The sequence below is a fragment of the Streptomyces sp. NPDC026092 genome (assembly GCF_040638605.1).
Lineage (GTDB): Bacteria > Actinomycetota > Actinomycetes > Streptomycetales > Streptomycetaceae > Streptomyces.
The window spans coordinates 168,339-226,009 of the sequence record NZ_JBEZYN010000010.1 but is presented as its reverse complement, the minus strand read 5'-3'; the positions used below and the strand labels follow the sequence as shown (position 1 = coordinate 226,009).

General features: G+C 72.5%; 43 protein-coding genes (1 of these 43 only partly in view). 22 read left to right on the top strand and 21 right to left on the bottom strand.

What is annotated here, in order from left to right; all coding sequences use genetic code 11:
- Both AB0F56_RS19045 and AB0F56_RS19040 read right to left on the bottom strand, forming a co-directional pair.
- A protein-coding gene (locus AB0F56_RS19045; protein ID WP_362010792.1) for an ATP-binding protein crosses the window boundary here: on the bottom strand, positions 1-1,118 show its 5' portion. The gene continues 445 nt to the left of window position 1, outside the view; 1,118 of the gene's 1,563 nt are visible here — the first part of the coding sequence; the start codon lies at positions 1,116-1,118; its stop codon lies off the left edge, out of view.
- Positions 1,115-1,804 (bottom strand): response regulator transcription factor, encoded by a 690-nt coding sequence (locus tag AB0F56_RS19040; protein WP_362010789.1) that lies wholly within the window; start codon positions 1,802-1,804, stop codon positions 1,115-1,117. Before AB0F56_RS19040 ends, AB0F56_RS19045 begins: the two co-directional genes overlap by 4 nt.
- 154 nt (positions 1,805-1,958) lie before the next feature.
- On the opposite strand from AB0F56_RS19040, the gene AB0F56_RS19035 reads away from it, so the two are divergent.
- From AB0F56_RS19035 to AB0F56_RS19015, 5 genes are all read left to right on the top strand, one after another.
- A complete protein-coding gene (locus tag AB0F56_RS19035) occupies positions 1,959-2,615 on the top strand; it encodes a hypothetical protein (protein WP_362010786.1) in 657 nt (218 codons plus the stop codon).
- Positions 2,612-3,697, top strand: a complete 1,086-nt coding sequence (locus AB0F56_RS19030) for a peptidoglycan-binding domain-containing protein (RefSeq protein WP_362010784.1) — start codon at positions 2,612-2,614, stop codon at positions 3,695-3,697. Before AB0F56_RS19035 ends, AB0F56_RS19030 begins: the two co-directional genes overlap by 4 nt.
- 74 nt (positions 3,698-3,771) lie before the next feature.
- Positions 3,772-4,443 (top strand): ABC transporter ATP-binding protein, encoded by a 672-nt coding sequence (locus tag AB0F56_RS19025; protein WP_362010906.1) that lies wholly within the window; start codon positions 3,772-3,774, stop codon positions 4,441-4,443.
- Positions 4,440-5,672 (top strand): ABC transporter permease, encoded by a 1,233-nt coding sequence (locus AB0F56_RS19020; protein ID WP_362010782.1) that lies wholly within the window; start codon positions 4,440-4,442, stop codon positions 5,670-5,672. The genes AB0F56_RS19025 and AB0F56_RS19020 overlap by 4 nt, the downstream gene beginning before the upstream one ends.
- 46 nt (positions 5,673-5,718) lie before the next feature.
- Positions 5,719-6,258, top strand: coding sequence for a hypothetical protein (locus AB0F56_RS19015; protein ID WP_362010779.1), 540 nt, complete (start codon positions 5,719-5,721; stop codon positions 6,256-6,258).
- 20 nt (positions 6,259-6,278) lie between these two features.
- On the opposite strand, the gene AB0F56_RS19010 is transcribed toward AB0F56_RS19015, so the two are convergent.
- The 6 genes from AB0F56_RS19010 to AB0F56_RS18985 all read right to left on the bottom strand — a co-directional run bounded on the left by AB0F56_RS19010 (position 6,279) and on the right by AB0F56_RS18985 (position 21,860).
- Positions 6,279-6,578: a hypothetical protein gene (locus tag AB0F56_RS19010; RefSeq protein ID WP_362010777.1), complete on the bottom strand. Its 300-nt coding sequence runs from the start codon at positions 6,576-6,578 to the stop codon at positions 6,279-6,281.
- A gap of 95 nt (positions 6,579-6,673) precedes the next feature.
- Complete coding sequence (locus AB0F56_RS19005) at positions 6,674-7,879, bottom strand: cytochrome P450 (RefSeq protein WP_362010774.1); 1,206 nt, start codon at positions 7,877-7,879, stop codon at positions 6,674-6,676.
- Positions 7,876-9,558 carry an NAD(P)/FAD-dependent oxidoreductase gene (locus tag AB0F56_RS19000; protein ID WP_362010904.1) on the bottom strand — a complete coding sequence of 561 codons (1,683 nt, stop codon included), beginning with the start codon at positions 9,556-9,558 and terminating at the stop codon, positions 7,876-7,878. Before AB0F56_RS19000 ends, AB0F56_RS19005 begins: the two co-directional genes overlap by 4 nt.
- A 44-nt stretch (positions 9,559-9,602) precedes the next feature.
- Positions 9,603-11,273 carry an NAD(P)/FAD-dependent oxidoreductase gene (locus AB0F56_RS18995; protein WP_362010771.1) on the bottom strand — a complete coding sequence of 557 codons (1,671 nt, stop codon included), beginning with the start codon at positions 11,271-11,273 and terminating at the stop codon, positions 9,603-9,605.
- Positions 11,263-20,847 (bottom strand): amino acid adenylation domain-containing protein, encoded by a 9,585-nt coding sequence (locus AB0F56_RS18990; protein ID WP_362010770.1) that lies wholly within the window; start codon positions 20,845-20,847, stop codon positions 11,263-11,265. Before AB0F56_RS18990 ends, AB0F56_RS18995 begins: the two co-directional genes overlap by 11 nt.
- Positions 20,848-21,002: 155 nt before the next feature.
- A complete protein-coding gene (locus tag AB0F56_RS18985) occupies positions 21,003-21,860 on the bottom strand; it encodes a sterol desaturase family protein (protein ID WP_362010768.1) in 858 nt (285 codons plus the stop codon).
- A gap of 513 nt (positions 21,861-22,373) precedes the next feature.
- Here AB0F56_RS18985 and AB0F56_RS18980 point away from each other — a divergent pair.
- On the top strand, positions 22,374-23,759 hold the full coding sequence (locus AB0F56_RS18980; protein WP_362010765.1) for an FAD-binding protein: 1,386 nt from the start codon (positions 22,374-22,376) through the stop codon (positions 23,757-23,759).
- A gap of 92 nt (positions 23,760-23,851) precedes the next feature.
- Positions 23,852-24,907, top strand: coding sequence for a LacI family DNA-binding transcriptional regulator (locus AB0F56_RS18975; protein ID WP_362010763.1), 1,056 nt, complete (start codon positions 23,852-23,854; stop codon positions 24,905-24,907).
- A 15-nt stretch (positions 24,908-24,922) separates the two neighbouring features.
- Here the strand turns inward: AB0F56_RS18975 and AB0F56_RS18970 are convergent, their stop codons facing one another.
- The 3 genes from AB0F56_RS18970 to AB0F56_RS18960 are packed head-to-tail and all read right to left on the bottom strand — an operon-like array spanning position 24,923 to position 28,685.
- Complete coding sequence (locus tag AB0F56_RS18970; protein ID WP_362010760.1) at positions 24,923-25,633, bottom strand: sulfite exporter TauE/SafE family protein; 711 nt, start codon at positions 25,631-25,633, stop codon at positions 24,923-24,925.
- Positions 25,630-27,132: an amidohydrolase family protein gene (locus AB0F56_RS18965; protein WP_362010758.1), complete on the bottom strand. Its 1,503-nt coding sequence runs from the start codon at positions 27,130-27,132 to the stop codon at positions 25,630-25,632. The genes AB0F56_RS18970 and AB0F56_RS18965 overlap by 4 nt, the downstream gene beginning before the upstream one ends.
- The gene (locus tag AB0F56_RS18960; protein WP_362010756.1) at positions 27,129-28,685 is read right to left on the bottom strand and encodes a solute carrier family 23 protein; all 1,557 of its coding nucleotides are present in this window, start codon (positions 28,683-28,685) and stop codon (positions 27,129-27,131) included. The genes AB0F56_RS18965 and AB0F56_RS18960 overlap by 4 nt, the downstream gene beginning before the upstream one ends.
- Before the next feature lie 147 nt (positions 28,686-28,832).
- Here AB0F56_RS18960 and AB0F56_RS18955 point away from each other — a divergent pair, with 147 nt between their 5' ends.
- Both AB0F56_RS18955 and AB0F56_RS18950 read left to right on the top strand, forming a co-directional pair.
- Positions 28,833-29,537 carry a 4'-phosphopantetheinyl transferase superfamily protein gene (locus AB0F56_RS18955; RefSeq protein ID WP_362010753.1) on the top strand — a complete coding sequence of 235 codons (705 nt, stop codon included), beginning with the start codon at positions 28,833-28,835 and terminating at the stop codon, positions 29,535-29,537.
- 49 nt (positions 29,538-29,586) lie between these two features.
- Positions 29,587-30,777 carry an ROK family transcriptional regulator gene (locus AB0F56_RS18950; protein ID WP_362010751.1) on the top strand — a complete coding sequence of 397 codons (1,191 nt, stop codon included), beginning with the start codon at positions 29,587-29,589 and terminating at the stop codon, positions 30,775-30,777.
- A 68-nt stretch (positions 30,778-30,845) separates the two neighbouring features.
- Here AB0F56_RS18950 and AB0F56_RS18945 read toward each other — a convergent pair whose 3' ends face one another.
- A complete protein-coding gene (locus AB0F56_RS18945; RefSeq protein ID WP_362010748.1) occupies positions 30,846-31,244 on the bottom strand; it encodes a VOC family protein in 399 nt (132 codons plus the stop codon).
- The gene (locus AB0F56_RS18940; RefSeq protein ID WP_362010746.1) at positions 31,241-31,762 is read right to left on the bottom strand and encodes a cupin domain-containing protein; all 522 of its coding nucleotides are present in this window, start codon (positions 31,760-31,762) and stop codon (positions 31,241-31,243) included. The genes AB0F56_RS18945 and AB0F56_RS18940 overlap by 4 nt, the downstream gene beginning before the upstream one ends.
- Positions 31,763-32,069: 307 nt before the next feature.
- Here AB0F56_RS18940 and AB0F56_RS18935 point away from each other — a divergent pair, with 307 nt between their 5' ends.
- The 6 genes from AB0F56_RS18935 (at position 32,070) to AB0F56_RS18910 (ending at position 37,275) form a co-directional block, all read left to right on the top strand.
- Positions 32,070-33,242 carry an ATP-binding protein gene (locus tag AB0F56_RS18935; protein ID WP_362010743.1) on the top strand — a complete coding sequence of 391 codons (1,173 nt, stop codon included), beginning with the start codon at positions 32,070-32,072 and terminating at the stop codon, positions 33,240-33,242.
- A complete protein-coding gene (locus AB0F56_RS18930; RefSeq protein WP_362010740.1) occupies positions 33,239-33,640 on the top strand; it encodes a roadblock/LC7 domain-containing protein in 402 nt (133 codons plus the stop codon). The genes AB0F56_RS18935 and AB0F56_RS18930 overlap by 4 nt, the downstream gene beginning before the upstream one ends.
- Positions 33,637-34,014 carry a DUF742 domain-containing protein gene (locus AB0F56_RS18925; protein WP_362010738.1) on the top strand — a complete coding sequence of 126 codons (378 nt, stop codon included), beginning with the start codon at positions 33,637-33,639 and terminating at the stop codon, positions 34,012-34,014. Before AB0F56_RS18930 ends, AB0F56_RS18925 begins: the two co-directional genes overlap by 4 nt.
- A complete protein-coding gene (locus tag AB0F56_RS18920; protein ID WP_362010735.1) occupies positions 33,989-34,582 on the top strand; it encodes an ATP/GTP-binding protein in 594 nt (197 codons plus the stop codon). The genes AB0F56_RS18925 and AB0F56_RS18920 overlap by 26 nt, the downstream gene beginning before the upstream one ends.
- Positions 34,583-34,597: 15 nt before the next feature.
- Positions 34,598-35,947, top strand: coding sequence for a cytochrome P450 (locus tag AB0F56_RS18915; protein ID WP_362010732.1), 1,350 nt, complete (start codon positions 34,598-34,600; stop codon positions 35,945-35,947).
- Positions 35,948-36,033: 86 nt separating this feature from the next.
- The gene (locus tag AB0F56_RS18910; protein ID WP_362010729.1) at positions 36,034-37,275 is read left to right on the top strand and encodes a DMATS family aromatic prenyltransferase; all 1,242 of its coding nucleotides are present in this window, start codon (positions 36,034-36,036) and stop codon (positions 37,273-37,275) included.
- Positions 37,276-37,290: 15 nt separating this feature from the next.
- On the opposite strand, the gene AB0F56_RS18905 is transcribed toward AB0F56_RS18910, so the two are convergent.
- Positions 37,291-38,628: an NAD(P)-binding domain-containing protein gene (locus AB0F56_RS18905; RefSeq protein ID WP_362010726.1), complete on the bottom strand. Its 1,338-nt coding sequence runs from the start codon at positions 38,626-38,628 to the stop codon at positions 37,291-37,293.
- A gap of 348 nt (positions 38,629-38,976) precedes the next feature.
- Between AB0F56_RS18905 and AB0F56_RS18900 the strand changes: the two genes are divergently transcribed.
- The 3 genes from AB0F56_RS18900 (at position 38,977) to AB0F56_RS18890 (ending at position 42,096) form a co-directional block, all read left to right on the top strand.
- Positions 38,977-39,780, top strand: a complete 804-nt coding sequence (locus AB0F56_RS18900; protein ID WP_362010723.1) for an endonuclease — start codon at positions 38,977-38,979, stop codon at positions 39,778-39,780.
- Positions 39,781-39,933: 153 nt separating this feature from the next.
- Positions 39,934-41,190: a serine hydrolase domain-containing protein gene (locus AB0F56_RS18895; protein WP_362010720.1), complete on the top strand. Its 1,257-nt coding sequence runs from the start codon at positions 39,934-39,936 to the stop codon at positions 41,188-41,190.
- A 138-nt stretch (positions 41,191-41,328) separates the two neighbouring features.
- Complete coding sequence (locus AB0F56_RS18890) at positions 41,329-42,096, top strand: hypothetical protein (RefSeq protein ID WP_362010717.1); 768 nt, start codon at positions 41,329-41,331, stop codon at positions 42,094-42,096.
- On the opposite strand, the gene AB0F56_RS18885 is transcribed toward AB0F56_RS18890, so the two are convergent.
- The 5 genes from AB0F56_RS18885 to AB0F56_RS18865 all read right to left on the bottom strand — a co-directional run bounded on the left by AB0F56_RS18885 (position 42,081) and on the right by AB0F56_RS18865 (position 48,757).
- Positions 42,081-43,379: an MFS transporter gene (locus AB0F56_RS18885; RefSeq protein WP_362010715.1), complete on the bottom strand. Its 1,299-nt coding sequence runs from the start codon at positions 43,377-43,379 to the stop codon at positions 42,081-42,083. The two genes, AB0F56_RS18890 and AB0F56_RS18885, sit on opposite strands and share 16 nt — an antisense overlap.
- A 227-nt stretch (positions 43,380-43,606) precedes the next feature.
- Positions 43,607-44,200 (bottom strand): DUF998 domain-containing protein, encoded by a 594-nt coding sequence (locus tag AB0F56_RS18880; protein ID WP_362010713.1) that lies wholly within the window; start codon positions 44,198-44,200, stop codon positions 43,607-43,609.
- Positions 44,201-44,300: 100 nt separating this feature from the next.
- Positions 44,301-45,017 (bottom strand): pyridoxamine 5'-phosphate oxidase family protein, encoded by a 717-nt coding sequence (locus AB0F56_RS18875; protein WP_362010901.1) that lies wholly within the window; start codon positions 45,015-45,017, stop codon positions 44,301-44,303.
- Between the two features lie 89 nt (positions 45,018-45,106).
- A complete protein-coding gene (locus AB0F56_RS18870) occupies positions 45,107-46,501 on the bottom strand; it encodes a globin domain-containing protein (protein WP_362010710.1) in 1,395 nt (464 codons plus the stop codon).
- Between the two features lie 207 nt (positions 46,502-46,708).
- Positions 46,709-48,757, bottom strand: a complete 2,049-nt coding sequence (locus tag AB0F56_RS18865) for a prolyl oligopeptidase family serine peptidase (protein ID WP_362010708.1) — start codon at positions 48,755-48,757, stop codon at positions 46,709-46,711.
- A 355-nt stretch (positions 48,758-49,112) separates the two neighbouring features.
- Here AB0F56_RS18865 and AB0F56_RS18860 point away from each other — a divergent pair, with 355 nt between their 5' ends.
- The 4 genes from AB0F56_RS18860 to AB0F56_RS18845 all read left to right on the top strand — a co-directional run bounded on the left by AB0F56_RS18860 (position 49,113) and on the right by AB0F56_RS18845 (position 55,461).
- Entirely contained in the window at positions 49,113-49,364 is a 252-nt protein-coding gene (locus AB0F56_RS18860) for a hypothetical protein (protein ID WP_362010705.1), read from the top strand.
- A gap of 118 nt (positions 49,365-49,482) precedes the next feature.
- Complete coding sequence (locus AB0F56_RS18855; protein WP_362010703.1) at positions 49,483-50,289, top strand: HlyD family efflux transporter periplasmic adaptor subunit; 807 nt, start codon at positions 49,483-49,485, stop codon at positions 50,287-50,289.
- A 98-nt stretch (positions 50,290-50,387) separates the two neighbouring features.
- Positions 50,388-52,556 carry an NHLP family bacteriocin export ABC transporter peptidase/permease/ATPase subunit gene (locus AB0F56_RS18850; protein ID WP_362010899.1) on the top strand — a complete coding sequence of 723 codons (2,169 nt, stop codon included), beginning with the start codon at positions 50,388-50,390 and terminating at the stop codon, positions 52,554-52,556.
- 55 nt (positions 52,557-52,611) lie between these two features.
- Positions 52,612-55,461 (top strand): NHLP bacteriocin export ABC transporter permease/ATPase subunit, encoded by a 2,850-nt coding sequence (locus AB0F56_RS18845; protein WP_362010896.1) that lies wholly within the window; start codon positions 52,612-52,614, stop codon positions 55,459-55,461.
- Here the strand turns inward: AB0F56_RS18845 and AB0F56_RS18840 are convergent.
- Entirely contained in the window at positions 55,449-56,675 is a 1,227-nt protein-coding gene (locus AB0F56_RS18840) for an MFS transporter (RefSeq protein WP_362010700.1), read from the bottom strand. The genes AB0F56_RS18845 and AB0F56_RS18840 overlap by 13 nt on opposite strands.
- The gene (locus tag AB0F56_RS18835) at positions 56,672-57,523 is read right to left on the bottom strand and encodes a DMT family transporter (protein ID WP_362010698.1); all 852 of its coding nucleotides are present in this window, start codon (positions 57,521-57,523) and stop codon (positions 56,672-56,674) included. Before AB0F56_RS18835 ends, AB0F56_RS18840 begins: the two co-directional genes overlap by 4 nt.
- Between the last annotated feature and the right edge of the window lie 148 nt (positions 57,524-57,671).

Sequence of the window (57,671 nt, the reverse complement as noted above, 5' to 3'; positions counted from 1 at the left end):
CGCAGCGCGAGAGCCGCCCGGATCGCCTCACCGAGGTCGGTGTCGGCGAGGCGCAGCCGCGCCGCACCGGAATCGAAGCGGGACATCTCCATCAGGTCGTCGACGAGCCGGGAGAGCTTGGCCGTCTCCGCGCTGACCGTGCGCGCGGCCCGGGCGGTGTCCGGAGGGAGCTGGTCGGCGTCCTCCTCGAGGACGGTGGCGACCAGGGTCATCGCGGCGAGCGGGGTGCGCAGTTCGTGCGACACGTCGGCGACGAAACGCCGGGCGCGCTCCTCCTGATGCCTCAAGTGGGTCACGGAGGACTGAAGTTCGTCGGCCGTCTCGTTGAAGTCCTGGGCGAGGTTGGCGAGTTCGTCGCGTCCCTTGACCGCCACCCTGATCGACAGGTCGCCGTCGGCGAGCTTCCGGGTCGCCCGCCCCAGGTCCCGTACCGGACGCAGGACGGCGCGCGCCGAGAGCAGGGCGAGGAGCGCGGACAGCACGACGACGGGGACGACACCGTCGCGTACCGCCGACAGCAGAGCCGCCGTGTCGTCCTGCTCGGGGCGCAGGGAGGTGATGGCGTAGATCTCCAGGCCCGAGGCCTCGCCGTTGTCGCCGAAGGTGACGGGCGTGCCGACGGCCAGATACGGGATGCCGTCACGGGTGACGCGCTGGAAGCTCATCGATCCGCGCGTGCGGACGGCCTCGCGCAGCTGGGGCGTGATCCTGCTCAGGTCCGCGAGCCCGTCGGACGCGCCCTCCAGCTCCCGGTAGCGGCTGATGACGACGGGGGCGCCGTCGAGGCTCTGGGAGACGCGCTCGGCGAGCTCGGTGAGCGTGCGCTCGGTGGGCGGCAGGTCGATGTCGGGGGCGATGCCGGCCACGCGGTCGTGCAGGCTGTCCTGGAAGGAGTCCTGGGCGCGTTTGAGGATGGCGGTGCGCGCCTCGCGGTAGGCGAGCGCGGTCGCGGTGGCGGAGCCGATCAGCGTGACGAGGACGAAGGTGACGAGGAGCCGGGTCCGCAGGCTGCCCAGCCAGGGGCGACGACCGCGCCCGGACGGGATCCGGGACGGCGACGTACGGTCCCGGGACGGACTCGTGCGCTCCCCGGACTGCGGCGTGCGGTCCTGGGTCATATCGGCCCGAAGCGGTAGCCGAAGCCGCGGACGGTCTGGATGTAGCGGGGCCGGGCGGGTTCGTCCTCGATCTTGGCGCGCAGGCGCCCCACCGCGGCGTCGACGAGGCGCGAGTCTCCGAGGAAGTCGTGCTCCCAGACCCGTTCGAGCAGCTGCTCCCGACTGAGCACCCGGCCGGGTGCGGCGGAGAGTTCCAGGAGGAGCCTCAGCTCGGTGGGCGGCAGGGCGAGGGGGTTCCCGTTCTTGGTGACGGTCAGGCCTGCCCGGTCGAGGACGAGGCCGGTGTACTCGGAGCGTTCCGGGTGCGCGGGCAGCGGCTCGGCGCGGCGCAGCGCCGCCTTGATGCGGGCCTCCAGGACGGGGGCGGTGACGGGCTTCACGACGTAGTCGTCGGCGCCGGCCTCCAGGCCCCGGACGATGTCGGAGTCGTCGCCGCGGGCGGTGAGCATGATGACGGGCACGGTGGAACGCGTACGGATGCGGCGGCAGACCTCGAATCCGTCGATGCCGGGCAGCATGAGATCGAGGACGGCGAGCTCCACGGCCCGCCCGGCGGGTCCTTCGAGGAGGGCGAGGGCTTCCTCGCCGGTGGCCGCGGTGTCGACGTCGTAGCCGTGTCGGCGCAGGACGAGTTCCATCCCGTCGCGCACGGCGGCGTCGTCCTCGATGAGCAGAACGTGGGGCATGCGCCCGATTATGGGCGAGATTCTCGTCCGGAAGCCGCGATCGGGGCCCTGGATCGAAGGCCGCCCGGCATTGTTACGTGCTCATCATGTGATGTTACGTATCCATCGAACGGCGCGGGAGAGACCATCACGTCCTCACCGGAGAGTCGTCCGCATGACCTCGAAGAGCACTCCTCGATCCCGTTCCTCCCTCCCTTCCGGGCTGCGTCTCGCCGCGCTCGTCGCCGTCCCTCTCCTCACCTTCACGGTGGCCTGCGGCTCCGACGGGCAGGCGCGGGACGCCGGAGTCGCCACCGTCCCCGAGGAGCCGGCGGGCACGGGCACGATCCCGACCACGCCCTCCGGAGAGGGTGACGGAGCCTCGGCCGCCGGCGGCAAGGGGGCCTTCTACGACGCGCAGATGAACTACGTCCGGTGCATGCGCGGCAAGGGCGGCGTCAAGGAGTTCCCCGATCCCAAGCTGAGCGGCTACCTGGACTGGACGAAGATCGACGAGCTGAGCCCCAGGTACCCGGAAGTCTCCAAGGGTGGCAAGAACGGGGTCTGCGTGACCGAGATGACCGAGGCGACGAACCACGAGCCGGACCGCGACGCGCAGCAGGAGTACGAGTCGATGCTCGCGCACGCCCAGTGCATGCGCGAGAAGGGCGTCTCCCGTTTCCAGAACCCGACGATGTCCGGCGGCAACGTGCTCCCGGGCGGCGACCCCAACCCGGCGAACCCCTCGTTCAGCCACGACTCCCCCGCGTACAAGCAGGCCCGTACGGCGTGCGCGGACAAGCTGCTCGACGGCCTGGACGGCATGCAGTGACGCGGCGCAGGACGCTCCTCGTCGCCGGGGCGCTGACGGTGGCGATCGCGGGCGGCGCCGGGGCGGCGGTGGTCGTGCTCGGCGCCGAGGACGAGGCCAAGGGCGGGGCCGGTGCCGCCGACCTTCCGCCCGCCACCACCACGGTCGTCCGCACCGACCTGGTGAGCAGCAAGACCGTCGACGGGCGGCTCGACTTCGCGGGCCGGCGCCCGGTCAAGGCGGCGGTCGAGGGCACGGTCACGGTCGCGGCCCGGGAGGGCGCGACCGTGCAGGCGGGGCAGCCGCTGTACGAGCTGAACGACAAGCCGGTCACGCTGCTGTACGGGCAGGTGCCCATGTTCCGCGAGATGAAGACCGGTGACCGGGGCACGGACGTCCTCCAGCTCGAACGCAACCTGCGCGACCTGGGGTACGGCGGCGGCCTGTACGTGGACCCGCGCTACGACGCGGCCACGGAGGCGGCCGTCAAGCGCTGGCAGAAGTCGCTGAACCGCGAGCCGACCGGGCGGGTCGGCAAGGGTGACGTGGTCTTCCAGCCGGACCGGGTGCGGATCGTCTCGGCCGACGCGGCCCTGGCCGACCAGGTCGGGCCGGACAAGCCGGTGCTCACCGCCGCGTCCCCGCGTCCCGTGGTCAGGGCCGCCCTTGAGCAGTCGGACGCGCCGCTGACCGCGCCGGGCACCCGCGTCGAGGTGACCCTGCCCAGCGGTACGACCGTACGGGGAAAGGTCAGCGGCACCGTCCGGCCCGAGGGCGCCGGATCCGGGGAGGGCGCGGTCGGCGCCGCCCAGGACGGGATCACCGTCGAGGTGACCTTGGAGGGGCCCACGCCGACGGGCGAGGACACGCGGGCGACCGCGAGTGTGAAGTTCGTCAGCGAGAGCCGGAAGGGCGTGCTCGTGGTTCCGGTCGAGGCGGTCGTCGCGCTGCGCGGCGAGAAGGGCGGCTACGGACTCGAAGTCGTCCAGGGCACCGGCACCCGCATGGTGCGGGTGGAGACCGGGATGACCGCCGACGGCAAGATCGAGGTCAGCGGCGCCGGGCTGCGCGAGGGCATGACGGTGGGGGTGGCCGCGCCGTGAACCCGCACGCGTCCCCGCCGGCCGCACTCGCCACCCCGGCCACGCCCTCCCCACCCGCCTCGGCCGGCGTCCCGGTGATCGAGCTCCGGGGTGTGTCGAAGACCCATCCCGGCCCCGTCCACGCGCTGCGCGCGGTGGACCTGACCGTCGGTGCGGGCGAACTGCTCGCCGTCGTCGGCCCTTCGGGCTCCGGCAAGTCGACGGTGCTGAACATCATCGGCACCCTCGACCGGCCCACGACCGGAACCGTCCATGTCGCGGGGCACGAGGTCGGCGCCCTGAGCGACGCCCAGCTCTCCGCGCTGCGGGCCCGGCACATGGGCTTCGTCTTCCAGCACTTCCACCTCTCCCCCGGGCGGGACGCGGTCGACAACGTCGGCGACGGGCTGCTGTACGCGGGCGTCGGTGCGAAGGAACGCCGGGCGCGGGCCCGTGCGGCGCTGGAGCGGGTGGGGCTCGGGCACCGCCTCGACCACCGGCCCACCGAACTCTCCGGCGGGGAGAAGCAGCGCGTCGCCATCGCCCGGGCGCTCGTGGGCGAGCCGGACCTGCTGCTCGCCGACGAGCCGACGGGTGCCCTCGACACGGCGTCCGGCCGGATCGTGATGGAGCTGCTGCACGAGCTGAACGCGGCCGGCACCACCGTGTGCGTGATCACCCACGATCAGGACATCGCCGACTCCCTGCCCCGGCGGGTCCGTTTCCGCGACGGCGAGATCGTCGACGACGCGGGGGTGACGGCATGATCTCCACACCGTCACGCCCCAGGGCCCGGTACGAGACCTCCCGTAGGCTGCGGCCGGCCCGTCTCGCCTTCCGCGATGTCCTGCGTACGGGAGCGGTCGGCCTGCGCGCACGCCGTACGCGGGTCGTGCTGTCCGCCCTCGGGATCGCCATCGGCATCGCGACCATGATCGCCGTCGTCGGTCTCTCCACGTCCAGCCGCGCCGACCTGATGAGCCGCCTCGACCGGCTCGGCACCAACCTGCTGACCGCCGAGGCCGGTCAGGACGCCTACGGGCAGCGGGTCAAGCTGCCCAAGAACGCCGTCGCGATGGTCGAGCGCATCCGACCTGTCCAGCACGCGACGGCCACGGCGGACGTCGACGCGCGGATCCGCCGGAGCGATGTCGTACCCGAGGAGCGGACGGCGGGAGTCACCGCCCAGGCCGCCCGCCCCGACCTGCTCGCGGCGCTCGGCGCGGAGGTCGGCCGAGGGGTGTGGTTGGACGAGGCGAACGAACGGCTGCCGGTGACCGTTCTCGGGTCGGTCGCCGCGAGGCGGCTCGGCATCACCGCGCCGGGCGAGAAGATCATGATGGACGACGAGTACGTCGTGGTCGTCGGCATCCTCGAACCGATCGAGCTGGTCCCCACTCTGGACCGGGTCGCGCTCGTCGGATTTCCGGCCGCCGAGCGCTACTTCGGCTTCGACGGCCATCCCACGACCATCTTCGAACGCTCCTCGGACCCGTCGGTGGCGGACGTGCGCGCCGTGCTCGCCCGGACGGTCAGCCCCGGCAGCCCGGCCGGGGTGAAGGTCTCCCGGCCCTCCGACGCGCTCGCCGCGAAGGCCGCGACCGACGAAGGTCTCACCACACTCATGCTCGGCCTTGGGGCCGTGGCCCTGCTCGTCGGGGGTGTGGGTGTCGCGAACACCATGGTCGTGTCCGTACTGGAACGGCGTCAGGAGATCGGTCTGCGCCGCGCGCTGGGCGCCACGCGGAACGCGATCCGTCTCCAGTTCCTCACCGAGTCGCTCCTCCTGTCGGCTCTCGGCGGCCTGGCGGGCGCGGCTCTGGGCACGGCGGCCACCCACGGCTTCGCCCTCGTCCAGGGCTGGACGCCGGTCGTCCCGCCGTGGTCCCTGGCGGGCGGACTGGCCGCGACCCTCGCCATCGGCGCCCTGGCGGGCCTCTACCCCGCGATCCGGGCCTCCCGCCTGGACCCGACCACGGCGCTCAACGCGACCTGACGAAAATCCCTGGCCCGATCCGGTCGCCGTCGGGCACGGTCGCTCCATGACGCACGCAGAGGTACTGCTCATCGGAGGACGTGCCGGTGTCGGCAAGACGACGGTCGGCTGGGAGGTCTCGGCCCTCCTGAGGGCGGCAACGGTCCCCCACTGCGTCCTCGAGGGGGACTACATGGGCCAGGCGCACCCCGCGCCGGAGGGCGACCCACACCGCGTCGCCCTCGGCGAGCGCAACCTGACGGCGGTCTGGTCGAACTTCGCGGAGCTGGGCTACCGCCGCCTGATCTACACGAACACGGTGAGCGTACTCCCGGCGAACACGGCCATGTTCCAGCGCGTCATGGGTGCGGACGTCAGGATCGTGCGGGTGCTGCTCACCGCTTCCGACGTCACGGCGGGCGCGCGCCTGACGGGCCGGGAGCTCGGCTCGGAGCTGGAGCAGGAGCTGGCCGGCAGCGCGCGCAAGGCGCGTCTTCTGGACGAGCAGGCGCCCGAGGACACGGTGCGGGTCGCGACGGACGGGCGCTCGGTGATCGACATCGCCGGCGAGGTGGTGGCGGCCACCCGCTGGCTGACCCGTACCTGAGCCTTGCAGCAAGCTGACTCTTACGGCGCGTCGATGATCTTGCCGTCCTTGTCGAGCGTGTGGGTGTTCCAGTAGACGTCCCACTTGTCGTCGACCTTCAGGGGGACCTTGCCCTCGGGGTAGCGGACGTAGCCCTCCGGGGGCTGCTCCTCGTTGGGTACGCAGGCGGAGCCCGAGGCGCCGACGGTCATGACCGGGTACTCGCCGCTGCTGCAGATGTCCTCCTCGTACGCGCAGCCGGTGAGCACCCAGGCCGCCGCCACGGCGGTGACGGCGGCGAGGGCGAACCCTTGTGCGGTGGAGGGGCGGGGGGTGGACATCGTGGTCTCTCCTGTCGGTCGGCGTGGGCACCACCCTCGTCGACCGTGATCGCCGCGCCATGAGTACGCGTACTCAGAGACCCCGTGCCGTGCACTCACCAAGCAACCGGCAACGCCTTCAGTCCGCTGAAGAACTCCCGTGAGCGCCAGCGCAGTTCCTGCTCCGGGACCGCGAGGCGCAGCCCCGGGAGGCGGGTCGTGACGCGCTCGAGGGTGATCTGGAGTTCCAGGCGCGCCAGGTGCGCGCCCAGGCAGTAGTGGATGCCGTGGCCGAAGCTGATGTGCGCAGCGCCCGGCCGGTCCAGGAGCAGGCGGTCGGGGTCCGGGAAGACGGCCGGATCGTGGTTGGCGGCCGCCTGGGAGACCACGACCGCCTCGCCCTCGCGGATCAGGACGCCCCCCAGTTCCACGTCCTCGCGGGCGTAGCGGGGCAGGGTGAGGCCGTTGAGCAGGGGGACGTACCGCAGGAGCTCCTCCACCGCCCGGGGGATCAGTTCGGGTTGGGCGCGCAGGGTCGCCGGCCACTCGATGCCGTCGCCCCGTGCCTCGCCCGGCAGCAGCAGGACCGCGAAGAAGTTGGCGATCTGGTTCGTTGTCGTGACGAATCCCGCGATGAGCAACTCGCCCAGCAGGCCCGTCAGTTCCGTCTCCGTCAGAGTGCCGTCCTCGTGCGCGCGGACCAGGAGCGTGAGCAGGTCCTCGGCGGGGGCCCGCCGGCGTTCCTCGATCCAGCCGTGCATACGGGTGAAGAAGTCCTTGCCCCGCTGCTCAAGCGCCTCGGGCGTCTCGCTTCCCGAGCAGATGACGTCCGCCCACGCCCGCACGGAGGGCACGTCTGCCGCGGGGACGCCGATCAGTTCGCAGATCAGGGTCATCGGCAGCGGGAAGGACAGGTCCTCCACCAGGTCGGCAGGCGGCCCGGACTCCTCGATCCGGTCGAGCAGTCCGTCGGCCACCTCCCGGATGCGGACCCGCAGGCCCTCCATACGACGTGCCGTGAACTCCTTGGCCAGCAGCGCCCGCAGGGGCGTGTGGCGCGGCGCGTCGAGGGCGATGAGGCCACCGCCGGCGCGGGGCATCGGGTCGATGCGCGGATGGTCGCGCCGCAGCGCCTCCGCGAGGGAGAACCGGCCGTCCGAGAGGACGGCGCGCACGTCCTCGTACGACGTGGCGAGCCAGGCCTCGTCGCCGTACGGGAGTCGGACCCGGGTCAGCGGCCCGCCGCGCAGCGGCGCGTACCCGGCGGAGACGCCGAGTCCGTGGTCGGTCCAGAAGGGGTACGCCAGCGGGGTCGCGGTCATGGGGCGGTGCCTTTCTCGGCGGAGGCGGACGGTGCCTGCGGGCCCGGGCCCACGGGGACGAGGACGTGGGTGGGCGGGGGTGCGCTGGTGTCGACGTCGGCGGTGAAGTCGAGGCCGTCGTCCCGGCAGACGAACTGCATGACCTGGCGTCCGGCCGCGGCGGCCCGGATCAGGCCGCCGGTGGTGGCCCACACCCCGGAGAGGTAGAAGTTGCTCAGCCCCGGCAGGACGGGGCCGTTCTTCTTGACGAGCTCCTCCATCGCCTCGCCGCTCTCCACGAAGGGCTGCCAGCCGAGGAACGTGCCCTCGTAGCTGCCCGTGTAGCGGATCTGGGTGAGGGGCGTGCTGGTGTCCCGTACGGCGATGGAGTCCTTCAGTCCGGGGTAGCGCGCGTCGAGGAAGTCCACGACGGCGTCCCGGGTCCGGCGCTTGGCCAGGGCGTACGCCTTGCCCCGCCGCACCGGCAGGGTGTGCAGCTCCGTTCCGCGCCGGGGCCGGCTGAGCCGCTCGGGCCCCTCGGCAAGCTCCCGCCAGGGCGCGGTGTCGGAGAAGTACGTGGCGTAGATGACGGTCGTGTCCTCGGGCGACAGCTCGGGATAGAACCGGTTGCGGAACTGGACGTTGAGGCTCGGGTGCCGGATACCGGTGAGCCGTCCCGCCGTCTCCTCGTCGAGGAGGTGGGTGGTGGTGGGGTCCGCGTCCGGGAAGGGGCGGCGCAGGCCCAGGAAGACGCTGACGTAGCCGGGGAAGACCATCCCGGGCCGGTGCAGGGTCTCCCGGTAGAGCGTCGCGTACTCCTCGTCCAGGTAGCGGCCGTCGAGGAGCTTCAGGAGCGTGGTGGGGCCGTCGCACGCGGAGACGACGATGTCCGCGTAGTGCTCCTCGCCGTTGGCCAGCCGGACGCCGATCGCGCGGTCGTCCTTGACGAGGATCTCCTCGACGAGGGCGTTGTACGTGATCTCGCCGCCGAGCCGGAGATAGCGCTGCTCGATGGAGCGGGCGAGGCCGAGGGAGCCGCCCTCGGGGACGCCCGCAGAGCGGTGGGCCTGGGCGGCCATCTGGAAGTAGAACGGCAGGACCGGGAAGCCGGGGTGCTTCTCGTACAGGATGTAGTTGAACGCCTCCCTCAGCAGCGGGTCCTTGAAGCGCGTGGAGTACTCCGTCATCAGCACGGACATCGAGGTGCGGAAGAGGTTGAAGTACGGCACGAAGCCGGCCAGCATCCGCCAGCGCTCCCGGCGGGTCATCAGCGGCACGGGCTTGAGGAAGGGGTACGAGGGCAGGCAGGTGATGAACTTGCGCAGGCCCGCGCAGAAAGCCCTGATGGGGCGGGCGTCCGCGGGCGAGAGATCGAGGAGATGCGCTTCGAGGCGGTCGGGGTCGCAGTAGAAGTAGACGGCCCGGCCGTCCGCGCCGCGCACGGTGTTGAAGACATCGAAGTGGCGCATCTCCTTGCCCTGGAGCGCCCCGAGTTCGAGCCAGATCTGGTGCATCTCGTTGCCGGGCCCGTTGCCGAGGAGCCAGCTGATGCAGGCGTCGAAGGTGTAGTTGCCCCGGTCCCAGCCGGTGCAGCAGCCGCCGGGGATCTCGTGCATCTCGAAGATCCGGGTGCGGTAGCCGTTCATGCGGGCGTACGCGCCGGTGGAGAGGCCGCCGAGGCCCCCACCGATGATGATCATGGTTTCGCGGCGCTCGGGCGGCGTCTGCGTATTCGTCACGTCGGTCACCTGACCCTGCGGGATTCGAGTTGGGGCAGCCGGCCGAGCCGGTCCGGGTGCCACGGGGTGGTGTCGGTGGACTCCCAGGCCCGGAACTCCAGGCCGAGGTCCCGGCACAGGTACTGGGTGACGAACCGGCCGCTCGCGGCGGCGCGGATCAGGCTGCCGCCGCCGAACCACTGGCCCGCGAGCGAGAGCCCGTCGAGGCCCGGCAGTCGCATCCGGTCCTTGTTGATGAGCGCGGTGATGACGTCGTCGGCCGGGGTGAAGGACTTCCAGCCGAGGATGGAGCCGCCGCACACGCCGGTGTACCGCTCGGTCGTCACCGGGGACGCCACGTCGACGACCTCGATCGCCCGCCCGATGCCCGGGTGGTGCCGTTCCAGGAAGCCCCGGACGAAGTCGGCGACCTCCTGCTTGCGGGCCCAGTACGCCCGCCGGTCGGCGCGCCGCAGCTCCTTCCAGGATGCGTAGTCGCTGAAGTACGTGCAGTGGACGACGGACTTGCCCGGCGGGGCGAACCCGTCGGAGTAGCGGGAGCGCATCTGCACCACGAGGCTGTTCTGCAGGACGCCCGGCAGGGCCTTGCTGTCCTCGTCGGAGAGCAGATAGGTGACGCTGTGCCGGGCGTCCGGGTCCAGCTCGTCCTTCAGGCCGACGAACGCGGAGACGACGCCCGGGTAGACCACGTCCGGGCTCTCCGTCATCTGGGCGAAGAGCTCCTCGACCCGAGGGCTGGTGTAGCGGCCGTCGAGCAGGCCGTGGAGGATGGTGGCGCCGTCGCAGGCGGCCACCACATGGTCGGCGAAGTGCCGTTCGCCGCCGCGTAGTTCGACGCCGATCGCGCGGTCGTTCTCCACCAGGATCCGTTCGACCCGGGCCCGGTAGTCGATCCGTCCGCCGAGTCCGGTGTAGCGGTCCTCGACCGAGCGGGCCAGACCCAGCGAACCGCCTTGCGGAAAACCGGCGTTGAGGTGGTAGGCGCTGGCCATGTTGAAGAGGTACGGCAGCAGCGGGAAGACCTCGTGGTCCTGGAAGAAGATGAACGGGAACGCCCGGCGTAGCAGCGGGTCCTGGAACCGTTCGCAGAAGGTCTCCATCCGCGTCACCGCCGTCCGCCACAGCACCAGGAAGGACGGGAGGACCGCGCGGAGCGTCGCGAGGCGCTCGCGCGGGGACTGGAGCGGCGAAGGGGTCAGGAACGGGTAGAGGTTGATGCGGGTGAAGCGCCGCAGGTCCCGGCAGAACGCCCGGATCGGGCGGGCGTCGGCCGGCGACAGCTCCAGGAGGTGGGCTTCGAGCCGGTCGGGGTCGTTGTAGAAGGTGACGGAACGGCCGGTCTCGTCGGTGACGGTGTTGAACATCTCGAAGTTCGCGATGCTCTTCCCGTCGAGCGCGCCCAACTCCCGCCAGACGCGGGCGGCGTCGTTGCCCCGGCCCGTGCCGGTGAGCCACTCGATGCAGTAGTCGAAGACGTAGTCCTGGCGCGACCAGGCGGTGCAGCAGCCCCCGGGCAGCACGTGCCGCTCGAAGATCCGCGTCTCGGCGCCGCTCATCTGGGAGTACACACCGGTGGACAGCCCGCCGATGCCACCCCCGATGATGATCACCCGGGGCGCCTCGCCCGGCGCCCTGGCCTCCCGCCGCTCCCACACGGGCCTCTTCTCACGCGACATCGGTCTCCTCCTCCGTCGTGGGCGCGGCGGCGAGGAAGGTGAGGCCCTCCCGCGCGGCGGCGGCGATGTCGTCGTCGAGGGCGGCCCGGGCGAGCGCCGCGTTGCGCGCCGCCGGCTTCTCGTCGAGCATCTCGGCGTGCAGCCCTGAGCCGCGCACGAGCCGGTTGCCGGTGGTGGAGGCGGCGGCCCAACTGCCGCGCTGCCCCGCCGCGTAAAGCTCGGCCTTGGCCTCGTCGGCGATCACGGTCACGGCCGCGGTCACCGTCCCGAGGTTCGGGGTCCGGCCGCAGAACTCCAGGTAGTCCCTGGCCTGGCCGAGCGTCTGCGCCGTGACCGTCTCGGAGCCGGTGTGCCGGCGCAGATGGTCGCGGAGCTCGTGCTCGAACGCCTCGACGTGCTCGGCGGCGATGCCGTACGCCTCCTCGATCCGGTACGAGTCGAGGATCACCACGTGGGACACCTCGCGGCCCCGCCGTTCCAGCTCCTTGGCGACCTCGAAGGCGAGGTTGCCGCCGAGGGAGTAACCGAGCAGGAGGCACGGGCCTGTGGGCCGCAGATCCTCGACGAGATCGGCGTAGCGGCCGGTCTTGTCGCCGTCGACGTGGTTGAAGGCGATCACTTCGTACGAGGGCAGATGCGCGGCGAAGTGCCGGTAGACGAGGCCGTGGCCGCCGGCCGGCGGGAAGCAGAACAGGGCGGGGCCCGCGCCCGCGTTGAACGTCAGCTGGGGCAGGGTTCCGGAGACCCGGCCGGTGACGAGGGACTCGACCGTGCGGGCCATGCCGTGGAGCGTGGTGACCTTGAAGAGCAGGCCGACCGGGATGGCGATGCCGAACTCCTTCTGCAGATGGTGGATGAGTTCGATGAGCGTGATGGAGCTGCCGCCGGAGGCGAAGAAGTCGGTGCTCAGGCCGATCCGTTCGATGCCGAGCACCGCCTTCCAGTGCGCGGCGACCCGCTCCTCGTAGAGCGTCGCGGGCGGTTCGTGGTCCTCCTCCGCCGCTTCGGCCCGGGGCTCGGGGAGCGCCGCCGGATCGACCTTGCCGTTCGGGGTCAGGGGCAGGGCGTCCAGGACCGTCAGATGGGCCGGGATGAGGTACGTGGGCAGGTGGGCGGCCAGATGGCGGCGCAGGGCGAGCGGGTCCGGTGTGCTCCCGGCCGCCGCGACGACGTACGCGCAGAGCGCCGCCTCACCCGACGCTCCGGCACGGACCGTCACGAACGCCTCGGCGATGCCGGGGACTTCGAGCAGCAGGGACTCGATCTCGCCCGGCTCGATGCGGTGGCCGCGCAGCTTGATCTGGGCGTCGGCGCGGCCGAGCAGATGGATCCGGCCCCGGTCGTCCCTGCGGGCCAGGTCCCCGGTGCGGTAGAGCCGCTCGGGGGCCGCGTCGGGGCCGTGGTCGAGGGTGAGGGTGAGGAAGCGCCGGGCGGTCTGCTCGGGGTCGCCCGCGTAGTCGAGGGCGAGGCCGGGGCCACCGGCCCACAGCTCGCCGACGACCCCGGGCGGTACGGGCTCGAGGCGGGTGTCCAGGACGTGCAGGACGCAGTTGGGCAGGGGGGCGCCGACGGGAACGGTGCCGTTGGGGTCGAGGCCGTCGGTGGGGCCTTCGAAGCAGGCGCTGTCGACGGTCGCCTCCGTGAGGCCGTACGAGTTGATGACCCGGGTCTCCGGGCCGCAGAGCCGCGCCAGCCGCTCGTACTCCGCGACCTTCCACGTGTCGGAGCCGACGATCATCAGGCGCATGAAGTCGAGCCGGTGACCGCCCTCCTCGCAGCGGGCCATCAGGGCGCGGGCCGTGGCGGGCACGAACTCGGCGCAGTCCACCCGCTCGGCCGTCATCGCCTCGTACAGCCGTGCCGTGTTCAGCAGCAGCTCACGGTCGGCGAGGACGAGCCGGCCACCGGAGCACAGAGCGCGCACCAGGTCGCCGGTGAACACGTCGAAGGAGACGGCGGCGAGCTGCAGATGGACGCCCGGCTCGGCGGCGAGGCCGTACGCCTCGCGCCAGGCGCCGTGGACGGCGGCGAGGGCGCGGTGGGAGACGCGGACGGCCTTGGGCCGGCCGGTGGAGCCGGAGGTGTGGATGACGTACGCGGGGGTGTCCAGGGAGTCGGGGGTGTCCAGGGAGTCGCGGGTGTCGAAAGGTGTTCCCTCGGGGCCCTCCTCCGTGAGCACGTCCGTGAGGAACTCCGTGCCGAGGGCCGCGAGCCGTTCCGGTCCGCCGGGCTCGGCGATGACCAGCGCGGCACCCACGTTGCCCGTCATCACGGCGAGCCGGTCGACCGGGTGGCCGGGGTCGAGCGGCAGGTAGGTGGCCCCGGCGCGCCAGACCGCGAGGAGCGCGACGATCAGCTCGGGCGTTTTCGGCAGGCAGACGGCGACCACGTCACCGGCTCCCACCCCGCGGGCCCTGAGCCGTCCGGTGAGCGCCGCGGAGGCCCGCTCCAGCTCGCCGTACGTCAGATGGCGCGCCGCTCCCCCGCTCCCGGCGGCGGGCACGGTGACCGCGACCGCGTCGGGTGTACGGGCGGCCGCGTCCTCGAACAGGCGGTGCACCGGGCGGTCCTGGGCGACCACCGGCCCCCGGGCGGCCCGGCCGTGCAGGATCTCGTGGCGCTCGTGCGCGCCGAGCATGTCGAGCTCGGCCACCGGCCGGTCGCCCGTCGCGCGGGTGAGGGAGTCGAGGAGCGTGCGGTAGTGGTCGGCCATGCGGCGGACGGTCCGGGGCCTGAAGAGGTCGGTGTTGTACTTCAGGACGCAGTGGAAGCGGCGCTCGCTCTCGTCCTCGTACGCGGAGAGCGTGACGTCGAACTGCCCTTCCTCTTCGGGGAGTTCGATGTAGTCGAGGTGGTAGCCGTACTGCTGCGAGGACACCTTGTGGGCCAGCAGGATGAACATCGCCTGGAAGACCGCCGAGCGGCTCGGGTCGTGCTGCAGGCCCAGCTTCTCGACGAGCAGCACGAAGGGGTACTCCTGGTGGTCCAGGCCGCCGAGGACGGTCCGGCGGACCTGGGCGAGCAGCTCGCCGACGGTCGGGTCGCCGGCCAGGTTGACGTGCAGGGGCAGCGGGTTGACGAAGTAGCCGTAGACGGAGCCGAGTTCCTCGTCGGTGCGGCCGGTCACCGGGCTGCCGACGACGAGGTCGTCCTGTCCGGAGTGGCGGTGCAGCAGGAGGTAGTACGCGCACAGCAGCACCATGAAGGGCGTGACGCCGTGGTCGCGGGCCAGGGAGTGCACCCGGGCGCTGAGTTCCTCGTCGAGGACGAAGAACTCGGAGGCTCCGTTGTGCGTCTGCACCGGCGGCCGGGGCCCGTCCGTCGGCAGGGCGAGAGGCGGGATCTCGGCGGGCAGGGCGCCGCGCCAGTACTCCAGCATGCGGTCGGCGTCCGGGGAGGCCAGGAAGCGGTTCTGCCGGTTGAGGAAGTCGAGGTACCGGGCCGGGACGGGCGGCAGTTCGACCGGCCGGCCCGCGCGCATGCCCTCGTAGAGCGCGAGCAGCTCCTCGATGAAGGTGAAGGTGGAGATGGCGTCCGAGACGATGTGGTGGACCGCCTTCATGATCACCCAGCGGTCGGGGCCGCGCCGGAAGAGCCGGAACCGCATCAGCGGGTCGTGGGCGAGGTCGTACGGCTCGCGGTACTCCGCGACGATCAGCTCGCGGATCTCGTCCCAGGGCAGGCCCTCGACGTCGAACACCTCGAAGTCCGGCTCCATGGAATCGGAGACGGTCTGCACCGGGCGGCCGTCCTCCAGGACGAAGTTCGCCCGCAGGACGGGGTGGCGGGCGACGAGCGTACGGACGGCCTCCGCCATCAGTTCGGGCTCGATGACCGTACGGACCTCGACGGCGCCGCCGATGTTGTAGGCGAACCCGTCGGGGTTGAGCTGCTTGAGGAACCAGAGCGCCTTCTGGTTCTGGGTGAGGGGGTGGCGGCCCGGGTCCTCGTACAGCTCGATCGTCGCCGCTCCGTCCTCGGGCCCCTCGCCCTGAGCCGCGAGCGTCTCGCTGGCGGCGTACAGCTGGGCGATCAGCTCCCGTACGGGGGCGCCGCTGAGCAGTGCGACGACGGGCAGCGCGACACCGGTCTCCGCCTGGATCCGGGCCCGCAGCTCCATGGCGAGGAGCGAGTCGAGACCGAGCTCGCCGAGCCCGGCGTCCGGGTCGATCCGCTCGGCGCCCACCCGAAGGACGGTCGCGGCGGGGGCGAGGAAGTGGTCGGCGGCGAACCGGGCCCGCTCCTCCTCGTCGGCGGCGGCGCGGAACCGGGCGAGATAGCCGCCGTGTCCGTCACCCCCGGCCGGGCCGCCGGCGGACGCGGCGGCCTCCGCGGCGAGTCCGGCGACGAGTGGGGGTGAGGTGGGGTACCAGGCGAGGAAGGTCTTCCAGTCGCTGATCGTGGCGATCAGGAGCTGCGCCCGGTCCTGTCCGAAGACCCGCTCCAGGACGGCCGTCCCTGCGGCCGGGGAGAGCGAGCTCATGCCCCGGACCACGCGATAGTGCTCGACGAGGCTCAGCTCCTCGATCATGCCGGTCGCCCACGGGCCCCAGTTCAGGCTGAGCGCGGGCAGGCCGCGGGCCCTGCGGTGGTGGGCGAGGGCGTCGAGGAAGGCGTTGCCCGCCGCGTAGTTGGTCTGGCCGGTGGTGGTGAGCAGCGCGGCGACGGAGGAGAAGAGCACGAAGTGGTCGAGCGGCTCGTCGCGCAGCAGGTGGTGCAGGAGCCAGGCTCCGGCGGCCTTGGGGGCGAGGACGGCGTCGAAGGAGGCCCGGTCCATGTCCTGGACCGGGATGTCCCGTACGTGCCCGGCGAGATGGAACACCCCGCGTACGGGAGGGGCGTCCTGGTCCCTGCGGGCGGCCAGCCACGCGTCGAGCGCGGGCTCGTCGGCGATGTCGAGGGCCGCGTGCACGGGATGGGCGCCGAGCGCCTCCAGCTCCTTGACGAAGCGCGCTCCGGAGGCCTCGGGGGCGTCCGGGTCGAGGGTCCGCCAGGTGGCGCGGTCGGGCAGCTCGGTGCGGCCCACCAGGATCAGGTGCCGGGCGCCCTGGCGGACGAGGTAGCGGCAGAGCAGCCGGCCGAGGGCGCCGAAGGCCCCGGTCACCAGATAGGCACCGTCCGGGCGGAGCCGCGGCGGGAGGGGCCGGGTGAGGCCCTCGGGCCGGACGAGGCCGCTGACAAGGCGGCGGCTCGCTCGCAGGGCGACCTCGTCCTCGGGGCGGTCGGGTTCGGACGTGGCGAGGACCTCGCGCAGGAGGGCGTGGGCCTCGGCCTCGGGGGTGGTGGTCGCCCCCTCGGAAGTGGCTCCCGCGCCCTCCAGGTCGATCAGCTTGCCGGGGTGGGCGATCAGTTCCTGGTGCCGCAGCACGCGGCCGATGCCCCAGGCCGGGGCGCCGAGGGGTTCGACCGGGTCGCCGGGGGCCGCAGCCTGGGTACCCCGGGTGACGAGGTGCAGGGCCGCGGGCGCGCCAAGCTGTCCGGGGTCGTCCCGCAGGGCCTGCGCGAGGGCGACGACGGAGTAGGCGCCATGGGCGCTGTGCCGGTCGAGGTCCTCGCGGGAGGTCGCGTCGAGCGCGGGCAGGTCCAGGTTCCACAGGTGCACGACGGCGCCGACGGGACGTCCGTCGCGCACGGCCAGGTCGGCGAGGAGCCGCCGCAGGTCGTCGGCGCTCCCGGGCACCACCTCGGAGCGGTCGCCCTCGTCCGCGCCGAAGGCGTACGCCTCGCCCGGCCGGACGAGGTGGCAGGTGCCGCCGCGCGCGGTGACGAGCCGCTCCAGGGCGTCCGCCACTCCCCCGGGCCGGTCGGCGAAGAGCAGCCAGCTCCCGGGGTCCTGGGCCTCGGCCTCTTCCAACGGCGCCTCCGTCCACTCCAGTTCGGCGAGCCAGCCGTCGATCGTGGCGAGCCCGACCGTCGCCGAGGCCTGCTCGACGTCCGCAGCGCGGAAGCCGTGGACGTGGCCGACGCGTTCGCCTCCCTCGGTGTAGAGGGCGATGTCGCCGACGAGTTCGTCGTCCGCGCGCCGGGTGATCGTGGCGTGGGCCCAGAGGGGCTGGTCACCGATCGGGGTCGTCCGCACCTCGTCGATGGAGAGCGGCAGCAGGATGCCTGTACTGGAGGAGCCTGCCGCGTCCTGGTCCGGGAGTCCGGCCACGAGCAGGGCCTGGAAGCAGGCGTCGAGGAGGACCGGGTGGAGCTGGTGGCCCGCCGCGCCGCCGCCGACGCTCGCGGGCGGCCGGATCAGCGCGAGCGCCTCACCCTGTCCGTGCTCGCCGCGCCCCCGCCACACCTCGGCGATGCCCTGGAACGCGGGTCCGTAGTGGTAGCCGCGCGCGCCGAGGGTCTCGTAGCAGGTCGCGGAGTCGAGGGCCTGCTCCGCGCGCTTGCGGACCGCCTCCAGCTCCGCCGACGTACGACGTGGCGCGGGCGCCCCGCCGCGTACGACTCCGACGGCGTGGACGGTGGGGGTGTCGCCGCCGCCGGTCGCCACCGTGAACGCGGCCGACCGGGCGGAGAGCGCCAGTTGGACGGCCTTGGGGGCGTCGTCCGGCAGGAAGAGGGCCTTGCGCAGTTCGATGTCGCCGAGCACGACGTCCTCAGCGCCGGTCACCGCGCGGACGGCCTGGGTGGCCATCTCGATGTAGCCGGCGGCGGGGACGAGGGTCCGCCCCTGGATGCGGTGGTCGGCGAGATAGGGCTGTGTCTCGACATCGAGCGCCACCTCCCAGGTGGGCTCGGCGGTGGCGAGACGCCGGCCGAGCAGCGGGTGGTCCTGCCGGCCGAGGCGTACTTGGGCGACCGGCTCGGGTTCGGTCCAGTAGCGGTCGCGCCGCCAGGGATAGCGCGGCAGGGGGACGGACCGGCCGCGCGGGTGGAGGGCGTGCCAGTCGACCGGGCTGCCGAGGGTGTGGAGCGCAGCCAGGGAGGTGGTGAAGCGGAGGGCCTCGTCCTCGGCGCGGCGGATGGAAGGCAGCGTGGTCGCGGTGGACTCGCCGGTCTCGGCCGCGTGCTGGAAGCACTCCTTGATGGAGTGGCCGAGCACCGGGTGGGGCCCGATCTCCAGGAAGGTGCGGTACCCGTCGGCGGCGAGCGCGTCGACGGCCGCGCGGAAGCGCACGGTGTCGCGCACGTTGTGCCACCAGTAGTCGGCGTCCAGTTCGGGGCCTTCGGCCCGGCCCTCCTGTCCGGTCAGGTAGAGCGGAAGCCGGGCGGCGCGGGGCTCGATGTCGGTGAGTTCGGCAAGCAGTTCGTCCTTGATCGCGTCCATCGCGGCGGAGTGGTACGGCACTTGGACGTCGAGGAGCTTCGCGAACACGCCGTCGGCGCGCAGGGACGTGGCGTACGCGCCGAGCGCGGCCTCCTCGCCGGCCAGGGTCAGGGCGCCCGGGCTGTTGACGGCGGCGACGGAGAGCCGGTCGCCGAAGGGCGCGGCCCGGCACAGCGCCTCGTCCTCGGGGAGCCCGACGGCAAGCATGGTGCCGGTGCCCGCCAGCCTGTGCTGGAGGCGGCTGCGGGTGAGCACGATCCGCACGGCGTCGCGGAGGCTGTAGACCCCGGCCTCGTAGAACGCGGCGATCTCGCCGGTGCTGTGGCCGACGACCGCGGCGGGCCGTACCCCGTGCGCCCGCCAGAGCGCGGCGAGGCCCACCTGGACGGCGAAGTTGGCGGGCTGGGCCAGCCAGGTCTCCGCCATCCGGGAGACGTCCTCGGCCGCGTTCAGCTCGTCGACGAGGGACCAGCCTGCCTGGGTCACGATCTCCCGGTCGACGGCCTCGACGGCCTCCCGGTAGACGGGCCGGGACGTGAACAACTGGCGCCCCATCGCCCACCATTGGGGGCCCATTCCGGTGAACACCCAAACGGGTTCGGCCTGTCGGCCCTCGCGTCGCTTCCCGGTCAGCACACGGGGGTGCTCCTCGCCCCTGCCGTACGCGGCGAGGGCCTCGTCGAGCTCCTCGGGCGAGCCGTACACGACGGACAGCCGGACGTCGTGGTGCTGGCGGCGATGCGCGAGGGAGTACGCCAGATCCGGGACGGACGGGCCCTCGTCGGGAGTACCCAGTTCCGCGCGGACGGACTCGACGAGCGCGGGCAGGGCGGCGGCGTCGCGCGTGCTGAGCGGGAGCACGGAGGGCGTCGGGGCCGTGGTCTCGGCGTCGGACGGCACGGGCGTGGGAGCGTCGGTGGCGTAGGTGGCGTCCGTGACGACGGGCACGGGCTCGGGCACAGGCGCGGCTTCGAGCAGGACGTGGGCGTTGGTGCCGCCGAAGCCGAAGGAGTTGACCCCGGCACGGGCGGTGCCCTCGTGCGCCGGCCAGGGCGTGAGCCGGTCGGGGATCTCGTACGGCGCGGCGGCGAGGTCGATGGCGGGGTTGATCCGCTCCAGGTTGATGTGGGGCGGGATGAGCCGGTGCTTGAGGCTGAGCGCGGTCTTGATGAGCCCGGCGATCCCGGCGGCGGACTCGGTGTGCCCGATGTTCGTCTTGACCGAGCCGACGTAGCAGGCGTCGCCCGGCTTGCGGCCGATGGCGAGGACCCTGGCCAGCGCGCCCGCCTCCACGGGGTCGCCGACGGGCGTGGAGGTGCCGTGGGCCTCGACGTACTGAAGGTCGCCGGGGGTGATGCCGGCCCGTGCGCAGACCTGCTCGATCAGGGTGACCTGGGCGTCGGCGCTGGGGACGGTGATGCCGTTGGTGCGGCCGTCCTGGTTGACGCCGGTCTCGGTGACGACGGCGTGGATCCGGTCCCCGTCCCGTACCGCGTCCGAGAGCCGCTTGAGGACGACGATCCCGACGCCCTCGGCGCGGACGTAGCCGTTCGCCTCGGCGTCGAAGGTCCGGGAGCGGCCCTCCGGGGAGAGGAAGCCGCCCTTCGTCTCGGCGATCGTGTACTGCGGCGTCAGGTGGAGCAGCGTGCCGCCGGCCAGGGCGAGTGAGCTCTCGCCGCGCCGCAGACTCTCGCAGGCGAGGTGGACGGCGACGAGGGAGGAGCTGCACGCGGAGTCGACGGAGAGGCTGGGGCCCCGGAAGTCGAAGCAGTGCGAGAGCCGGTTCGACACCATCGTCATCATCGTGCCGGTCGCGGTGTGCGCGCCGAGGGTGTCGAAGCGCAGGTCGGCGAATTGCAGGATCTTGTAGTCGAGGGTGAACGCGCCGACGAACACGCCGACGTCCCGCCCGGCGAGCTCGGCCGGCTTCTGCCCGCCGTCCTCCAGGGCCTCCCAGCTCACCTCGAGGAGCTTGCGCTGCTGCGGGTCCATGGAGTGCGCCTCGCGGGGGCTGATCCCGAAGAACTCCGGGTCGAACTCGTCGAAGCCGTCGATGTATCCGCCGCGCCCGCCGACCAGCCGACCGGGTTTGGACTTGTCCCGGCTGCCCAGTGAGGCGACGTCGTACCGGTCGAGCGGCGTGGGGGTGATGCAGTCCTTCCCGTCGACCAGGTTGCGCCAGAAGCCGCGGTGGTCGTTCGCGCCGCCGGGGAAGCGGCAGCCGATCCCGATGATCGCGATCTTCTCGGCGCGCGTGGGGAGGGCGGCCGAGGCGGCGACTTGGGCATGGCGAAGCGATTCAGGCATGAGCGGTCCCTTGATTCGCGTAGCGAGAGAAATGGTGAGCAGCAGAACAAGGCGGCGCGGGACGAGACGAATTGCCACCGAAGGCGGACGCGGGCGGCGGGCACGGGGAGGTCCGAGGTGGGGGCCGAGATGGGCGCCCGAGGTGCGGGGGCCGGTCAGTCGGCGGGGCGGCGCCGCCAGGGGTGGACGAGGGTGGCCAGGACGGCGCCGGTGTCGGGGAAGGAGCCCGGGTCGGTCAGGCCGACGGACTCCGGTTCACGGCCGGGGCGCCAGGTGAACGTGCCGAACACCCGGTCCCAGACGGACAGGTCGGAGGCGTAGTGCCCGGCTTCGGTGAGGTCGGTGCTGTGGTGCAGCCGGTGCTGCTCGGGCCCGGAGAGGACGTGGTTCAGCGGCCCGAGGCGTACGCGGATGTCGGCGTGGACGAAGTACCCCTGGGCGACGACGAAGAGACCGACCGCGAACACCGCCCGCTCGGAGAACCCGACCAGGGCCAGGGCCAGTTGGACGAAGCCCTGGGAGATGACGACGTCGAGCACGTGGTTGACCCCGTTGTTGCCGGCGTTGACCTTCGTGGGGACGTGGTGGACGCCGTGCAGCCGCCAGAGCCAGGCGTAGGTGTGGCCCGCGCGATGCACCGCGTAGCTCGCGAGCGAGCCCAGGAGCAGGGCCACGGGTATCTCGGCCCACAGGGGCAGCCACGGATCGCGGCGGGCGACCTTGCCGACGGCGTACAGCACGACGTTCTGCCCGAGGGTGCCGCCGGCGGCGGTGAGGACGTAGTACACGCCGTACCACCCCCACTCCCGGCGCTCGGGCTGCCAGGAACGGTCGTACGGGATCAGGAACTCGAGCAGCACGAGATAGCCGAGCACCGAGAACTGGAAGAGCAGAACGGCGCGCCCCGTGTCCCAGCCGCGTCCTTCGGCGAGGAGGAAGACGGCGGCGACCGCGAGCAGCAGGACCGGTTGGGCGGTCACGGCCAGGACATCGCGCGCCGATAACCGGGGCATGGCACTCCACTTCTTGGGGACGACCGGACACGTGGGAGCGCTCCCCGACGAGGAGGGAGGCACCGGGGAGCTTGATGACAGTATGAATTCACATGACTACGCACGGCAACGGCGATCGACCGGCGCACGGTGTCGAACGCGCCGGTGCCAATGATCCAAATACCCCCGCGCGCACCCCCGAAGATCGTCTCAACCAGGCTTATTTCTGCCCGGAGTTGATCGCTCGACTGACGGATCGATTCATCACCGTCGGTCATGACGCGACAGCCCGCCCAGTCGGCCGAAGCCGTCCTCCGCGAGGGCGTCGAGCAGGGCCGGACAGTCCACGCGGGTACCGGAATTGGGCATTTCAGTAGACGGTTCGACTGCTAAATGATCACAATGTGCAGGAAGTGTGGAGGCGACCGGTGCGGGGGTTCCGAGGCCCGTGCCGTGCGTCGGCACACGGCGGCCACCGACCGGTACGCGGGTCGGCGGCGGCACCCCCTGTACTCGAATCGACCTGGAGTCGGCGTGACGCCACCCCCCGTTCCCACCCCGCAGCCGGACCCGGCCGCCACCTCCGTCGTCGGCGGTGCCTTCGACGCGGTGCCCGCACTCGACGGGGAGCTGTGTTTCGACGGCGCCACCCTGGAAGCGGCCTCCGGCGACTTCGGGCGCATGGTCCGCCAGTCGCCCGCCGCCGTTCTCAAGCCCGGCTCGGCCGACGACGTCGCCACGATGGTCCGCTACTGCCGGGAGCGCGGCCTGAAGGTCGCCGGACGGGGCCAGGGCCACTCCACCCACGGCCAGGCCCAGGTGCCGGCCGGGCTCGTCGTCGACCTCGGCTCCCTCGACGCCGTCGAGATCCGCGACAACACGGCCGTCGTGCAGGCCGGGGTCCTGTGGAGCACCCTGGTCCGCGCCACCCTGCCCCTGGGCCTCACCCCGCCCGTCTTCACCGACTACCTCGAGCTCTCCGTGGGCGGCACGCTCTCCGCCGGGGGCCTCGGCGGGCAGATCGGTCACTACGGCACGCAGGTCGACAACGTCCTCGAACTCGAAGTGGTCACCGGTGAGGGCGAGCTGACGACCTGCTCGCCCACCGTGCGTCCGGACCTGTTCCGGGCCGTCCTCGGCGGCCTCGGGCAGTGCGCGATCATCACCCGCGCCACCCTCGCCCTGGTCCCCGCGCCCCGCTCCGTACGGCTCTACACCCTGACGTACCCGAGCGTCGCCGCGCTCACCGCGCAGGAGGCCGAACTGATCGGGGAAGGCCGGTTCGACTACCTCGTCGGCCAGGTGATGCTCACCCCGGACGGCTGGATCCACTTCATCGAAGCCGCGTCCTACGACGCCACCGCCGAGGACGACGCCCGGCTCACGGACGGCCTGGGGCACACCTCGGTCCAGGCGCAGGACGTGGAGTACTTCGACTTCCTCGCCCGGATCGCCCCGCTGCTGGACATGCTCAGGGCGAACGGCGAGTGGCAGCGGCCCCACCCCTGGTACGACAGCCTCCTCCCCGCGTCCACCGTGAACGAGGTCGTCACGGAGACGCTGGCCGGCCTCAAGTCAGGCTCCCTCGGCGCGAGCGCGGTCGCCCTCCTGTACCCCGTGCTCACCGGCAAGTGCCGGACCCCGCTCCCGGCCATGCCGGACGAGGAGCTCGCCTACCTCTTCTCCCTCCTCAAGACCGCCTCCCCCGGAGCGGACTCCGCCGAGGAGATGGTCGCCGCGAACCGCGCCCAGTACGACACCACGGTCGCGGCGGGCGGCACCTGGTATCCGATCGGTTCGGTCCCGCTCACCACGGACGACTGGGTCCGCCACTTCGGCGCCTTCTGGCCGGAGTTCCGGGCCGCCCGCCACCGCTACGACCCCGATGGGATCCTCACCCCGGGCCAGCGCATCTTCTGACCCGGGCGGGGGCCCGGTCCGGCACGGGGCCGGGCCGGTCGGCGAAGATGGTGGGGTCACCCCGTCCCTCGACGCGAGGAGCGTCCGCCCTGATGTCCAGCCCCGGTTCCGGTCCCGGTACGAGGCCGCCGACGATCGCCGATGTCGCCAGGGTCGCCGGTGTGTCGCGTACGACGGTCTCGCACGCCCTCAACGGGCTCGGCAAGGTCGACCCCCGGACCCGGGAGCGCATCAAGCAGGTCGCCGCGGAGCTCGGATACCGGCCCAACCTGCGGGCGCAGCGGCTGCGGCGCGGGGAGGCGAAGGCCATCGCCCTCGCCTCCTCCATGCCGTTCGCGGTGGCCGGCGGACCGTCCCGGCTCGGCTTCTACATGGAGGTCGCGGCCTCCGCCGCCGAGAGCGCCCTCCTGCACGACTACGCGCTGGTGCTCGTCCCGCCCGTGCAGTCCGGCTCCGCGCTGTACTCCGTCGACATCGACGGGGCCATCGTCGTCGAGCCCGACGTCGACGACCCGGCGGTCGCCGCCCTGAAGGAACGGGGGCTGCCGTTCGTGACGCTCGGCAGGCCCGGGTCGCCCGCCGAGGACGTACCGTACGTCGATCTGCGCGGAGGTCTCGTCGCCGAGCTGCTCCTGACCCATCTGCACGAGCAGGGGGCCCGCCGGCCTGCCCTGCTCATCGGCTCCGGTCAGAGGCACTCGGCCGTGGACGCGCGCGCCGCCTACGAACGGCTCGCGGCGGACCACGGCTGGACGCCGATCGTGGCGACCGCCCCCGAGACCGGCGGTGAGCAGGCCGGGTACGAACGGTGCGCGGCCCTGCTCGCCGAGCACCCCGGGATCGACGCGGTCTGCGCGATGGTGGACGCCTTCGCGGTGGGCACGGTCCGGGCGATCCGGGACAGCGGGCGCGCCGTGCCGGACGACGTCCTGGTCGTCACCCGGTACGACGGTCTGCGCGCCCGGACCTGCGAACCGCCCCTGACCGCCGTGGACCTGCACCTGGACCGCGCGGCGGCCGACGCGGTGACGCTGCTCCTCGGCCGGCTGCGCGGGGGCGGCGACGCCGCCACCACCGCGCCCGTGCCGACGGTCCCGGAGCCGCGCGTCATCGCCCGCCGCTCGTCGCAGCGGGGTACGACGGCCTGACGTCTCGGCGTTGGTTCAGAGACCCAGGATCAGCAGCGCCCCCGAGACGAGCGCGAAGACGAGCACGAAGAGCCGCATCCGTCGCGCGTCGAGCCGGTCGTGCGCCAAGCGGCTCAGCCACGCGCCCACCCCGATCGCGGGCGCGAGGGCGAGGGCCCAGCCGAGGTCGGCCGGCCTCCCCTCCCCCGTCCCGAACAACAGCAGCAGCGAGGCGACTTCACCGACGAGGAAGCACACGGCGACGGTGGAGCGCAGCTCCGCCGGCGGCCGGTGCTGGTAGACGAGGGCGAGCGGCGGGCCGCCGACCCCCGTCGCCGTCTCCGTCAGCCCTGTCACCGCCCCCGCGCCCACATAGGCGACCCGGCCCGGCGTGAACGCGGGCGCCGCCAGGCTCACGACGGCCGCGAGCACGGTGGCGACGCCCACGAAGAGACCGAGGCTGCGCTCCGGGATCAGCCACAGCAGCGCGAGGCCGCCGGGGGTCGCCGCGAGGCGCGCGGCCGTGATCCAGCCCGCGCCGCGCAGGTCGAGCGAGGCCCGTTCGCGCCAGGCGACGTACAGGTTGAGCGGGATCATCGATGCCAGGACGAACACGGGGAGCAGGCGGGGGTCGAGGATGCCGGCCACCGGGGCGACGATCAGGGCGAAGCCGAGTCCGCTGCTGCCCTGGACGAACGCGGCGGCCGTCACGGTGAGGGCGAGGACCGCCAGTGTTCCGACGGTCACTTCGCGGTCCCCTCGACCCGGGCTGTCCCCACGGCCCGGGCTGTCCCCACAGCCCGAGCAGTCCCCTCGACCCGAGCAGTCCCCTCGACCCGAGCTGCCCTCTCGGCCCGAGCCGTCCCCTCGGCCCGCGCCGCCGTCGATGTCGGGTGGACGCGGGTGATGGCGGCGCCGCCCACGGCCGTACGCGCCAGCTCGGCCGCCCGGCGCACGAGAGCGGTCCCGTCCCAGTCGACGGGCCGACCACCCCACAGGCGCAGCCGGCCGGCGACGAACACGGCGGTGATCTGGTCGCGGTTGCCGCGCCGCACCAGCTCCCAGGGCAGGTCCCAGGAGAGCGCGAGTTCCGGGGTGGTGGTGTCGACGAGGAGGAAGTCGGCGGCGAGCCCCTCGGCGATCGTTCCGGTCCGTGCGCCGAGGCCGACGGCGTCGGCTCCGCCGCGGGTGGCGTGCTCCAGCCAGGTCCAGCCGGCGCCGCAGGACGAGTCGCCGGTAGCGAGCCCGTACGCGAGCCGCTGCGCGAACTCGGCCGCGTCGGCGAGCCGGAAGCCGTCGCCGCGCGTGCCGTCGGTACCGAGTCCGAAGCGGATGCCGCGCTCGGCCATGGCGGTGGCGGGCGCGACGGCGTTGCCCTTCCAGGCGCTGGCGACGGGGTTGTAGCTGACGGCGGTGCCGGTCTCGGCGAGCAGGGTGAGTTCGCGCGGGGTGAGGAGCGTGGCGTGCGCGGCGAGCAGGTGGGAGCCGAGCACGCCGAGCCTGTGGAGGTACTCCAGGGGCCGCAGACCGTGGCGTACGAGCGAGCGTTCGACCCCCGCCAGATGCTCGTTGACGTGGATCTGGAGGACCGCTCCGGACTCTGCCGCGAGACGGGCCGTGCGCCGGAGGGTCTCCTCGGTGGCGGCCTCCGGGATGGAGACGGCCAGGGAGGGGTGGATCAGCGGGTCGCCTTCGTACCGCGCGAGGTGCTTCTCGGCGGCGTCCGGGACGGACGGCGTCTCGCCGTCGGCGTCGTTGCGGACCAGGCCGAGGACGCACCGGATTCCGGCGTCGCGGGCCGCGGCGGCCACCACCTCGACGTCGACAGCGGCGCGGGTCCCCGCGTCGGCGACGGTGGTGAAGCCGCCGCGCAGGGCTTCGAGCACGGCCAACTTGGCGGCGACGTACGCCGCTTCCTCGTCCAGGGCACCCTCCAGTGGTACCCACACCCGGCGGAAGATCTCCGACGGCTCCCCGAAGGCGAGCGCCGCACCGAAGCTCTGGGTGAGGTGGTGGTGTGCGTCGACGAAGCCGGGCATGAGGAGGTGTCCCGGGAGCGGGACCGGATCAAGATCGGGGTGGGTGCGCGCGAGGTCCCCGAGGGGTCCCACGCGCTGGAAGGTCCCGTCGGCGACGACGACCGCGTGACCTTCGGCGGGGCCCTCCGGCAGCAGCACGGCGTCCGGCACGAGCAGGAGGGGCCGGTCCGAACCGGTCAGGGCGTCACGGGTGATGAGCTGGTTCATCGATCGCTTTCCGTACGAGGGGAGCCGAGGCGGGCTCCGGTGGGGCGGGCAGAGGTCAGCCGGGCGGCGAGGTTCGGCCTGACGTGGTGGAAGAGGACGTTGAGGACCGCGGCGACGAACGCGCCGACGGCGACGCCGCTTTCGAGGAGGATGCGGAGGTTCGGCGGGAAGCCCCCGTACACGCCCGGAACGAGGATCGGGAGCAGTCCGAGCGCGAGGGCGACGGCGCAGATGAAGGTGCTCGTGTGCGTGCCGAGGTCGGAGCGGCCGAGCATCTGGACGCCGAGCACGGTGATCACGGCGAAGACGACCATCGCCGTGCCGCCGACGACCGCCGACGGGATCACGCTGATCGCGCGGGTCACGGGGGCGAGGAACCCGATGGCGATGAGGACGACGCCGGCCGCGGCGGTCACGTAGCGGCTACGGACGCCGGTGACGCGGACGATGCCGATGTTCTCGCCGCTGGTGACCATGAGCGGCAGGCCGAAGAAGCCGCCGAAGAGCGAGGTGAGCGCGTCGCCCCGGACGGTCTTGGGGACGTCGGCGCGGGTGTCGATCTCTTTGCCGACGGCCTCCGCGTTGATGACGGTCTGTCCGGTGGCCTCCGCCATGGAGGCGAGGCTGTAGAGCATCAGCGGCAGGGCGGCGACCAGGTTGAACTGGGGCGAGCCGAACGGCATCAGCTGCGGGAGGGTGAGCAGACCGCCGTCGGTGGCGCTGCCGAGGTCGACGGCGCCGAGGGCGGCGGCGAGGCAGGTGCCGGCCAGGAGGCCGAGCATGACGGCCAGTTGGCGCAGGATGCCGCTGAAGAACAGGTAGAAGGCGACGGTGAAGCCGATGGTGGCCAGGCCGAGGCCGAGGTTGAGGGGGTCGGCGAAGCCCGGCGTGCCGGGGCGTCCGGTGACGAGGACCGCGCCGACCTTCACCAGGTTGACGCCGACGATCACGATCATCGTGCCGATGACGAGGGCCGGGAAGAAGGCCAACAGCCGCGAGAAGACCGGCAGGACGAGGAAGTAGAAGGCCGCGGTGAGGATCACGGCCCCGGTCGCGGTGCGCAGGCCGTGCTGTTCGGCGATGGCGAGGAAGAGGATCAGGGGCGCGCCGCCCGGCAGCATCACGAACGGCAGCCGGGGGCCGAACTTCCACGGCCCGAGGGACTGGATCAGGGAGCCGACCCCGGAGAGCACGAAGGCCGCCGAGAGCAGGTTGACGGTGAGTCCGGGGTCGAGGCGGAGGGTCGCGCTCATCAGGAAGATCGCCGAGATGGGGGTGGCGGCCATGACGAGCACGTGCTGGACCCCGAAGAGCAGGATCCTGCCGAGGGGGCGGGACTGGTCGACGGGGTGGGGAGCGTCGGGGGCGGAGGGCTCGGGGGTGCCGGGGCTGGGGCTCTCGGGCTCGAGGGCCTCGGGCTCGAGGGTCTCGGAAGTCTCGGGGCTGGGGGTCTCAGGCTCGGAGGTCCCGCGGACCGGTGCCTCAGAAGCGGGGGATCGTCGTTCCGTGCCGGGAAGGCCGGGCAGGCCGGGGAGGTGCTGGGGAGTGGACACGTTCGGGCTCCGTTCGGGCGTCGCTGCACGCTCGGATATCAGCCGCGATCCAGCCCCGGACGGAGGGCCAAAGCGAGGTGGCCAAATCGATTTGGCCGCCAGTATCCGAGGGCTCCCGCCCACCGTCAAGACTCCTAGACTGTCCCCATGAAGATCGAGCCGCGGCTGTTCCCGCGCGTCCCCGGGCAGGAGCCGCCGGCGCCGCTCGCCCCGCCCGCTCCCGACGAGGCGCCGCACGTGTGGCTCGTCCGGGCGGCCGAAGTCGACCTGCCCGCCGCGCGGATGGACGTGCTCGACGCCCGGGAGCTGGAGACCGCGCGAGGGTTTCGGAGCGCCGCGGACCGGCGTACGTACACCGAAGTGCACGTGGGGCTACGGGTCCTGTTGGGGGCCTACCTCGGGGTGAAGCCAGGGGACGTGCCGTTCGTACGGCGGCCGTGCCCCGAGTGCGGGGAGCCGCACGGGCGGCCCGCCGTCGAGGGCGATCCCCTCCACTTCTCCCTCTCGCACAGCGACGGCCTCGGCCTGCTCGCCTTCGCCGCGAGCCCGGTCGGGGTGGACGTCGAGCGGCTCCCGGATCTCACCACGGTCGAAGAGGTCGCGCCGATGCTGCATCCGCGCGAGACGCGGGAGTTGGCCGGGTACGCGGCGGCCGACCGCCCACGTGCCTTCGCCCGGACCTGGGCGCGCAAGGAAGCGTACCTGAAGGGCCTCGGCACCGGCCTCGCCCGCGGGCTCACCCTCGACCACGTCGGCGCGGCCGAGCCGTGCGAGGCCCAACTGCCGGGCTGGCGGATCGCCGACGTTCCGGTCGACCCCACCCACGCGGGGGCCGTGGCCGTACGGGTCTGAGCGCGCGGCCGCGTGCCGAACGGCTTGTGCGATACGCCAGAATGACGGGATGACCAGCAACGACGTGGGTGGAGAGCAGATCTGGAACCCGCAGCGCCTGCGCAGCGGGAACGAGCGGTTGCTGCTCGGCCTGCTGCGCTCGGGCGGGCCGGCCTCCCGGGCCCAGCTCGCCCGGACCACGGGCCTGTCCAAGCCCACGGTCTCCAGCGCCCTGGCCTCGCTCGAACAGGCCGGGCTCGTCAGGGAAGCGGGTGTCCACACGCCCGAACGCGGCCGGACCGCAGTGCTGTACGCGCCTGATCCGACCGCCGGCTACGCGCTCGGCATCGACATCGGCCGGGCCTGGCTCCGCGTCGCCCTCGCCGACCTCGACGGCACGGTCGTGGCCCGTACGGAGGTCCGCAACCAGGCTCGTACGTCGGGCCCGATGGCGGACCTGGTGGTCGCCACCGCCCGGGAGCTCGTGGGGAGTTCGGGTGTCGCGCCGGCCACGATCGTGCAGGCGGTCGTGGGTACGCCCGGCGTGTACGACGAGGAGCTCCGGCGGGTCCGGTTCGCGGGCAACCTGCCCGGCTGGGGGCGCCCGGGGCTCTTCGACCGGATGCGCGAAGGGCTCGGCCTTCCCCTGGCCGTGCACAACGACGCCAATCTCGCGGCGCTCGGCGAGTACACCGTCGGGGTCGGCGCGGGCAGCAGGCTCTTCGTGTACCTGATGATCGGTACCGGCCTGGGCATGGGCGTGGTGAGCGAGGGGCGACTCTTCACCGGCGCGCACGGCGGTGCGGGCGAGATCGGCTTCATGCCGTGGCCGGGGCGCCAGGGCCCGGGCACCCTGGAGGGGCTCGTCGCGGGCGACGCGGTGGTCGCGGCCGCCCGGGAGCACGGCATGACCGGGGACCTCAGCGCGAAGGACGTCTTCGACGCGGCCCGGTCGGGCGACCCGGCCGCCGTCGAGGCGGTCGAGCTGGAGGGCGAGCGCCTGGCACACACGGTGGCCGCCGTGTCCGCGGTGCTCGACCCCGACCTCGTGGTCCTCGGCGGCGGCATCGGCCACAGCGCGGATCTGCTGCTGCGTACGGTACGGAGCGCCCTGCGGTCCCTCACCCCGATCCGACCCAGGGTCGCCGCGAGCACCCTCGGCGAGGACGCGGTGCTCCACGGCGCCCTGGCCATCGCCCTGGACACGGCGCGGGACGTCGTCTTCGAACGCCGCCCGCACCCTGGCCGCCTGCACTCCTAGGTCGTGCCAGGCGTCGCGGCCCCGGCCATGATCCGCCGGACAGCCCCTAGGAGCGCACCGCCAGGCCCTCAGCCCCAGGTGCGGGAGCAGAGCACGAGCCGATAGCCGTCCGGGTCGGCGATGGTCACGCCGTGCTCGTCCCAGTAGGGGTTGTGCGCCGCGACCCGCGTACCGCCGGCCGCCGTCAGCCGGTCGATCAGGGACTCGTCCGCGGGCTTGCCGAGATAGAGCACGAACAGGTCGTCCACGGTGGGCGTCGGCTCCAGCGGGTGCTCCGGGTCGTGGGTCAACTCGAAGTGCCAGGGCCCGTGCTGCGACCCGACCATCAGCAGGTCGTGCTTGCCCGGGACGCGCTCGGTCGTCCGCCAGAGCACGTCGAGGCCGAGACCGTCGACGTAGAACCGCTCTGCGGCGGCGAGGTCACGCGAGGGCCTGGCGACGCGGACGTGGGTGCTGGGGTCGATCACGCCGAGACCTCCAGCGCCGCGCTCCAGACCGGGCTGTCGACGTAGTGGTTGTCGTACCGCTCGGCGGAGGCGGCGATCTCCTTCGGGTCGGCCTCGCCGCGCATCACGCGGCCGAGCAGCCGCAGATAGTCGAAGCGGCCCATGCCGGGCGTGAAGACGAAGAGGACGTCCGCCTCGCAGCCGGGCGCGGCGGCGAAAGCGTGCGGGGTGTGGGGCGGCACGGCGAGGAAGTCACCCGCCTCCAGGACGGTGACCTCCTCCCCCACGAGCACCTGGAGGGAGCCGCTGATCACGAAGAAGAGCTCGGTCGCCTTGGTGTGGAAGTGCGCGGGTGCGCCCACGGCACCCTTGGCGAAGCTGGACCGGTAGCTGGTGAATCCGTCCGCCGTGCCGTCCGAGTCGGCGAGCAGCGTCATCACGCTGCTGGGGTCGGCGCAGGTCTCGGCCTCGGCGTGCCGGGTCAGGACGGGCGGGAACGGTGCGGCGGACGGCGTCTCGTAGGACGCGTTCTGGGTCATGATCGGGACTTTACGATCATGAACAGGCTTCTGACCAGGGCTGTCGCGCCCGGGACGGGACGGTGCGAGATGAACGACCAGCGAACACTCGCGGAACCAAGAGGCCTTACGTGGTTCACCCTTTGACGATCGGTCACCTGTTCGTGCCCGGTGCTAAGATCACCACGCTTGCGGAGCGGTGGATGGGTGCAAGACGACATCTCCGACCACGGCGACCCTCCGGACGGTACCCCGGACACGGAAGGAAGCCGGGCCACCCGCATTGACGGAATTCAGCAAAGACCGTCAGTCGCCTGAAGAGAGTCTTATGACGTATTACGCACAGAACCCGGTCCTCTGGGTCCTCCTGGCCGCCACACTCGGCGCCGTCGCCGTCATCGTTCGCCAGCGCAAGGCGATTCGGACCTTACGGCAGGGGACCGAGGAGCTCAAGGCACATTACTCCGAATTGGAGACCAGTTACACGAAGTCCGTCGAGGACGAGAAGGACCGCGCCCAGGAATCGACGAAGTCGGTTCTGAAGTCCGCCATGCGGACGCTCCAAGGCCTCGCCGCCGAGCAGCAGTTGGTCATCTCGGGGCTGCAGAACAAGTACGGTGACTCGGTCATTCTCCGGGACCTCCTGGAAATCGACCACACCAATTCACAGTTCGGCCGACGCGCCCAGTCGATCGCCGTGCTCTGCGACGGCTGGCTCGGCCGGCACCGCGAGATCGCCTCGGTGTACGACGTGGTGCGCAGCGCCCAGGGTCGTATCCGGCACTTCCGGCGTGTGGAGATCCTCTCCCAGGTCGACTTCGGCATCACCAGCCGTGCCGTCGAGCCGGTGGCCCTCGCGCTCGCCGAGCTTCTCGACAACGCGACCAGCTATTCCAGCCCGGACACCGTGGTCGAGATCAATATCCGTACCGTGCCCAAGGGCATTTGCATCGTCGTCGACGACGCCGGTGTCGGTATGAACGACGAGGAACGGGTCAGGGCAGAGAAGCTCCTGTCCACCGAGCGGGTGTCCGGTGTCTCCGGACTCGGCAGCCCGCCGCAGTTCGGTTTCGCCGTGATCGGTGTGCTCTGTGAGCGCTTCGGATTCGAGGTGTCCGTGGATTCCAGTTCGCCGTACGGAGGCGTCCGCGGCGTCCTCCTGCTTCCGCACGACCTGCTCACCGGAATGCCGGAGAAGAAGGCCCCGCAGCCGGTCGCCCCGGCCGCCGCGGTCCCGGAACCGAGTGGCCCCGCACCCGTGATGGCCGCCACGGCCACCACCGACGACGGTCTGCCGAAGCGCCGCCGCAAGCGGCCGATGGCGATCGTGAGCGGCGGCGAGCAGTCCGCGTCCGCTCCGGCGCGCTCCGGCGCGGAGACCGCCGCGATCATGGGGGCCTTCCAGCGGGGCACGCAGTCCGGACGGGCGGCCCGGCCGGAGTCGGCGGATCAATCGAGCAGCACACGTGATGCGAGCAGCGAAGGGCATGAGGTCTCGTGAACGACGATCTGTCATGGATGCTTGACAGCGCCTTGGAGATACCCGGGGCGCTGCACGCGGTCCTCGTCTCCGCGGACGGTCTGCTGATGGCCCGGACCAAGGAGTTCGGGAAGGACAACGCGGACACGGTCGCCGCCGCGATGAGCGGCATGCAGTCGCTCAGCCGCTCGCTCGGCTTCTTCGTGGAGCCGGGGCGCCTGCAGTGGCGTCAGACGCTGGTCGAGTTCGACGGCGGCTGGGTCTTCCTGATCTCCGCGGGCGAGGGCGCCTACCTCGGCGTCTCGGCCTCGCCCGACGTCGACATGCAGGACATCACGTTCCGGATGCAGCAGCTCGTCGGCCAGCTGGGCAAGGCCCTGACGACGCCGCCGCGCGAGAACCTCGGCGCCCGCTCATGAGCCGCTACGACGAACGGGAGCCGGAGTCGGCGGAGTTAGTCCGTCCCTACGTCATCACCAAGGGACGTGGCCTGCCCGACGAGGAGCAGCTGTCGCTGGTGACCCTGGTCACCGCGTCGGCCGACCACCAGCAGCGCCCGACCCGGCTCTCGCCGGAGGAGCAGAGCCTGTTGGACCTGTGCACGGCCGGCTATCTCTCGGTCGCCGAGGTCGCGGGGCACACCAAGCTGCCCATCGGCGTGGTCAGGATCCTCCTCTCCGCCCTCACCGAGGGCGGATACCTCATCACCCGCCCTCCCGTGCAGCGTGCCGCGCTCGCGGACCGAGACATCCTCGAGGAGGTACTGAATGGTCTCCGCGCCAAGTTTGGGTGAGCAGGCGTACGTGCGCGACGGCGCCACGCAGACCGCCGTCAAGATCCTCGTCGTCGGCCACTTCGCCGTCGGCAAGACCACGTTCATCGGTGCGATCTCGGAGATCCCTCCGCTGACCACCGAGGAGACGATGACCCGCGCGGGCGAGTCGTTCGACGACCTCAAGGGCGTCCGGTCCAAGACCACCACCACGGTGGCCATGGACTTCGGCCGGCTGACGATCAGCGAGCGGGTCGTGCTCTATCTGTTCGGAACGCCCGGCCAGCAGCGCTTCGTCCAGATGTGGGAGGACATGGCGCGCGGCGCGCTCGGCGCGCTCGTGCTCGTCGACCCCGAGCGGCTCGCGGACTCCTTCGCCGTGATCGACCTGATCGAGCAGTACGGGCTCGACTACGCGATCGCCGTCAACCACTTCGACGGGACCGCCGGCCGTGAGGAGCGGGCGCTCCGCGAGGCGCTGGACCTGCTCGACGACACCCCGATCGTCACCTGCGACGCGCGCGACGAGAAGTCGTCCGCCGACGCGCTGATCACCCTCGTCCGGTACCTGCTGGACCGCGCTCACTAGAAGCAGAGAGAAATCATGGACGCTCGATCCACCGCCCCCGTACCCCCGCCGGGGTGCCCCGCGCACGCCGACGGCGGCCGGGTCCCGCTGTACGGGCCGGAGTTCCAGGCCGACCCGGACGCGTACTACGCGTACATGCGCCACTTCGGGCCGGCCGCTCCCGTGGAGCTGGCTCCCGGGGTGGAGGCCACCCTCGTCACGGACTACGCGACGGCCCTCCAGCTCCTCCAGGACTCGGGCAACTTCCGTAAGGACGCCCGCCGCTGGCGGCACCTCAACGAGGGGCTCGTCAGCCCGGACAACCCGATCGTGCCCGTGCTCGCGTACCGGCCCAACTGCATGTTCAGCGACGGGGCCGAGCACCTGCGGCTGCGCCAGGCGGTCACGGACAGCATGGCGCGGGTCGACGTGCGCAAGCTGAGCCGGACCACGGAGCAGGTCTCCGCGTACCTCATCGCGCAGTTCGCCGCCCGCGGCTCCGCCGACCTGCTCGGCGACTACGCCAAGCAGCTGCCGCTGCTCGTCTTCAACGAGCTCTTCGGCTGCCCGGCCGACATCGGCGACCGCATCCTGTTCGGCATCACCGGCATGTTCGACGGTGTGAACGCCGAGCGCGCCGTCGAGGTGCTGTTCGGGGCCGTCGGCGAACTCGTGGCGCTGAAGCGTGCCAGGCCCGGGGACGACGTCACCTCGTGGCTGATGGAGCACCAGTCGAGGCTGACCGACGAGGAGATGGTCCACCAGCTCGCTCTCCTCCTCGTGGCGGGCAACGAGCCGCTGCGCAACCTCATCGGCAACACCCTGCACCGGCTGCTCACCCATGACGCGTACGCCCACAAGGGCGGGCTGATCGACGAGGCGATCGACGACACGCTGTGGGAGAACCCGCCCATGCCGAACCTCGCGCCGCACTATCCGGCCGCCGACATGGAGTTCGCCGGTCAGAAGCTGCAGGCGGGCGATCTCGTGCTGGTCAGTTTCGCGGCCGCCAACACCGGTCCCGCGCTGACGGCGGCGCGCGAGTCCGGCAGCAACCGGGCCCATCTGGCGTGGAGCGCGGGCCCGCACGCGTGCCCGTCCAAGGACCCCGCCCGGCAGATCACCGTCATCGCCATCGAGAACCTCCTCAACCAGCTCGCGGACGTCGAACTCGCGGTGCCGGAGGACAGCCTCGTCTGGCGTCCGGGCCCGTTCAACCGGGGCCTGGCCACACTGCCCGCCCGGTTCACGCCGGTCGAGACCGTGCGCCGGGGCGGTGCGCAGGGCCACGCCGAGACGTCCGCCCGGCCGGGACCGGAGCAGGCGGAGGCGGGGCGCAAGCGCGGCGGAATGTGGAGCCAGTTCCTCAACTGGCTGGCCAAGTGATGGAGGCCACTCCGCTTGGCTCCCCCGCCGCTGCATGATCGATCAGCGGCGGGGGTAGTGAGCACGGCGAATATTCTGGCGTGCTCATGAGGAGAAGAGATCCCGTGGAACCGATATCCGTCGATGCCGGTTTTGCTCGCAGACCCCGCGCGGTCGGCCCCCTCGATACCCGCCCCTCCGGGCGGGTATCTTCTTGCGCCCTCCCGCGCCACGCGGAGACGCTCGGCGGTCACACGGCGCGGCAGCTCCTGCGGCTGTGCGAGACCGCGGGGTTGAGCGGGCCCGACTCCGCGGCGTACGCCCGGACGCTGCTCACGCTCCTCGGGCCGGTCGGCGAGCGCCCGCTCGATCTGCCGGCCCCGGACGACTCGTTCGTCGCGGACGACCACACGCCGGTGGAGTTCTCGCTCGCCTTCACCCCGGACGCCGCGCCGACGCTGCGGGTGGTCCTCGAACCGGGGTGCGGCGCCCCCGACCTGGCGAGCAACGGCCGTGCCGGACTTGAGGCCGTCCGCCGGACGGCGCGGGGCTGGGGCATCGACACCGGGCGCCTCGACCAGCTCGAGGACCTGTTCTTCCCGCCCGACCCGCAGGGTCCGCTGGCGCTCTGGTGCGCGCTGGAGATGGTCCCGGGCGGAGTACCCAGGGTCAAGGTGTATCTGAACCCGGCGGCGTCCGGGCAGGAACGTTCCGCCGATACGGTACGGGAGGCCCTGCGCCGACTCGGTCACCACCAGGCCTTCGCGGCGCTGCCCCAGGGCGACCGCCCTCTGTTCTTCGCCCTCGATCTCGGCGACTGGGACGAGCCCCGGGTGAAGGTCTACCTCGCGCACCACGACATGTCGGCAGAGGAGGCCGCGAAACTCTCCCGTGTGGACGGCGGACCGGGTCCCACGGAGATCGCGTCCTTCTTCCGCACGATGGCCGGCCACGACCCCGACGGGGCCGAGTCCGCGGAGGGCCGGGACCCTCGGCTCGACCTGCGCCCCGTCCAGTCCTGCCACTCGTTCACCGAGACGGCGACCGGCCGGCCGAGCGGCTTCACCCTCTACATCCCGGTCCGCGACTACGCCCGGCACGACGGCGAGGCCCTCGACCGGGCGCTGGCGGTCCTCGGCCGGTACGGCATGGACCCCACCCCGCTCCTGCGTTCGCTCTCCGCCGTGACCGCGCGCCGGCTGCGGGACGGCGTGGGCCTCGTCGCGTACGTGGGGCTCGCCCACCAGGAGGGCCGGCCGACGCGGGTGACGACCTACATCTCCTCGGAGGCGTACGAGGTCAAGCCGCCCGCCATCACGGGAGTACCGTCCCCCCGGTCCCGGCGCTGATTCACCGGACAGCACCTACGCGCCCTGCGGCTCCCTCAACTCCCGCAGGTAGGCGCCGACGTCCACCTGGAACGAGGCACCCTGGCTGGGGCCGTAGCGCTCCTCGACACCCTTCAGGTACAGGTCGATCTCGTCGCGCATGACGTCGGCGGCCGGCAGGGGCTCGTCGCCGGCCACGACCCGCGTCACCCACCGCGCCTGGGCCTCCACCAGGCGCGTGATCGAGCCCACGGGACGGATCAGGCCGACGAAGTACAGGCCGGGGCGGTCCGGAGCGACCATCCGCCGGTACAGCTCGACCTGGTCGTCCTGCCCGTCCGTGGGACACCCCGCGGGCAGGAAGGGGAAGGACATACGGAAGCCGGTGCAGTAGACGATCGCGTCCGCCTCCTCCACGGTTCCGTCGGTGAAGGTCACCCGGTCGCCCTTCAGGGACGCGATGGCGGGCTTGGGGATCACCCCGCCGTGCCGTATGCGGCTGAGTATCTCGTCCGAGATGGTGACGGCCGAGGAGAAGATCGCGTGGTCGGGCTCGGGCAGGCCGTAGTCCGACAGCCGCCCACGGGCCACGAGCAGCGCCTGCTCGACGAAGGTGCGCTGCTCGGGCATGGACATCTCGGCCCACCACGGCGCGTCGGCGATCAGGTCCACGGGCATGCCGAAGAGCTGCTTGGGCACGATGTGCAGCGCACGGCGGATGGACAGCGACGTCCGCGCGGCGTGCCGGGAGAGGTCCGCGGCGATGTCCACACCGGACGCCCCCATGCCCACGACCACCACCCGCTGTCCCGCGAAGTCGGCGCCGTCGCGGTAGTCCATCGAGTGGAGGATCGTTCCGGCGAAGGAGTCGGCGCCCGGCGGAAGCGGATTCGGCAGCTGCGCCTCCGTGTTGTGGCCCGACGCGACGACCACGTGCGGGAACCGCCGTTCCGTCACCTCCCCGCGCGCGTCCCGGCTGGTGACCGTCCAGGAGCCGTCGCCGTCCTGTCGTACGGCGAGCACCTCGGCCCGCAGCTCCACCCGGTCGAGCAGCCCGGCCTCCTCGGCGAACGACCGCAGATAGGCGGCGACGTCGGCGTGTCCCGGGTACAGGGGGAACGCGTCGGGCATCGGGAAGTCGACGAATTCGGTGAGCTGCTTGGAGCTGTTCAGGTGCAGCGACCGGTAGCCGGGCCCCGGTTCGCCCGCCGCCGTCCGGCGCCACAGCCCACCGACGTCAGGTGCCTTCTCCAGGCAGACGAAGTCGATGCCGCGGCCCGCCAGGGCGTGCGCGGTCGCCAGACCCGACGGGCCCGCGCCGATGACGCACACGGTCGCGGTACGGGGAGCGCCACCGGCCTGTGACCCGCCCAAGGAAGCCTCCACAGAACACCATCCGTCCTCGCCCCGGGCAACGACGGCCGCCGCTGTCCCCCGGGCCTCGGCCCGGGAAGATCACGATACCGACCAGTCTTTCGAGACCGGCCGCCGAGGGGCGGACGCGGATCACGGCGTCGGGCCGGGGCAGGACGGGGCGGCGCAGAGCGGCAACGGCGGTGCTCCGTATGCGAGAACGTCACGAAAAAGCCTTCTCCGGGTTACACGGTCATCCCCTCCCCCGTGCGATTCTCCCGCTTGCACGTCGTCAACACGCGTAGATCGCGACGGTGTTGAGCCCACCCGGTCGGTCCCGCGCGTGCCGTCCCCCACGAAAGGCCCCCCATGTCCGCCCTGCACATCGGAAGATGGAAGTCCGTGGCCGCGGCGATATCCGCCGTCCTCGTCGCCCTCACGGTTCCCACCGTCGCCGCCACCCCCGCGAGCGCGACGACCACCGCGTACGACAGCACGTACTACAAGAACGCGATCGGCAAGACCGGTCCGGCCCTGAAGTCCTCGCTGCACACGATCATCAAGAGCCAGACGAAGATCTCGTACGACGCCGTCTGGAACGCGCTCAAGGTCACCGACCAGGACCCGAACAACACCGCCAACGTGATCCTGCTGTACAGCGGCACCTCGCGCAGCAAGTCCCTCAACGGCGGCGCCGTCGGCGACTGGAACCGCGAGCACGTGTGGGCCCAGTCGCACGGCAACTTCGGCACCTCGGCAGGGCCCGGCACCGACCTGCACCACCTGCGGCCCGCCGACGTCCAGGTCAACAGCATCCGCGGCAACAAGGACTTCGACAACGGCGGCAGCCCGGTCAGCGGCGCACCCGGCAGCTACACGGACTCGAACTCCTTCGAGCCGCGCGCCGCCGACAAGGGCGACGTGGCCCGCATGATCCTCTACATGGCCGTCCGCTACGAGGGTGACGACGCCTGGGCCGACCTGGAGCCCAACGAGTCGACCTCCAACGGCAGCGTCCCGCTGCACGGCCGGCTCTCGGTCCTGAAGCAGTGGAACGAGCAGGACCCGCCGAGCGCGTTCGAGGAGCGGCGCAACGACCTCATCTACGGGACCTACCAGGGCAACCGGAACCCGTTCATCGACCACCCCGAGTGGGTCGAGGCGATCTGGTAGAGCACAGCTCCGCAGGCGGACCGCTGAGCCTCGCCCCCAGCCGGGCGGGGCTCAGCCCCCTGGCGGACATGCCCTGCCCCACTTGGGCGCGTCTCGCCCCATGTGCGGAGTGTTCGACCGGTTCGCGGCGGGCTTCCCGCCATAGTGCCGGGCATGACACAGTCACCCTCCCCCAGGCGTCGGCGCACGCGTGCGGCCGCCCGTACGGCCCTGCTCTGCGCCGCCCTCCTCGGCCTCACGGCCCCGACGACCGTCGCCTCGCCCGCTCCCGCGCCCGGCAAGGGCCCGGACGGCCGCGGCGGAGGCGACTGCGTGCGGACCGAGCACACACGCGACCCGCGGGCCCGTGAGGTCATGGAGATCGCCCGCAAGGCCGCGAACGACCTCGCCCTGAACTCCGTGGAGCTGAAGGTCACCGTCGACGGGCGCGAGGTCGTCACCGAGGCGCTCGGTCAGTCCATGACCGGGGTCCCGGCCCGGCCGGACATGCACTTCCGCGCGGGTTCCGTGGCCTTCGCCCACATCGCCACGGGCCTCCTGCAGCTGGTCGAGGAGAAGAAGGTCCGGCTCGACGACACCGTGGAGCGCTGGCTGCCCGATCTCCCCAAGGCCGAGCAGATCACCCTGCGCATGCTGGCCTCCAACACCACCGGCCTCCACGACTACGTCACCGACCCGGCGTTCGGGGCCGAGCTGGAGGCCCATCCGTTCAAGCAGTGGACCCCGGCGGAGCTGCTCGCCTTCCCGCTGAAGCACTCGTTCTGGTACGAGCCGGGCACCAGCTGGAGCTACTCGCACGCCAACTACCTGCTCCTGATCTCCGCGATCGAGAAGATCACGGGCACTCCGATCGACACGTTCATGAAGGAGCGGGTCTGGAAGCCCCTGGGGCTCCGCGAGACGCGGAGCAACCTCACCCCGGACATCCCGCGCCCGGTCCTGCACGCCTTCACGTCCGACCGCGGCCTCTACGAGGAGTCCACCTTCTGGAACCCGTCGTGGACCACGGCCCCCGGCGCGGTCATCACCACCGACGTCTGCGACCTGGCCCGCTCGGCGCAGGCCATCGGCAGCGGTGAACTCCTCTCGCCCCGCTCGTACCGCACCCTGCTCAACCCGGGCACGGTCGGCCTCGGCGGAGCGAGCGAGACCTGTCCCGCCTCGATCTGCCTGAAGCAGACCGAGGCCCAGCACTTCGGCTTCGGCGTCATCGTGGTCAACGGCTGGGTGGTGCAGAACCCGTCGTTCTCGGGGTACCAGGCGATCCAGGCGTACCTCCCGTCGAAGCGGCTCGCCATCGCGGTCTCCGCGACCAAGACGGCGACCACACCCGACGGCAACCAGGCCGAGGTGGTCGCACAGCGCATCGCGGCGAAACTCGCCCCGGGCACGCCCCTGTCGATCGACTGACCGGCCGGGACACCGGCCCCGGCCTGTACGGGCACCGCTCCCTGGTAGGACCCGCCGAAGCTCGGGACCGGAATTCCGGTGGATCCGGTCCCGACGGCGTTCACCTGACGGAGGGTCCCGTCGGGCAGCATGGGCACCATGAACTCGGAGCAGCCGCCGCCTCACGAAGAGAACGTCGCCCACCCGGCCACCCTGGTGCACTCGGCCGACGTCATGAACGCGAAGACGACCCTCCTCCAACTCCTCGGGCGCACCGGCGTACCCGCGGACGAGGCCGGGCGGCTGCTCGCGCTCGTCGAGGCGGGCGCCCTCACCCAGGCGCACGGCGACATCGCAGGGATCGAGGCCGGCACCCCGGCGGGCAAGGGCCAGCGCTACGCCACCGGGTGGCACGACTGCGCCCGGACGGCCGGCGACGCGCTGCTCCGCAGGGCCGACCACGCCGTACGCGAGGCCCTGGGACCGGACGCGCCCGTCCCCGACACCGCGCACGTCCATCCCCCGGTCGCGGGGGTGGACGTGGCGCGGGCGATGGTGGCGGTGACCCCGCTCTACCTCAGGTTCACGCACGTCTCGGACCTCGACCCCGAGGTGTCGGACGACGTCCTCGTCGCCGTCCTCGGCACGATGAGCACCGCCGAGCGGGCCGGGTACGCGGGCCGTCTCGAGGAGTTCACCGAGGACCGGCGCACCCGCCTTGCCGCGCTGTACGCGGAGTACGGACCCGGCAGCGACGTCTCCATCCACGGCCGCTACTCCCTCCTGCACTCCCCCAGCAGCGTCGCCGTGCTCGAACGCCTCGTCGCGGCGCCGGCCGCGCTGCGGGAGGAGTGGGACCTCGGGGAACTGCCCCCGGTCTGGCTGGAGGGGCTCTCAAAGGCCTGGGAGGCTCAGCCGGGCGGCTGACGCGCGCCGGCCGCCCGGACGTCAGCAGGACCCGAGGCCCTGCTCACGCCCGGCTCGGGGCCCGAGCGGCCGGAGCGGTGGGCGAGCGCGGCGAGGGCGGTGACGAGGGAGGCGAGGCCTCCGACGACGAAGCAGGCCCGGGCGCCCCACTCCGCCCCGATGGCGCCCACCAGGAGCGCGCCGACGGGGGTGGAGCCCTGGAGGATGAGGGTGTAGAGGGCGAGCACCCGGCCCCGGTAGCGGGGGTCGCTGCCGAGCTGGACGCGGTGGTTGGCGGCCTGGGCGAAGTAGATCGAGGCGCCGCCGGTGAGGAAGAGCAGGACCACGGCGGCCGGATAGCCCGGTGCCCAGCCGACCGTCGTCTCCAGGACGGCGAAGACCAGGGCCGAGCAGGTGACGAGCCGCCCCGACGGCCGGGACCTGCGGGCCGTGGTGAGGAAGGCGGCGGCCAGCGAGCCGGCGGCGAAGGCCGTGGTCAGCAGGCCGAAGGAGGTGGCGTCGGCGTGGAACACGGTCTTCGCGAGCAGCGGCAGCGTGAGCTGGAAGTTCAGCCCGAAGAGGCTCACGCCCGCGACCAGGGCGAGCGGCACCAGCAGGTCCGGGCGGCCCCGGACGTGCCGCAGGCCGTCGACGACCCGGGTGCGGCCGGGCGGGCGGGCGGCGCGCAGGATCTCCCCCGGGCGCATGCGCCGCAGGGCGAGCACGGTCGCGGCGTAGCTGAGGCCGTTGATGAGCATGACCCAGCCGGTGCCGAACGCGGTGATGACGAGTCCGGCGACGGCGGGGCCCGCGACCCGGGCCACGTTGAAGTACGCGGCGCTCAAGGCCGAGGCGTTGGGCAGGAGCTCCGGGCCGACGAGTTCGCCGACGAAGGACATCCGGGTGGGCACCTCGACCGCGTTGACCAGGCCCAGGGCGCACGCGAAGACGTAGATGTGCGGGAGGCCGGCGGTCCCGGTGAGGACGAGGACGGCGAGGGCGAGCGCGAGCAGCCCGGAGACGAGGTTGGCGCCGGTCAGCAGGGCCCGCTTGTCGTAGCGGTCGGCGAGCCTCCCGCCGTACAGGGTCAGGAGCAGCATCGGGGTGAACTGCAGGGCGGTGACGGTGCCGAGGGCGGTCGCGGAGTCGTCGGTCAGTTCCAGGACGAGCCAGTCCTGTGCGACGACGGACATCCAGGTGCCGGCGACGGAGACGACCTGCCCGGTGGCGAAGAGGCGGAAGTTACGGACGCGCAGGGCCCGGAACGGATGGGTGGACGCCGCCGGGTCCGTGGTCTTCTCCATGCCAGCCCGTCCTCGCTCCCGCCCCGCCGGGCGCACCGGATTCCATGATCGGGCGGCTGCCCGACGCCGTACAAGGGACCTTTGTTCAGGGCTCCTTCAGGTCTCTCCCCCGACGTCAGAGCCGGGTCGGGGAAGGTTCAGGGGAAGGTCAGGGGCGGTCCCCAGGTCCGCAACGGCCGGGAGGCCGGGGTCGGTCGGGAGGTCAGGGTCGGGGAGGTCAGAGGCGGTCAGGTGCGGTCGTCGGAGGAGAAGCGGAGGCAGGAGGTGACGACCAGGAAGGGCCACAGCGACTGCATGCAGGTCACGAGGCGTTCGGCGGCGCCGGGGGCGCCCTGGCGTTGCGTCTCGATCAGGTACCAGACCGCCCCGAGCCCCATGAGCGCGGTCGCGGCGAGCGCGGGCGCCAGCCGCAGGCCCCACGGGGCGGCTCGGCCGCGGTGGGCGGCCAGGATCGGCCAGAGGGCCAGGAGGGCGAAGCCGAGCGCGGAGGCCGAGCCGTGGCGCAGGGACCCTCCGCTGCTGGGTGTCGGGAGCAGGGCCACCGCCAGGGACGCCACCCCGCCGGCCGCGAGGGCGACCCGTCCGGCGGGCGCGGCCGGGCGCAGCCCCCAGGCGGTCAGCAGATGGCAGACGCCCAGGGCGAGCAGGGCGCCGGTCATCACCCAGAACCCCTCGGACCCGTAGGCGGCCAGGACGCTGATCGTCTGGGTGGCGGGGTCGTACCCGGGCCCCTCGAGGCGTGCGGCGAGCACCCAGCCCCCGGCCAGCAGGAGCGGCGCGCACCCCGAGGAGACCAGGGCCCACCGTGGAACAGGTCGCATCCGCCCACCGTAAGCCGATCGGTCGCCGCCGCCACGTGGACGCGGACGGGCCGGAGTCCGAACGGGTGGCGCCCGCGGACCGCGTCCGCCGCGGCGAGGGTCAGGCGGTCACCTTGCGCTGGAACCAGCCGTGGAACTCCTCGTCCTCGGCTCCGTCGGCCGCCGCCGGGCGCGGGGCGGCCCGCTCCAGGGCCTTCTCCGCCTCCGCCCGCCAGGTCTCCGCGTCGGCGCGCGGCGGGGGCGCGTACGCGCCCCGCTCGGGAGCGTCGGCGGCGGCGCCGAAGAAGTCGCCGCCCTTGCGGCGGACGTCGTCCGTGCCCCACGCGCGTCCGGAGCCGGACCTGTCCACCTTCCGCAGGTGCGGGATGTGCTTGGCGCAGTGGATGTACGCCTCCTCGACCGTGACCTCCACCCACGCCTGGGCGCGCCGGCCCGGCACGGGGTCGACGGGGAGCCCGGTGTGGGCGCGGCGCATGGCGTCGTCCGGCACGATCCGGGCCCGGCCGTTGACGTGGAGGCCGATGCGGTCCTGCAGGAAGTCCATCATGAGGATGCCGACGTGGGCGTTCTCCTCGATGTTGCCGAGGCTGGCGTGCACGCCGTTGCCCCGGTACTCGGGGTACGCGAGGGTCCGGTCGTCCAGGACGTGGAGGAAGCCGGGCGGTCCGGCCCGGAAGGTGTTGTCGCACTCCCCGTGCCGGTCGGCGGTGGCCAGGAAGAACATCTCCTGGCGCGCCACGAACTCCCGCATGCGCGGGTTGAGCCGGTCCAGGACCTGCTCGTCGTAGAACTTGTCGGCCCGCTCGGTGGTCCCCATGCGCCGCTGGACCTGGTGTTCGCCGTCGCTGCCCGGACGGGCGGTGCGGACCGGCGTCGGCCGCCGGTGGCCGGTCTCTTCGAAAGTGCTCAATTCCGTGCCCCGACCAGTTCTTCGATGGAGTCGTGCCGTATGCGGTGGGTGGGGATGCCGATGCCGAGCAGCGTGTCGACGCCGCGCCGGATCATTCCGGGCGGTCCCGAGAGATAGGCGTCGTACGTGTGCCACGGGCCGTACTGGTGGACCGCGTCCGGGAGCTGGCCGCACAGCTGCCCTTCGAGGCCGTCGTCGACGACCGGGCGGACCGAGAGCCACGGGTGCGACTGCTGGAGCCGGAGCATGGTGTCGATGTCGTACAGGTCGTTGCCGTGTCTCGCCCCGTAGAAGACCTGGACGGAGCGCCGTCTGCCGTGCTGGGCCACGTCCTCGACGAGGGCCTTGATGGGCGCGATGCCGGTGCCGCCGCCGAGGCAGAGCAGCCCGTTGTCGGTGCTGTGGTCCACGGTCATGGAGCCCGAGGGCCCGCCGAGGCGGATGACATGGCCCGGACGGGCCCGGTGCACGAGGGCGTTGGAGACCCAGCCGGCCGGGACTGCCTTGACGTGGAAGGAGAGCAGTCCGTCGGAGCGGGGCGCGGAGGCGAAGGAGTAGTGCCGCCAGACGCGCGGCCACCAGGGGGTCTCCAGGGCGGTGTACTGCCCGGCGAGGAAGGGGTAGGGCTGGTCGGGGCGGACCGTCACCACGGCGACGTCCCGGGTCCGCATCTCGTGGGCGACCACTTCGGCCTGCCACCAGGCGGGGGCGCGCAGTTCGTCCTCGGCCGCCGCGTCGATCATGATCTGGGAGATCGCGGTGTAGGCGCCGACCCAGGCGGCTTCTGTACGGGGTCCCCAGCTGCGCGGGGCGTAGCGGGCGAGGGCGCCGATGAGGCATTCGCCGACGGCCGGGTAGTGCTCGGGCTGTGTCCCGTACTTCCGGTGCCCCTTGCCGAGCCGGGTGAGGTACGCGGTGAGGGTGGCGGCGTCGTCGACATGGGTCGCGGCGGTGAGCAGCGCCCCGAAGAGGCGGTCGCGCTGGGTGTCCATGGCGGCGGGGAAGAGGGCGCGCAGCTCGGGGTGTTTGAGGAAGAGCAGCGCGTAGAAGTGCCCGGTGACGGTGTGGGCGATCGGCTCGATCTCGGCGAGCGTCCGGCGCAGCAGCGCGGCGTCCGACGTGTCCTCGGGCGGCTCGGGGGCCGGCCGGGCCGGAGCGGGGGCAGGTGCGGGACGGGGCGCGGGGGCGGGAGCCGGGCTCGGTACGGGGCGGGGCGCGGGGCCAGGAGCGGGGGTCGGCGCGGGGCCGGGTGCGGGGCGCGCCGTGCCGGCCGAAGGGCCGCCCGTTGCGGGGCCCGGTGTGCCGCCGGGGCTGCGCCCGAACCAGCCTGCGTCCCGGCCTATGCCGCCTGAGCTCTCGTTGTCGGCCGACGTGTGGGTCGGACCATCCATCGGTTTGCCTCGCCTCGAACGTCTTTCGGTCGGTCTACGCGCATGGGGTCCGAATGTGCCCCGTTTTCCCTCTCCTTTTCGGAATTCCTGGCACGGGTGTGCGAACGCGGTCGACCATACCCCGGGGGCCGGGTTCCATAAAGGGAAGCCCGGCCTCCTTGCTACCACGGCGAGTTCAACACGACCTGCAATACTCCGGGAAAACACTCACCGAATATGTGCGCCTTCTTCACTTTCGGCGAGCCGCTGCCACAGGAACGTGTGCATCAAGGCGTTGTTGTGCGCCACCTGCTCGTTGTCGCTGGCGCCGGCGTGGCCGCCGCCCGTGTTCTCGTGGAGCAGCACCCGGTGCCCCAGCTCGCGCAGGCGCGCGGCCGTCTTGCGGGCGTGGCCCGGGTGGACGCGGTCGTCGCGGGTGGAGGTCATCAACAGGACCGGCGGGTAGGCGCGGTCCGCGGCGAGCTGGTGGTACGGGGAGAGGGCGCGGAGGTGGGGCAGGTCGGCCTCGTCGTCCGGGTCGCCGTACTCGGCGATCCAGGATGCGCCCGCGAGGAGCCGGTGGAAGCGGGTCATGTCGAGCAGCGGCACCTGGGCGACGATCGCCCCGAACAGCTCGGGGCGGCGGGTGAGCATCGCGCCCATGAGCAGCCCGCCGTTGCTGCCGCCGACGGCCCCGAGTCGCGCCGGGGTGGTGATGCCGCGCGCGACGAGGTCCTCGGCGACGGCGGCGAAGTCCTCGAAGGCGCGGGGCCGGTTCGCGCGGAGCGCGGCCTGGTGCCAGTCAGGTCCGTACTCCCCGCCGCCCCGGATGTTCGCGATCACGTAGGTGCCGCCCCGCTCCAGCCAGGCGCGGCCGCGCACCGATCCGTACCCGGGGGTGAGGGAGACCTCGAAGCCGCCGTAGCCGTAGAGGAGGGTGGGCCCGGGCCTGTGGCTCCCGGTGGTGCGGTCCGGGCCGATGACGAAGTACGGCACGCGGGTGCCGTCCCGGGACGTGGCGAAGAACTGGTCCACGGCAAGGCCCGCGGCCTCGAAGCGGGCCGGGGCCTGCTTGAGGATCTCGGTGTCCCCGCCGACGCTCCCCCGGTAGAGGGTGGAGGGCTGGAGGAAGCCGGAGACGTCCAGGAAGTACTCGTCGGAGACGTCGGGGTCGGTGTCGACGACGGTGACGGCGGAGAGCGGCGGTACGTCGGTGAGCGGCCGGCGCGCCCAGCCGCCGCCTTCGCCGCCTTCCGGCGTGAGGATCTCGATGCGGGCGCTGACGTCGCACATCGTCTCCAGGAGGAGGTGATGGCGGGTCCACGAGTGCCCGGCCAGGGCCGTCCGCTCGTCCGGTGTGAAGAGCACCTCGTGGGTGCGGTCGCCCGCGAGGAAGGCGTCGAAGTCGAAGGCGAGCAGGGAGCCGGCGGGGCGGCCGAGCCAGTCGGACTTGAGGGTGACGATCAGGTGGTCGCGGTGGGCGTACGCCCGCGCGTCGTCGGGGACTTCGATCTTCACAAGGTCGTCGTCGGCGGTCAGGAGGTAGGTCTCGCTGCGGTAGAAGTCCTGCGCGCGGCCGACGAAGTCCCGCTCGAAGCCGGGTGTGGTGTCGCGCAGCCCCCAGGCCGACACGTCGCCCGGTTCGGCCTCGAAGACCAGGTCGGCGCTCTCCAGGGTCGTGCCCCGGCGCCATCGGCGGACCGTACGGGGATACCCCGAGTCGGTCAGCGAGCCAGGCCCGTGGTCCGTGCCGACGAAGACGGTGTCGGCGTCGATCCACCCGATCCGCGTCTTCGCCTCCGCCACCCGGAAACCGCCCTCGACGAAGGCTCGGGCAGCGAGGTCGAACTCGCGGACCTCCACGGCGTCCCCGCCGTCGCGCGAGAGGCACACCAGCGCGAGGTCGTCCTCGGGCCGCCGGACCCTGGCACCTCCCCACACCCACTTCTCGCCCTCGGCGTCGGCGAGCGCGTCGACGTCGAGGAGGACCTCCCACTCCGGTTCGTCCTTGCGGTACCGCTCAAGGGTCGTGCGCCGCCACACTCCCCGCACATGGTCGGCGTCCCGCCAGAAGTTGTAGAGGAACGCGCCGCGCCGGGCGGTGTACGGGATGCGGTCCGAGGCGTCCAGCGCCTCCCGCAGCCGTTCCTTGAGGGTGTCGAAGCCGCCGTCGGCGGCCAGCTCGGCCGCGGTCTCGGCGTTCCGCTCGGCCACCCACGCCAGGGCGGCCTCACCCTCGACGTCTTCCAGCCACAGGTACGGGTCGTCATCGCTCACCTCCGCATTGTGCAGGCGTTCGGCCGCGCGCACCTGCCGAAAACCTGCACAACATGCGTGTGTTGACGTCGGCCCCCTTCACCGTTCCTCGACCCGGGCCGTTCGGAAATCGTCAGGACGGCGCCGTTCTGTCCGGTTGGTACCGCACCCTCTTCGGCGCCTCGAAATGTGTTACTCGTTCCTGCGGAGAAGATGTCGGCGTTCCGTGAATATGGCGGCACGGCCGTTTCCCCAGGAACACAACCGTGCACGTGGCGACGTCAACTGAATTGGTCCACTCACCCGTTCGCGTGCTTTGATCAGCGCCCTGCGGCCGCAGAAACGGATTCCCCCCAACAAATGAAGGGTGCGCATCATGCGTCACGACCTTGAGACCGTTGAGATCTCCGACGCCGACCTCGACGCCGTGTCCGGCGGTCTGGTCTCCGTCTCCGGTGGCCTCGGCGGCGCCGTGACCAGCGACGTCACGGGCCTGCTCGGCACCGTCGGCTCGCTCGAGACGGTCCAGGGCGTCACCGCCCTCGCCGGCGGCGTCCCCGGCCTGGCCCAGGGCGTCACCGGTGTCTCCGTGAACGCCACCGGCATCACCGGCATCGCCGGCCTCTGAGCCGAACACCGCCCGCAAACCCCGGAACTTCCCCGTTCCGGGGTTTGCGGGCACCCCGTGTACTCCCCGCGTACACCCCCCGTGTCCGCCCGTACGAATGCAGTCGAGGGAATAGTCCGTGCAGTTCCGCCAGAAGGCGCTTTCCAAGCTGCAATCGCCCGAAGAACTCGATGTGCCCGTGCGATTCGCCCGCCCGCCGGGCCGCCTCGTGCTCGCCGTCACGGTCGTCGTCATGGCCGTCGCCGGCTACTGGGCCCTCACCGGCACGGTGGCCGCCAAGCTGAGCGCGTCCGGCGTCCTCACGCACGCCGAGGGCAGCTACCTGCTGCAGAGTCCAGTCGCCGGACAGGTCACCGAGGTCCTCGTCGAGGAGGGCCGCCCCGTCGCCCCCGGAGCGCCCGTGCTGACCGTCCGTACCGACCAGGGGGACCGGCCCGTGCACGCCGTGGCCGGCGGCCGGGTGACCACGCTCTTCGCCCGGATGGGACAGGTCGTCACCACCGGGGCGGACGTGGCGACGGTGGAGCGCGTGACGGACCGGGACGCGCCCCTGGTCGCCGTCCTCTACCTCCCCGGCGACAGCGCCGCGACCGTCCGGGTGGGCGCCTCCGTCGACCTCGGCGTCCAGTCCGCCCCGCGCGACCGTTTCGGCGTCCTGCGGGGCCACGTCAAGGCGGTGAGCCGCACGCCCCAGACGCGCGAGCAGATCGGCTCCTTCCTCGGCGACAGCGGGCTCGCCGAACGCTTCGCCGGGCAGGGCAACCCGGTCGCCGTCCTGGTCGCCCTCGACCGCTCCGCCGCGACCGCCTCCGGCTACGCCTGGTCCTCCGCGGACGGCCCGCCGCACACGCTCGACTCCGGTACGCCCGTCACGGGCGCCGTCCACCTCTCCGCGCAGCGGCCCGTCGACTGGCTGCTGCCGTGAGCGCCCCCACCGAGTCCCCGCAGGGCCGGTCCCGCTCCCGCTCCGGGTCCCGGGCCTCGGCGCGCCGGCTCCCGCCCGCCCGGCGCCGTCGGGCGCCCGTGCCCACGGGCCGCCGTACCCGGACCGTCCGCACGCCGACCGTGCTCCAGATGGAGGCCGTCGAGTGCGGCGCGGCCGCCCTGGCGATGGTCCTCGGCCACTACGGCCGCTTCGTCGCCCTGGAGGAGCTGCGCATCGCCTGCGGTGTCTCGCGCGACGGGTCCCGGGCGAGCAACCTCCTGAAGGCGGCACGCGGTTACGGTCTCCAGGCCAAGGGCATGCAGATGGACCTGGCCGCCCTCGCCGACGTGGCGGCCCCGGCCGTGCTGTTCTGGGAGTTCAACCACTACGTCGTCTACGACGGCATGGGGCGCCGCTTCGGCCGCAGGGGCGTGTACGTCAACGACCCCGGCAAGGGGCGCCGGTTCGTCCCCATGGAGGAGTTCGACACGAGCTTCACCGGGATCGTCCTCACCTTCGAGCCGGGCCCCGGGTTCCGGCGCGGTGGGCGCAAGCCCGGCGTCATGGGCGGGCTGCCGGCCCGGCTGCGCGGCACGTCCGGCACGATGGCCGCCGCCGTCGTCTCCAGCCTGCTGCTCGTGCTCGTCGGCGCGTGGGTGCCCGCGCTGAGCCGTACGTACATCGACATGTTCCTCATCGGGAACCAGACCTCGCTGCTCGGCGTGCTCTTCGCGGCGATGGCGACCGCCCTCGTCCTCACCGCGACGCTCACCGCGATCCAGCAGGCCAACCTGCTGCGCGGGCGGATCATCTCCTCCACCCTGGGCAGCGCCCGCTTCCTTCGGCACCTGCTCAGGCTCCCCCTCACGTTCTACGCCCAGCGCAACCCGGCCGACCTGGTCCAGCGGCTGCAGTCCAACGACGCGGTCGCCGAGACCCTCGCCCGCGACCTGGCGGCCGCCGGCGTGGACGCCGTCGTGGTGCTGCTCTACGCCGTGCTGCTGTGGACGTACGACCCCCAACTGACCGTCGTCGGCGTGGCCGTGGCGCTGCTCAACGTGGTGGCCATGCGGGTCGTGCTCCATCTGCGGGCCACCGGCACGCAGAAGCTGCGCGCCGAGAGCGCCCGGCTGACCAACACCGCGTACAGCGGCCTCCAGTTGATCGAGACGATGAAGGCGACCGGTGGGGAGAACGGCTTCTTCCGCCGCTGGGCCGGTCAGCACGCGACCACCCTCGACGTGCAGCAGCGGCTCGGCGTGCCCACCGCCTGGCTGGCGGTCGTCGCGCCCACCCTGGCCGCGCTCAACAGCGCGCTGATCCTGATGATCGGCGGTCTGCGGGCGGTGGAGGGCCATCTCACGGTCGGTCTGCTCGTCGCCTTCCAGTCCCTGGTGACCAGCTTCACCGCGCCCATCACCCGCCTCAACGGCGTCGCGGGCCGGATCCAGGACTTCGCGGCCGACGTCGCCCGGCTCAAGGACGTCGAGAACTTCCCCGTCGACCCGGTGTACACCCGGCGTGAGCCGCAGGCCAGGACCCGGCGGCTCAAGGGCCATGTGGAGCTGGACGGCGTCACCTTCGGCTACAGCCCGCTGGACGCCCCGCTGCTCACGGGCTTCACGCTCTCGGTCGGCCCCGGGCAGCAGGTGGCGCTCGTGGGCGGCTCCGGCAGCGGCAAGTCGACGGTCTCCCGGCTGATCTCGGGCCTGTACGCCCCCTGGGAGGGCGCCGTCCGGATCGACGGGATGCGGCTGGAGGACATTCCGCGCAGCGCGCTCGCCGCCTCCGTCTCCTTCGTCGACCAGGACGTCTTCCTCTTCGAGGGCACGGTCCGCGACAACATCGCGCTGTGGGACCCCTCCGTCCCGGACGAGGCCGTGGTCGCCGCCCTGGAGGACGCGGCCGTGTACGACGTGGTCGCCCGTCGGCCCGGGGGCATCCACAGCCGAGTGGAGCAGGACGGCCGCAACTTCTCCGGCGGGCAGCGCCAGCGGCTCGAGATCGCCCGGGCGCTCGTGCGCCGCCCCAGCGTCATGGTCCTCGACGAGGTGACCAGCGCCCTGGACGCGGCGACCGAGCAGATCATCATCGACAACCTGCGGCGGCGCGGCTGCGCCTGCGTGGTCATCGCGCACCGGCTGAGCACGGTGCGGGACAGCGACGAGATCCTCGTCCTCGACCGGGGCACGGTCGTGGAGCGCGGCCGGCACGCCCAGCTGGTCGCGGCCGGGGGCGCGTACGCCGAACTCGTCAAGGAGCACTGAGGTGACGTTCCCTCACCAGCCGACGACCGTCGGCGTCGACCCCGTGGTCGCCGCCATGGGCGGCCTGGGCACGGCGGTCGACTGCACCGGCCTGGGCAGCGTCCCCCTCGAAGGCCCGCACGTGCTGTGGCTCGTCGTCGACGGCGCCATGGACCTGTTCGCCGTGGACGCCGCGCAGCTCGGCCCCTGGCACTTCCTGGGCCGCCTGGAGGCGGGCACGCTGCTGCTCGGCCCTGTGGACGGACCCGAGCACACGCTGATCGGGCGCCCCCTGGAGGGCTGCCTGCTGCGCCACGTGGAGCTGCGCGAACTGCAGCCGTACGCCTACGGAGCTCAGGCGTACGGCGGTCAGGCGCAGGGGGGCCAGTGGTACGGCGGTCAGTGGTACGCCGACCAGGACCCCTACGGGACGGCCGAGCCGCGCCTGAGCCCGCTGGAGCACGCCTTCGCGCTCGGCATCGGGCGCGGCCTGCGGGTGCTGTACCAGGCGCCGTTGGACGGCGGCGCGGGCAGCGAATCCGCCGGCGAGGACGACGACATCCTGTGGATGCAGATCGCCCCCGGCAGCGTCCTCTACGGGGCCGCCTACGAGGGGTACGGCGACGACGCCGCCGGGACACTCCTCGTCGAGCCGACGATGTGGCAGGGGATGGTCGACCAGCAGTACCGGCTGCTGTACGCCCTGGACAGCTGGATCGAGGAGCTCGAGCGCGCCCACGAGGACCGGACGGCGGCCGGGATCGAGGCCGGCCGGGCCGCCCGTACGCAGGCGGACAGGGCGCTGCTCGCCTCCATCGGCCGGTCGGGCGCGTCCGGCGCGTCCGGCGAGCGGGGGCGCGCGAGCGACGACGCCACGTACGCCGTCTGCCGGCTGGTCGCCGAGGAGGCCCGGATCACGCTGGCCGGGGCGGCGGAGGCGAGCGGCCTCCCCGGCCGCCTCGACCCCGTCGAGCGCGTCGCGCTCGCCTCCCGGATCCGTACCCGGGTCGTCCGGCTCGACGGCCGCTGGTGGCGGGAGAACAGCGGGCCCCTGGTCGGGCGGCGCGAGGCGGACGAGGCCCCGGTCGCGCTCCTGTGGAGGCGCGGCCGGTACGAGATCGTCGACCCCGCCACCGGCACGCGCGAGCGCCTCGGGAAGGCGGGCGCCTCCTCGGTCGCGCCGCGCGCCGTCATGCTCTACCGTCCGCTGCCCGACCGGCCGCTGGGCCTGCTTCCGCTGCTGCGCTTCAGCGTGCGGGGCACCCGGTCGGAGCTGCGGATGCTGCTGCTCTCCGGTCTGGTGGCGGTCGGTCTGGGCGCCCTTGTGCCCATCGCCACGGGCAAGGTGCTCGGCGACTACGTGCCCCGGGGCGAGACCGGGCTCATCGTGCAGACCGCGCTCGCGATCCTCGCGACCGCCGTCGTCTCGGCCGCCTTCATGCTGCTGCAGAACGTCACCATCCTGCGCCTGGAGGGCCGTATCGAGGCCACGCTCCAGCCGGCCGTCTGGGACCGGCTGCTGCGCCTGCCGACCCGGTTCTTCGCGGGCCGCTCCACCGGCGAGCTGGCCAGTGCGGCCATGGGCATCAGCGCCATCCGCAGGGTGCTGTCCGGCACCGGCCCGGTGGTCGTCCAGGCCGGCACCGTCGGCACGATGAACCTGGTTCTGCTGCTGGTGTACAGCGTGCCCCTGGCCCTCGCCGCGCTCGCCATGCTGGCCGTCGTCGCGGCGGTGTTCCTGGGCCTGGGGCTGTGGCAGCTGCGCTATCAGCGGCGGCTGATCCGGCTCGGCAACAAGCTCAACAACCAGGCGTTCCAGACCCTGCGCGGGCTGCCCAAGCTGCGGGTCGCGGCGGCCGAGAGCTTCGCGTACGCGGCCTGGGCGGGCGAGTTCGCCCGGACCCGGGAGCTGCAGCAGCGGGTCGGGCGGATCGCGAACGTCCTCACGGTGCTCGGCGCGGTCTGTCTGCCGCTCTGCACGCTCGTGATGTTCATGCTCCTCGCCGGACCGGCCCGGGGCTCGATGTCCGCCAGTGAGTTCCTCACGTTCAGCACCGCCGTGACGATGCTGCTGTCCTCGGTCACCCAGCTCACCGGCGCGCTCCTGTCCGCCGCCGCCGTGCAGCCGATGTTCGAACAGGTCAGGCCGGTGTTCCAGGAGACGCCCGAGGTCCGGGGCTCCAGCGCCCAGCCCGGCGAGCTGAGCGGGGCGATCGAGGCCGAGAACCTGTCCTTCCGCTACACCGATGACGGTCCCCTGGTTCTCGACGGGGTCGACTTCCAGGTGCGTCCGGGCGAGTTCGTGGCGGTCGTCGGCGCCAGCGGCTGCGGCAAGTCGACGTTGCTGCGGCTGCTCATCGGCTTCGACCGGCCCTCGTCCGGCAGCGTGCGCTACGACGGGCAGGACCTGGGGGCGCTCGACCAGGCGGCCGTGCGCCGCCAGTGCGGTGTCGTCCTGCAGAACGCGCAGCCGTTCTCCGGCACGATCCTCGACTGCATCTGCGGCGCCGAGACGTTCCCGCTCGAGGACGCGTGGGCGGCGGCCGCGATGGCGGGCCTTGCCGAGGACATCAAGGCCATGCCGATGGGCATGCACACGATGCTGTCCGACGGCGGCGGCACCATCTCGGGCGGTCAGCGGCAGCGGTTGATGATCGCCCAGGCGCTGATCCGCAGGCCCCGGGTCCTCTTCTTCGACGAGGCCACGAGCGCGCTCGACAACGAGGCGCAGCGGGTGGTGATCGAGTCCACGCGGGCCCTGAACGCCACCCGGGTGGTGATCGCCCACCGGCTTTCCACGATCATGGATGCCGACCGGGTGATCGCCATGGCGGACGGCCGGATCGTCCAGCAGGGGTCACCGGCCGAGCTGCTCGCGGACACGACCGGGCTCTTCCACGAACTGGTCCGCCGTCAGCTGCGCTGATCCGGCTCCCGGATGCCCCGCGCCAGGTAGAGGCCGGTGGCCGTGGCGAGCAGGGTCACGCAGCCCGTGAAGATCAGCCCGGCGGCGTCCAGGCCCAGCCACATCGTCAGCGCGCCGACGCCCACGACCGGCAGCGAGATGCCCGTGTAGGCGACGACGAAGAACGAGGAGACCGTCGCCGCCCGGTGCGCGGGAGGGGCGGCCTCGCCGACGGCGGTCAGTCCGGCTCGGAAGGCGAGCCCCTGCCCGATCCCGCCGCAGACCGCGCCGGCCACCAGGAGCGGCAGGGTCTCCGCCCACAGGGACGCGCCGACGAGGAGCAGCCCGAGCACCAGGACCGCGCAGCCGAGCGGCAGGGCGACCCGCCCGGGCATGCGGGCCGTCCACGACTGGCCCACGGTCGAGGCGAGGAACACCGAGAAGACCACCAGGCCCGAGACGGCGTGGTTGGTGATGTCGAGGGTCTGCGCGACGAAACTCGGGGCCACCGCGGTGAAGAGGCCGAGCAGCGCGAACCCGGCGAAGGCGGCCAGCGCCGAGGGCGTGAAGACGCTGCGGACCTCGGGCGGTACGTAGAGCCCCTGCGGCCGCAGCCGGCTGCGGAGCCGGGGATGCTCGACGGTCTCCGGCAGGAGGAGCACGATGACGCAGGCGACGGCGACCAGGCCGAGGTGGACGAGGAACGGCAGGATCAGCGGCTCCGGTGCGTACTCCGCGAGGAGCCCGGCGAGGAGCGGTCCGCAGCCGAGACCGCCCATGTTCGCGGCGGTCGCGGCGAAGCCCGCGCGGGACTTGCGGTCGGGCCGCGCCAGTTCGAGCACGGTGACCGTGCCCGCCCCGCTCAGCAGCCCGGCCGAGAAGCCCGACAGGAGCCGGCCGGCGAAGAGGAAGGGCAGCCCGCCCTCGAAGAGGAAGCAGAGCGCGCTGGCGGCGGCGAACCCCAGCGCCGCCCACAGGACGGGCCGGCGGCCCACCCGGTCGGAGTGGTTGCCCACGAGCAGGAGGGTGGCGATGACTCCGACGGCGTAGCTGGCGAAGATGACCGTCACCATCAGCTCGGAGAAGCCCAGCTCCTCGCGGTAGAGACCGTACAGCGGGGTGGGAATCGTCGTGCCGGCCATGCCGATGGCGAAGACGACGGCCGCGGCGACATAGCCGAGGCGCCGCGGGTGGCGGGAGGTGCTCCGTACGGTCGGAGCGGCCTCACCGGTCATGCCGGCGCCTCCTTCCGCGCGAGCGCGAACACGCCGACGACGACCAGACCGACGCCCAGCACCTCCGGTACGAGCCACCAGCCCACGCGTACGTCCTCTTCGTAGATCAGGATCCCCAGCATCAGGCTCACCGTGGCGTCGCCCAGCGTGAGCGCGGGCTGGGAGGCGACCAGCGGCCCGCCCTGCATGGCGTGTTCGAGCAGCAGGAGCGCCGCGATCCCGGCCGCACAGAAGGCGTACGTCTGCCAGGCCGTCAGGAACCCGGCCAGGCCGTCGTCGTCCAGGATGTGCATGGACGTCTTCATCAGGCCCGCGGTGAGGGCGTAACAGATGGCGGTGGCGGCGCCGAGACACCCGGCGCGGGCGCGCCCGGCCGGCCTCCGCAGTCCGGCCACCGTCAGCGCGACGACCGCGCCGGCGGCGATCGCGAGCGCCGGGATCCAGCGGTCGAGCGGCACGTGCGTGCGGTTCCCGTCGGGCGAGGCTGCCATGAGGGCCACCCCGAGACCGACCACCACCGCCGCCACGGCACCCCACTGGGCCTTCGGCAGCCGCTCCCGTGTCATCAGGGAGGCGATCAGCAGCGCGAGCGGCAGCTCGAGCACGAACAGCGGCTGTACGAGCGAAAGCGGGCCGGTCGCCAGGGCCGCCGCCTGCCCCACGCCTGCGACGATGACGGCGAGGATCCCGGCGAGCCAGAGCGGGCGCTTCAGCAGATCGAGGATCAGGCCGGGCCGGAACGAGTCGGTCTGACGGACGGTGAGCGCGGCACGGCGCTGCAGCACCGTGGCGAGCGCGTTGCTGAACGCGGCGCACACGGCGAAGAGGACCGGCAGGACGACACTCACCTCCCGATGGTCACCGTCGCCGCCGGACGCTCGGGCGACGACACCGGCGGGGGCGCGCGGTTCACCCGGTACGCGCCCCTCCTGCCGCCGGTCGGCCGAATCCCGGGCCGCGGGCGTGGGCGGCCCGGCCCATGGTGGTACGTCGTCG

What these genes read in the sequence shown, in the direction of transcription:
- AB0F56_RS18870 (WP_362010710.1), bottom strand. Translation starts at nt 46,501, where the DNA reads ATGGATGGTCCGACCCACACGTCGGCCGACAACGAGAGCTCAGGCGGC.
- AB0F56_RS18955 (WP_362010753.1), top strand. Translation starts at nt 28,833, where the DNA reads ATGAAGATCGAGCCGCGGCTGTTCCCGCGCGTCCCCGGGCAGGAGCCG.
- AB0F56_RS18935 (WP_362010743.1), top strand. Translation starts at nt 32,070, where the DNA reads ATGACGTATTACGCACAGAACCCGGTCCTCTGGGTCCTCCTGGCCGCC.
- AB0F56_RS18910 (WP_362010729.1), top strand. Translation starts at nt 36,034, where the DNA reads ATGAGGAGAAGAGATCCCGTGGAACCGATATCCGTCGATGCCGGTTTT.
- AB0F56_RS19000 (WP_362010904.1), bottom strand. Translation starts at nt 9,558, where the DNA reads ATGATCATCATCGGTGGGGGCCTCGGCGGCCTCTCCACCGGCGCGTAC.
- AB0F56_RS18995 (WP_362010771.1), bottom strand. Translation starts at nt 11,273, where the DNA reads ATGTCGCGTGAGAAGAGGCCCGTGTGGGAGCGGCGGGAGGCCAGGGCG.
- AB0F56_RS18965 (WP_362010758.1), bottom strand. Translation starts at nt 27,132, where the DNA reads ATGAACCAGCTCATCACCCGTGACGCCCTGACCGGTTCGGACCGGCCC.
- AB0F56_RS19015 (WP_362010779.1), top strand. Translation starts at nt 5,719, where the DNA reads ATGACGCACGCAGAGGTACTGCTCATCGGAGGACGTGCCGGTGTCGGC.
- AB0F56_RS19020 (WP_362010782.1), top strand. Translation starts at nt 4,440, where the DNA reads ATGATCTCCACACCGTCACGCCCCAGGGCCCGGTACGAGACCTCCCGT.
- AB0F56_RS18915 (WP_362010732.1), top strand. Translation starts at nt 34,598, where the DNA reads ATGGACGCTCGATCCACCGCCCCCGTACCCCCGCCGGGGTGCCCCGCG.
- AB0F56_RS18900 (WP_362010723.1), top strand. Translation starts at nt 38,977, where the DNA reads ATGTCCGCCCTGCACATCGGAAGATGGAAGTCCGTGGCCGCGGCGATA.
- AB0F56_RS18845 (WP_362010896.1), top strand. Translation starts at nt 52,612, where the DNA reads ATGGGCGGCCTGGGCACGGCGGTCGACTGCACCGGCCTGGGCAGCGTC.
- AB0F56_RS18890 (WP_362010717.1), top strand. Translation starts at nt 41,329, where the DNA reads ATGAACTCGGAGCAGCCGCCGCCTCACGAAGAGAACGTCGCCCACCCG.
- AB0F56_RS18880 (WP_362010713.1), bottom strand. Translation starts at nt 44,200, where the DNA reads ATGCGACCTGTTCCACGGTGGGCCCTGGTCTCCTCGGGGTGCGCGCCG.
- AB0F56_RS18875 (WP_362010901.1), bottom strand. Translation starts at nt 45,017, where the DNA reads ATGGGGACCACCGAGCGGGCCGACAAGTTCTACGACGAGCAGGTCCTG.
- AB0F56_RS19010 (WP_362010777.1), bottom strand. Translation starts at nt 6,578, where the DNA reads ATGTCCACCCCCCGCCCCTCCACCGCACAAGGGTTCGCCCTCGCCGCC.
- AB0F56_RS18950 (WP_362010751.1), top strand. Translation starts at nt 29,587, where the DNA reads ATGACCAGCAACGACGTGGGTGGAGAGCAGATCTGGAACCCGCAGCGC.
- AB0F56_RS18975 (WP_362010763.1), top strand. Translation starts at nt 23,852, where the DNA reads ATGTCCAGCCCCGGTTCCGGTCCCGGTACGAGGCCGCCGACGATCGCC.
- AB0F56_RS18885 (WP_362010715.1), bottom strand. Translation starts at nt 43,379, where the DNA reads ATGGAGAAGACCACGGACCCGGCGGCGTCCACCCATCCGTTCCGGGCC.
- AB0F56_RS18860 (WP_362010705.1), top strand. Translation starts at nt 49,113, where the DNA reads ATGCGTCACGACCTTGAGACCGTTGAGATCTCCGACGCCGACCTCGAC.
- AB0F56_RS18920 (WP_362010735.1), top strand. Translation starts at nt 33,989, where the DNA reads ATGGTCTCCGCGCCAAGTTTGGGTGAGCAGGCGTACGTGCGCGACGGC.
- AB0F56_RS18840 (WP_362010700.1), bottom strand. Translation starts at nt 56,675, where the DNA reads ATGACCGGTGAGGCCGCTCCGACCGTACGGAGCACCTCCCGCCACCCG.
- AB0F56_RS19040 (WP_362010789.1), bottom strand. Translation starts at nt 1,804, where the DNA reads ATGCCCCACGTTCTGCTCATCGAGGACGACGCCGCCGTGCGCGACGGG.
- AB0F56_RS18990 (WP_362010770.1), bottom strand. Translation starts at nt 20,847, where the DNA reads ATGCCTGAATCGCTTCGCCATGCCCAAGTCGCCGCCTCGGCCGCCCTC.
- AB0F56_RS19005 (WP_362010774.1), bottom strand. Translation starts at nt 7,879, where the DNA reads ATGACCGCGACCCCGCTGGCGTACCCCTTCTGGACCGACCACGGACTC.
- AB0F56_RS19035 (WP_362010786.1), top strand. Translation starts at nt 1,959, where the DNA reads ATGACCTCGAAGAGCACTCCTCGATCCCGTTCCTCCCTCCCTTCCGGG.
- AB0F56_RS18940 (WP_362010746.1), bottom strand. Translation starts at nt 31,762, where the DNA reads ATGACCCAGAACGCGTCCTACGAGACGCCGTCCGCCGCACCGTTCCCG.
- AB0F56_RS18895 (WP_362010720.1), top strand. Translation starts at nt 39,934, where the DNA reads ATGACACAGTCACCCTCCCCCAGGCGTCGGCGCACGCGTGCGGCCGCC.
- AB0F56_RS18925 (WP_362010738.1), top strand. Translation starts at nt 33,637, where the DNA reads ATGAGCCGCTACGACGAACGGGAGCCGGAGTCGGCGGAGTTAGTCCGT.
- AB0F56_RS18985 (WP_362010768.1), bottom strand. Translation starts at nt 21,860, where the DNA reads ATGCCCCGGTTATCGGCGCGCGATGTCCTGGCCGTGACCGCCCAACCG.